This is a genomic window from Nocardia sp. NPDC052316 (assembly GCF_044547795.1).
Taxonomy (GTDB): Bacteria; Actinomycetota; Actinomycetes; order Mycobacteriales; family Mycobacteriaceae; genus Nocardia.
The window spans coordinates 688934-744914 of sequence record NZ_JBIUBB010000004.1 but is presented as its reverse complement, the minus strand read 5'-3'; the positions used below and the strand labels follow the sequence as shown (position 1 = coordinate 744914).

Here is a 55981-nt window from a genome sequence, read left to right as displayed (position 1 = left end):
TCTTCCTTCTTGCCGGACAGGTATAGCTCCTGGATGCGGTCGGCCTCGGCGCCGTAGCCGTACTTGGTGGCCAACATGTGGTAGAAGTTCTTGCCCTTGGCGCCCATGCCGCCGATGTAGAGGGCCAGGTGCGGCTTCACGAACTCCAGCAGCGGCTCGACATCGTCGCCGATGGCCAGCGCGGGGCTCGCGTAGACGTCGAGCGCGCCGAGCTGCGGGTCACGCTTGGCGAAGCCCGCGTCGAGCGACTCGCCCCAGATCTCCTTCGCCTTCTCCGGCAGGAAGAAGATCGGCTGCCACCCTTCGGCGATCTCGGCGGTCAGCTCGACGTTCTTCGGGCCGATCGAGGCGAGCAGCACCGGAATGCGTTCGCGCACCGGGTGATTGATCAGCTTCAGCGACTTGCCCAGGCCGGTGCCCTGCCCCTCGGGCAGCGGAATCTGGTAGTACTTCCCGTGGTATTCGAGGCGCTCGCGGCGCCACACCTTGCGGCAGATCTCCACCAGTTCCCTGGTGCGCCCGATCGGCGCGTCGTAGGGCACGCCGTGGAAGCCCTCGATCACCTGGGGACCCGACGCGCCGAGGCCGAGAATGAACCGGCCGTCGGAGACGAAGTCGAGCCCGGCCGCGGTCATCGCGGTGAGGCTGGGGGTGCGGGTGTAGATCTGCAGGATGCCGGAGGCCAGCTGCAACCGTGTCGTCTTGGCCGCCAGATAGCCGAGCGCGCTGACCGCGTCGAACGAGTACGCCTCGGGGATGAACACGATGTCCAATCCCGCGCGCTCCAGGTCGGCGACTTCCGCCGCCGCCTCTTTGAAACCGCCCGAGTAGTTGATGCCCAATCCGATCCGCATAGGACTCAACATAACGGCGACTACGGGGCCACGCCGCACCGGACCGCCGTACCGGGGACGGTGCTCGCAGGAAGCGCCGCAGGCAACCGGTAGCGTTGACCCCGCACTCCCCGCCCACACCGCTCTCTGAAAGGCGTCTGACCCGTGTCGCAGCCGAGCACATCGTCCCAGGAAACTGCGCCCTCGTTCGGCGAGGCAACGCTCGCGCAGTACCTGTCCGAGCTGGCCGCCAAGGTGCCCGCGCCCGGCGGTGGCGCCGTGGCCGCGCTGCACGCCGCGCAGGCCGCCGCGCTGGTCGCGATGGTCGGGCGCTACACCACCCGCGCCAAGGATGCCGAGAACCGCCCGGTGGTCGACCGGATCATCGAGGCCGCCGACGCCGCCCGCGCGCGTTCGCTCGCCCTCGCCGATGCCGACGCCGCCGCGTTCACCGCGGTCGGCGCCGCCTACAAGCTGCCGAAGACCACGCAGGCGGAGGAGGCCGACCGCACCGCGGCCATCAACGCGGCACTGATCGAGGCCGCACGGGTGCCCGCCGCCGTGGTCGACGAGGCCGACGAGGTGCTCTCGCTGGCCGCCGAGCTGTTCCCCATCGGCAACCCCACCGTGGTCACCGACATCGGCGCCGCGGCCGACGCGTGCCGCGCGGCCGCCGCGAGTTCACAGCTCAATATCGAGATCAACGTCGCCTCGCTGCCCGCCGCGGACGGCGACCGGTTCGCCGCCGTATTGCTGCGCATCGAGGAGATCGTCGCGCGCGCCGACGGACTACACGCCGACGTGGTGCACGCGGTTCGCGGCTAGGTCGCGTTTCCGTACCGCGCGGCCGGGTATGTCGGCGAAGACAGCCGACAGAGCCGAGGAGGTAGCCGTGCAGATCGGATACAAGCTGGCCGCGGAGGCATTCGGGCCGAAAGAGCTGATGCGCCAAGCGGTTCGGGCGGAGTCCGCGGGATTCGACTTCGTCGAGATGAGTGACCACTACCACCCCTGGCTCGACGTGCAGGGGCATTCACCGTTCGCGTGGACGGTGTTGGGCGCGATCGCCGCGCAGACCGACCGGATCGGGTTGGCGACCGGGGTGACCTGCCCGACCGTCCGCTACCACCCGGCGATCATCGCGCAGGCCGCAGCGACGCTGGCGCTGGTGTCCGACGGCCGGTTCACCCTCGGCGTCGGGTCCGGTGAGCGGTTGAACGAGCATGTCGTCGCGCGGGAGTTCCCTGATGTGCGCAAGCGCCAGGAGATGCTGCGGGAAGCGCTGGAGATCATCCGCTTGCTGTGGCGCGGCGGCTATCGCTCCTACGACGGTCGCTACCTGTCGTTGTCGGACGCGCGCGTCTTCGACCTGCCCGACGAACTGCCGGTGATCGCCGTCGCCGCCAGTGGTCCGCCGTCCGCGCGGATCGCCGCCGAGCTCGGCGACGGACTGTTCGCCACCGAGCCCGAATCCGAGATCGTGGACCGTTACCGGGAAGCGGGCGGGGACGGCCCGCGCTACGCGGAGGTGCCGATGGCCTGGGCGCCCGACGAGCAGACCGCGGCCAAGGCCGTGCTCGAGACGACGCGCTGGGCTTTGACCGGCTGGAAGGTGATGAGCGAACTGCCCAATCCGGTCAACTTCGATGCCGCCTCCAAGACCGTGCGCATCGATGATGTGCTCGGGCAGTTCGCCTGCGGCCCTGATCCGGCCCGTTATGTCGAGGTGGCCCAGCAGTTCGTCGACGCGGGCTTCGACCACTTGGTCATGCAGAACGCCGGGCCGGACCCGGACGGTTTCATCGACTTCTTCCAGCAGGAACTCGAACCCCGCTTGCGCCAGCTCACCCCTCGCTCAGCCTGAGCTGTTGCCTGGCGCGTAGCCATTTCTGACAGCCGCACCCCAGGGCTCCGGGGTGCGGCTGTTCTGCACGAACGGTCGTGCGATGGGTGTTTCGTCTGGTTTGTTCGAGGATGGGCCGGGTAGGCAGCATAGAGAAGGCAATGGTGGTCTATTGAAAACCTGCCTACCCACACCATCTCGAAGGGGTGGAGCCATGAGGCACGCAATACAACATCTTTTCTTAGCGATCGTGGTCGTTGCGTTCGGCGCGTTCGCGTCCGGACCCGCGACGGCAACGCTGGCCGGGACACCGCACACCAATTCGGTCGAGTCCATCGGACCGTCGAACGGGACAATGGTCGGTGTCGCACATCCGGTGACCATTCGATTCGGCGAGGCAGTCGCTGATCGCGCCGCCGCGGAGCGTGCGGTCGACATCCGGGCGACGCAACCACTGAGCGGCACCTTCGCGTGGACCAGCGATCGGGAGGCGGTATGGACACCCACCGGGTTCCTGCCCGCCAACTCACGCATCACCGTCGGTGTAGGTAACACCCGCACCGAATTCAACACCAACGCAGGCGTTTTCGGTGATGGCAACATGTCGGATCACACATTCACGCTGACCGTCGGCGGCATCCCGCGGACGATGCCCGCCTCCTACGGTAAGCCGGGCTTCCGGACCCCATCGGGTACCTTCCCGGTACTGGAGAAGGCTCGCTCGGTCGTGTTCGATTCCCGCACCATCGGCATCCCGCTGAGCTCGCCCGAGGGCTATGTCATCAACGGTGAATGGGCCGAACGTCTCACTTGGGGTGGCGTTTTCATCCACTCCGCCCCGTGGTCGGTCGGTGACCAGGGCAACGCGAACGTCAGCCACGGCTGCATCAACCTTGCCCCGGAGAACGCCGAATGGGTGTACCACACCATCAGCGTCGGCGACCCGGTAACCCTGCACTGGTAAACACGCCTCGCACCCGCGACCCGGCGCACCGCCCGGCACGATATCGTCGGCGATGCGCCGGTCACGAGCGGGAGGGACACTGCCGATGCTCGATTACCCCACCCAGACCCCTTGCGATGCAGCGGAAGCCGAGTTTCATCGGCTCTGGGGACCATGGGCCCTGGTCACCCCGGCGGACGTCGCTTCGATACTGAGCGAGTTCACCGCGCCGTGGTGGGTAGCGGGCGGCTGGGCCCTCGACGCGTTCACCGATTCCCCACGCGCACATAGCGATATCGACGTCGCGATGTTCCGGGCCGATCTACCTGCCCTGCGTAAAGCCCTCGACGGTCACCTGCATATCTGGTCCGCGGGATCGGACGGTATTCGCCCGCTCGACGAGCGTTTCCCCGAAATGCCGGACAGCGCGGAGCAAGTGTGGCTCCGTCGGGACGCCATGTCGCCCTGGTTGCTCGACGTACTCCTGAACTCCGATCGAGACGGCGCATGGGTCAACAAACGCGACAACTCCTGGGTCGCCCCGCTCGACCAGGTCACCTGGGTCGACGCGGCGGGCATCCGCTACCTGAACCCCGAACTGGTCCTGCTCTTCAAGGCGAAGCTCGCGCGCGACAAGGATCGCAACGATCTCGTACGCACCTGGCCGAAGCTCGACGACGCACAGCGCGCCACGCTCAGGACCTACGTGGACCGCCATCACCCAGCACACGAATGGCTGCCGCTCATGACATGATCTGGTGACTGGGACATATAGTCTCACTCAACCGACCTCGCAGGAGTTGACAGATGACGACCGCACCACGCTCGGATATCGAATTCCAGTCGGACGGCGGCACGGTTCGGGGGTGGCTGTATCGGCCGGCGACCACCAGTGGCGCGGTTCCCGTGGTGGTCATGGCGCACGGGCTCGGTGCCGTCAAGGAGATGCGGCTCGATGCTTTCGCCGAGCAGTTCGTGGCCGCCGGATTCGCGGCGGTGGTGTTCGACTACCGGCATTTCGGCGCGAGTGACGGCGAACCCAGGCAGCTGTTGAGCATCCGCCGTCAGCTGGCCGATTGGTCGGCGGCGATCGATTACGCGGCCACCCTCGACGGTATCGATCCGGCTCGAATCGCTTTGTTCGGAACATCTTTCAGCGGCGGTCATGTGCTGCGTGTCGCGGCCGGAGACAAACGCGTCGCCGCCGTGGTCTCGCAGTGCCCGTTCACCGACGGGTTCGCCTCGGCGCCCACCGTCGGGTTGCGACCGCTGCTCGCCATCGCCGCGCGCGCAGGCCTGGACCTCGCCGCCGCGGTGCTGCGCAGGCCGCCGGTCACCGTGCCGCTCACCGGCGAGCCGGGCCGGACGGCGTTCATGAACGCACCGGACGCGGCCCCCGGCTACACCGGCCTGGTGCCGCCGAACTTCACCCACCCCAACGCCGCCGCAGCCCGGCTGGGATTGACCCTGCCCCTGTATCGCCCCGGGCGCAGCCTGCACAAGATCGAGGTCCCGGTGTTCCTGGGTGTCTGCCTGAGCGACACCGTCGCCCCCGCCCGCCGAACCCTGCGCTACGCGGCGGCCGCCGGACCCAACGTCGAAGTGCACGAGTACCCGGCAGGCCACTTCGACATCTACGTCTCCCCCGACTTCGACAAGGTGGTAGCCGACGAGACCGCCTTCTTGGTCGAACACCTACGCCCGCGCTGAGGGCGAACCCGCTGAGCCGTCGCGCGCTCCCCCGCCATCGCCGGACGCGGCCCGCTGAGCCGCCGCGCGCACCCCACCGTCGCCGGACGCCGCCCGCCAAGCCGCCGCGCACCCCACGATCGCTGCGTGCGGCCCGCTGAACCGTCACGCGCGAGACCTTGTCGCCAGCGTCGAGGCGCAACGGTCGACCGTCGTTGTCAGCACGAGCTGGCTGAGCCGCCGCGCTCGGCCAGCGCGCTAAGCCGCTGCGCTCAACGCGTCGTCACGGGAGAGCAGCGCGGCATAGCGACCTTCGAGCTCCATCAACTCCGCGTGCGAGCCACGTTCGACGACGCGCCCGTGGTCGAGCACGACGATCTGATCCGCGTCCCGGATGGTGGACAACCGGTGCGCGATGGTGATGGTGGTGCGGTTTACCGAGAGGGCGTCGATGGCCTGCTGCACCTCCTGCTCGGTGCGGGTATCGAGAGCACTGGTCGCCTCGTCCAGCACCAGGATCGGCGGGTTGCGCAGCACGGCGCGGGCGACGGCGAGTCGCTGCTTCTCACCGCCGGAGAACCGGTAGCCGCGCTCCCCGACCATGGTGTCGTAGCCGTCGGGCAGGCCCATGATGTGTTCGTGGATCTGCGCGGCGCGCGCCGCGTCGTGCAGTTCCTGTTCTGTCGCATCGGGTTTGGCGAAGCGCAGATTGTCGGCCACCGTCGCATGGAACAGGTAGGTCTCTTGGGACACCACACCGACGGCTGCGGCGAGATCGGCGAAGGACAAGTCCCGCACGTCTTTCCCGTCGATCGTGATCCGCCCCGAACTCACGTCGTAGAGCCGGGCCACGAGGTAGCCGAGAGTGGTCTTCCCGGAACCGGTTTCACCGACGATGGCCAGACTCGACCCCGCCGGAACCGTGATGTCGATGTCGCTCAGCACGGCTCGATCCTCGGCTGCATACGAGAAGCCGACGTGCTCGAACCGCACCGCCCCGCTGACCTTTCCGAGCGCGACAGGCCGGACAGGCTCGTCGATATCAGGCTGCAGATCCAGATACTCGAAGATCCTGCCGAACAACGCCAGCGAGCTCTGCACCTCGACCCCGGTGGACAACAACTGCACCATCGGCCGCAGCAAAGTCGTCTGCAAGGTGGTGAACGCGACCAGCGTGCCGATCGACACCAGCGGCTTCCCGGTGGTGACGGCAAGCCCCGCCGCCCAGTAGATCACCGCGGGCATCGCCGACATGACGATGGTGATGGTCGACTGCCGCCACCGTCCCGCCATGCTCGCGCGGATCTCCAGATCGACGAGCCCGCGCGATTCCCGCGCGAAACTGTCGACCAGTGCGGGCGAGCGCCCCATCGTGCGCCCGAGCAGAATGCCGCTCACCGACAGCGACTCCTCCACGATCGCCGACATGCCCGCCAGCTTTTCCTGCCGCTGACCGGTGATCTTGCGCCGTTCACTGCCGACCCGCCTGCTGATCCAGACGAAGAACGGCAGCATGGCCAGCGAAACCATGGTGAGCCGCCAGTCGAGCACGATCATCGCGATCACGGCCGCGACCACCGTGGTGAAGTTCGAGACCAGCGACGTCGCGGTGGACGTGACGGTCGACTGCATGCCGCCGATGTCGTTGGCGATGCGCGACTGCACCTCACCGGTGCGGGTTCTGGTGAAGAAGGACAACGGCATTCGCTGCAGCCGCGCGTACACCGCGGACCGCAGGTCGTGCATGACGTCCTGGCCGACGGTGGTCGAGAGGTAGGTCTGCAACACACCGAACACACTGGTCAGCGCGGCGACCGCGACCATGCCCGCGGCGAGCAGGGTGAGCAGTCCGGTGCGCCCGTGCGGCAGCGCGTCGTCGAGTACCGCGCGCAGCATGAACGGCGAGGCCAGCGCGACGACCGAGGACAGAAACACGAGGGCGGCCACGAGGGCCAGCCGGGCCCGGTAGGGCCGGAACAGCCGGACGATCCGGCGAAGCTGTGCTGGTGGCGGCAAAAGGCGCCTCCTTCCGTAGAAACTACGTGATGAAACTGAGCATGGCTCATAATTGTTCCCGAAACAATGAGTTATGCTCAGAATCATGGAGTCCGCCGACACCGACCTGCCCGAACTGTTCCTGCGCGCGGCCAAACGGATCCGCCGCAACCAGGTGGGCAAGCTCGCCCCGCTCGGCCTCACCCCCGCTCAGGCCCGCGCCCTGCGCATCATCGGCCACCAGCACGAACCGCTACGCATGACCGACCTGGCCGACCGTCTCGGCATCGTGCCACGCTCGGCCACCACCCTCGTCGACGCCCTGGCCGCCGCCGACCTGGTCACCCGCGCCCCTGACCCGGCCAACCGCCGCGCCACCCTGCTCACCCTGACCCCCACCGGCCAAGCCACCCTCACCCGCATGGCCGCCGCCCGCCGCGAAGCCGCCGAAGAACTCTTCGCCACCCTCACCCCCACCCAGCGCGAAACCCTACGAACCCTCCTGGCCACCCTCGATACCCCCACCCCCTAGCTCAATCCAGACCGCACCCCAACCCACCGGCGTTTTGTCACCACCATGTCCGCTCGACGGTTGCCGGACCCTGTGTGGGGCTTGGCGACCGGATACCACCGGGGCGTACACCTGGGGCAGCAAACGGGCAGTATTCTGCCCGGAGCGACGGCGAAGTCGGCTGGACATACGCGTCTACACGTTGCTGCATTTCGGGAACGGTGCGGATAACCTGGCGTTATGACCTGACGAAGGTGGGGCGATGGATCGACCGGAGATGGGCTCGCAGCCCGGATACGACTATGGGCGGGGGCCGCAAATGATGAAACCTGGTGTGCCGGAACAACGGTACGCGCCGGACGACAGATACCAGGGCGCCTATTCCGACTGGGTGGACCGGCAGCCCGCGCCGGAACCGGAGCCGGATTACGAACCCGACTATTTCGAAGACGAGTTCAGTGGGCTGATCGATCGGTCCAAGCGAAACCGTTCGCCGCGTCGCTGGGCGGTGCCGCTGCTCGCCGTGCTCGGTGTCGCCGCCGTGGCCGCCGCTGCGTTCGTGTTCTTCGCCGGCGGCGACGCGGAGCCGCCGACGGCCGCGACCAACCCGCCCCGGATCGGCGAACCCGCCGCCTCCTCCGCCACCCAGTGCACGGCCGAGCGGGTCGGCAACCGGATCAAGGGCAACGACCCTGGCAATTTCGACTCCGGTCCCGGCGCGATCTTCGCTTTCCAGCACGCGTACTACGTCGCGCGTTCCGGCGAGGAGGCCCGCGCGGCGACCACCCCGGACGCGGCGGTCGAGCCCGCGGCGGCGATCCAGCGGGGCATCGACAGCGTGCCCGCGGGCACCACATACTGTGTCGCGATCACCCCTGGCGCGTTCGCGGGCCAGTACATGGTGGTGGTGACCGAGAACCGGCCGGGACGCCCGCCGGTCACCTACAACCCGCAGTTGGTCACCACCACCACCGAGGGCGGGCGCACCCTCATCAGCGCCATCAGCCCCGGCCAATAGGCCTGGCGCTCAGCGGATTTCGTACTTGGCGACGACTTCCTCGTCCAGTTCGATACCGAGCCCTGGGCGCGCGGGCACCTGCACCTGGTTCGACCCGTACCGCAGCCGCGTCTCGGGTGTGAGCAGCAGTTCGAAGTTGTAGATGCCCTTCTCCAGCGCGAAGTACTCGACGACCAGCGTGTTGGCGACCGCGCCGCACAGGTGGACGTGCAGGTTGTGATGCCAGTGCGGCGCCATCGGCAAGCCGAAGGCATCGGCGGCGTGCGCGACCCGCAGCCACTCGGTGACACCACCGACTACTCCGGCGTCGGTCTGCAGGATCGACGCGGCGCCCGCCTCGATGAGCTGCCGGAATTCCCAACGGGTCTGGTGTATCTCGCCGGTGGCGACCGGTGTGCGGATCTGCCGGGCGAGTTCGCCGTGCCCGGCGACGGCGTCCGGCCCGAGCGGCTCCTCGAACCACCACAGCTCCCGCTCCCCCGCCGCCCGCTCGAAAGCCTGGATGGCCGTGTGTGCTTCGTGCACCGAGCGGTAGGCATTGTTGGCGTCGAGTGCGAGCCGGCCGGTGTCGCCGATCGCCTCGATCGCGGCCGCGACCCGGCGGGCGTCCTCGGCCACGCTCAGTCCGCCGACCTTGATCTTGTGATCGGTAAACCCTTGGCCCGCATTGAACTCGATCTCCTTGCGGACGGCGTCGGTCCATTCGCCGTCGTCGGGACGGTAGTAACCGCCGGAGGCGTAGGCGGGCAGCGGGGTCGTCGCGCCGCCGAGCAGGCTGGCCAGGGGTAGCCCGGCGCGTTTCGCGCGCAGGTCCCACAGCGCGATATCGATGGCCGACAGTGCCCGGATCACCGCGCCGCGACGGCCGGCGAGCAGCGCCTCCTGGTACGCGCGGCCCCACAGTCCGTGCACGTCATTGTGGTCGGCACCGAGGTAGACCGGCGCGAGCAGGTCGTCGACCGCGCATTTGGTCAGCGTGCCGCCGCTCGTTCCGGCGTAGGTGTAGCCGAGTCCGGTCGCGCCGGTGTCATCGGCGATCTCCACCAGAACATAGTGCCGATCAGTCAAGTCGCGATTGGACATTCGGGTCGGCTTGTCGACCGGAACACCGACGACGCGGGCCGAGATTCGAGTGATGGTCATCGACTGCTCCTCGCGGATGGGGCGGTGCGTACCGCCTGGATATTGGCGAATTCCGTAGCGCCGTAGGTGCTCAGCTCCCGGCCGTGCCCGCTGGCCTTGACCCCGCCGACGGGCAGGCGCGGGTCGGATTCGGAGATCCGGTTCACGAATACCGAGCCCGCCGCGACCCTGGCCGCCAGTTGTTCGACCCGGCCGAGGTCACGACCCCAGATCGAGCAGCTGAGGCCGTAGGCCGAGGCCTCGGCGGCGGCCAGCGCCGAGGCCGCCGAGTCGACCGAGAGCACCGCACCGAGCGGGCCGAACGTTTCCTCCTGAAAGGCAACGGAATACGTGCCGGGCACCCTGACGATGGTCGGCGTGAACCAGGCGCCCGGACCGGCGTCGCCCGCACCGCCGACCAATACCTCGGCTCCGGCGGCCACCGTCGCGGTCAGCTGCCTGCGCAACTCGTCACGCAGGTCGATACGGGCCATCGGACCGATATCGGTGCCCGGCAGCGTCGGATCGCCGACCACCAGCTTGCCGAGCTCGGCCACCATCGCCTCGGTGAACTCCGGGAAGACGCTCTGCTCCACGATGATTCGCTTCGCGGCGATGCAGCTCTGGCCGGCATTGAGGAACCGGGAGCGCACCGCTGCCGCCGCCGCGTCGGCCACCTCGGCGTCGGACAGCACGATGAACGGATCGGATCCGCCGAGCTCCAGCACGACCTTCTTGACCGCTTGCCCGGCCCTGGCGCCGACGATCGCGCCGACCCGATTACTGCCGGTGAACGCCACCGCCGCGATGCGCGGGTCATCGATGAGCGCACCGATCCGCTCCGGCGGTAACACCACACTGGTCAGCACGCCCGTGTCGAACACCTCGTCGAACAGGCGCTGCACGGCCAGCGCGCAACCGGTGACGTTGTCGGCGTGCTTGAGCAGCACCGTGTTGCCGATCGCGATGGCGGGCAGCATGGACCGAAACACCTGCCAGAACGGATAGTTCCACGGCATGATCGCCAAAAGCACGCCGAGCGGCCGAATTCGGATCTGCCCGCTGTCGGGGAACACGTCGACCGCCGCTGGCGCAACGAGTTCGGCGACGCGATCGGCGTAGTAGTCACAGGTGAACGCGCACTTCTCGATCTCGGCGATGGCCTGGCCGATCGGTTTACCCATCTCGGTGGTGATCAGCAGCGCGAAAGTGTGCGAGTCGGCCCGCAGTCGGGCGGCCAGCAGGCGCAACCGATCGGCCCGGTCCGCGATCGGTTCGCCGGCCGCCCGGCGTGCGGTAGCGACGGCCCGATCGAGCAGCGCGGACAACTGCTGGTCGGACGTGAAAGCGTAGGCCTCGAGCGGGCTTCCGTCGGCGGGATTGACCGTGGTGATCATCGCAGCGTCTCCTCGGCCGAGCGCGACGCCAGCCAGTCCTGGAAGCGCCGCCCGAGAATCACCGGGTTCCGCAGCAGCTTCGGCACCTCGGCGGCATTGCCGACCGCGATGCGCACATGCAGAAACACCGGTCCGTCCAGACTCAACACCTCGGCCAGTCGCGCCGCCAGCTCGTCCGGATCGGCGGCGCGCCGCACTGTCCAACCCGCGGCAGCGGCCAACTCGCCCACATCGATGCGTGAGCCGTAGGTCGGCAAATTCGCCGTCGCGCCGTACACCCCGTTGTCCAGCAACACCATCGCCAGCTTCGACGGCCGCAGAAAGCCCCCGGTGGCAAGCACATTCGGGTTCATCAGCAGCGACCCGTCACCCTCGATCGTCACCACCTTCGGCACCTCCGTGTCCGCGATCCCCAGCGCGATGCCGGTCGCGACGGACCCCGCCAGCCCCATCGCGTCGAGCAGATACAGGTGATTCGGTCGATCCGCGACCGCCGCCAGCTCTCTGCTCGAGGCGGCACAGGTCACCACCACCGGCAGGTCGCCGGTCTGTGCCGCGATAATCCGCAGTGCGTCGATACGTTGCACGATCAGGCCGCCTTGCCGTCGGTCGCCCAGAAGTGCGCGAGCACCACCACCGGCCGAAAAGTCATGCGCGCGTGCACCCCTGCCTCGGTGACCACCGCTGCCCAGTCCGCGGGCCCGCTGCGCCGGTCGAGGTCGAAGAACGGAATCCCGAACTGTTCGAGCACGCGGGGCACGTGCTGGCTGAAGGTGTGGATCATCGAGTTGTACTCACCGAGCCCGCCGCGGGTGTTCGCCACGATCAGCAGCGGCAGATGGTAGGCCACGTTGAACGTGGTCAGCGCCGTCAGCGCGTTGCCGAAACCGTTGTCCTGCATGACGATCGCACCGAGCTTGCCGGTGAGCGGCAGCGCGCCGATCAGCCCGGCGGCTTCCTCTTCCCTGGAGAGCGGGAACACCCGCTCGGAGATGCCCTCAGCGCCCCCGCTGGTGTCGACCAGCGCCGTGATGACGGGTGCCACGCTCACCGATGGCACATAACCGACCAGATCGACCTCCGCCGCCCAGATGCCTCTGGCGACGGCTGCCGCATACAAGTTGGAGTTCACCGAATGTCCCTTCGCCGGACCGGCTGCTCGAACGCAGCCCCTTTGGTGCCTGCAACATACTACTCATGATGAGTAGCATGCAACACTCGAAGATAAGTTGGCCCGGTCAGGTTCGGGACAGGACTGTCAGTAGATGACCTGGTCACCCTCGGGGACGGACACCGAGACCCACCGCCGCCATTCCGCGACGAGGCCGCGGTTGTCGTCGCTGCTGTGCGCGACGAGCAGATCACCGGATCGCACCAGGTGTTTGCGCATCGCCCGCTCGGCACCGACACCGTCGCGCTTGCGCAGCGCATCGATGATGTCCCAGTGGTCTTTCAGCGCGGTGTCGACCGTCTGATACCGCGGCACGCTGTGCCTGCCGTCCAGGGCCAGCGTCTGCCGCAGCTCGTTGACCACCTTGGCCAGCCTGCGATTACCGCTGGCCTCCAGGATCAGCTCGTGCAGCCGCTCATCGGCGGCGAAGTATTCGGTGCCGCCGTCGGCCGTGCGTTCCATGATCCGGTACTCGGCCAGCATGGCTTCGTCGTCGCGGCTGGTCATCACGGCGGCGGCACTGCGGCAGGCGGGCGGCTCCAGCAGCACCCGCAGGCTGCACAGGTCGACGATGCCGCGCCCGTCCTGCCCGAGCACCCTGGCACCGCGATTGCGTTCGATCTTGACCAGGCCCAGATCGGCCAGCTTCAACAGCGCTTCGCGCACCGGCGTCCGCGAGGCGCCGAACCGCTCGCCCAGCTCACGGGACGAATACAGGATGCCGCGCTCGAGCCGCCCCTGCCGGATCGCGTCCCTGATCTCGGCAGCGATCTGCTCGGACTTGCTGTCTACCGCATCCTGCGACAAGGCACCTCTTCACGACCGAGAGCAACGGGAAATCGCCCGTGGCACACCGTCCGCGGGCGATTCCCCAGCATAGTCGCTCAGACAGGCTCCACCGACGAGGCGCGACGCGCCCTGGACCGCGCGGCGATCGCACCGATCACGAGCAACGCGCCGACGTTGGCCATGATCATCACGGCGATGGCGAAACCGGTGCGCCCGCCGGAGAAATCCTTGATCCAGCCGAACGCGTACGGGCTGACGAACCCGGCCGCGTTGCCGAGCGAGTTGATCAGCGCGATACCGCTGGCCGCGCCCGCGCCCGCGAGATAGGCCGTCGGCACCGACCAGAACAGGGGTTTGGCGGTCTGCGCCGCCATCGTGGCCACCGTGATCGCGGCGAACGCCAGCAGCGGCGACCCGAGCGCGAGCGCCGTGACGGTGAACGCGACCACCGAGATACCCAGCGCGACCAGCACCGGCCGCGACGACCCCTCGGCCCGGACCAGCCGGCCGGTGACGTACATCCCGATGGCGGCCAACAGGAACGGCACCGCCGACAACCAGCCGATCTGGGTGCTGCTCAACCCGTCACCGACCTCCTTGACCACCGTCGGCATCCAATAGGCCAGCGGATACGCACCGCACAGCACCAGGAAGTAGGCCAGGCACAGCGCGAGCACCCGCTTGTTCCGCAGCGCCGCCAGATGACCGGCCGGCGCCGTGCGCGCGCGTTCGGCGTTCTCGACCGCCAGCGTCTCGACCAACCAGGCCCGCTCGGCTTCGCTGAGCCACTTTGCCTCCCTTGGCGTTTCGGTGAGGGCGAGGAAGAAGACACCGCCGAGCAGCACCGCGGGCAGGCCGCCGACGATGAATACCCATCGCCAGCCGTCCAAGCCGAGTGCGCCGTCGAAGGTGTCGAGTATCCAGCCGTTGAGCGGGCTGCCCAGCACGCTGGCCACCGGGATGGCCACCATCACCGTCGAGATCACCTTGGCGCGTTGGGCATTGGGGTACCACCGCGTGAGATACACGAGGATGCCGGGGAAGAAGCCCGCCTCCGCGACACCGAGCAGGAAGCGCAGCACGTAGACCATCTCGACGTTCGTCGCGAACGCGGTCAGCGTGGCGATGATGCCCCAGGTCACCAGGATTCGGCTGAGCCAGATCCGGGCGCCGACCTTGTTCATCACGATGTTGCTCGGCACCTCCGCGAGCACGTAGCCGACGAAGAAGATGCCCGCCGCGAACCCGTACTGGGTCGCGGTCATGCCGAACGTCTCCTCCATGCCGAACTTGGCGAAGCTGACGTTGATCCGGTCGATGTAGCTGACGATGTAGCCGATCATCAGCAACGGAACGATCCGGCGGGTGATCTTCCGGATTGTGTTCGCCTGCAACGCGTCCCCCTCGACCCGGGGAATCGAACGATCCATCTCTTTCCTCCACAGCACAGAGCCAGCTGTGATGGCATGCCACCTTCATGAGTAACATGTCTCACTTAATGAGTGGCATGCTACTCATGCTGTGACGCGGCGCACAAGACCTTCTCCAACAGGTCGAGAAAATGACAACGGCCGATCCAGGATGTTCCCGGACCGGCCGTAAGTCTGCGGTGCGGCGGTAAGTCTGCGACGCCGCGACCTCTCAGCTGCTCGCGTTCTCCGCGGCGACGACGACGTGCCGCATGAGCAGCGCGGTGGTGACGGGCCCGATGCCGCCGGGCACGGGGCTGAGGGCGGCGGCCTTGCCGCGCACCGACTCCGCGTCGACGTCGCCGACGATGCCGCCGTCGGCGGCCTCATTGGTGCCGACATCGATGACGACCGCACCCTCGCGCACATGCTTGCCGGTGACCAGGCCGATGCGACCCGCCGCGGCGACCACGATGTCGGCGGCCGAGGTGACCGTGGGCAGGTCGGTGGTCCGCGAGTGGCAGACGGTGACGGTGGCGTTTTCGGCGAGCAGCAGCTGGGCGAGCGGCTTGCCGACGATGTTCGAGCGGCCGACGACGGCGACATGCCGACCTTCGAGCGGGATTTCGTGCCGCTTCAGCAACTCGACCACCGCCTCGGCGGTGGCGGGCACGAAGCCGTCCAGCCCGGCGGCGAGCAGGCCGAGCGAGAGCGGACTCACGCCGTCGACGTCCTTGGTCGCGACGATCGCGGAGCTCACGTCGTCGAGGGAGATGCCTGCGGGCAGCGGCGTCTGGAGCATGATCGCATCGGTCGCGCTGTCCGCGCTGCGCGCCGCGAGCTCGGCACGGATCGTGTCCGCGCTCGCATCGGCGCCGAGATCCACTGTGTCGCACGCGATTCCGAGACGCTCCGCGGCCTTGCGCAGCGAGTTGACGTACCAGACGCTCGCCGGGTCGTCGGTCGCCACGATCAGGGCCAGGCGCGGCGCGGCACCCGCCTCGGTGCGTGCGGCGGCGCGCTGCTTGGTGTCGGCGTTGATGGCGGCGGCGAGTTCCTTGCCGGTCAGCGAAACGGTATCCACGCTGTCATACCTTATCCGGGGCCACGCGGCCCGCCGCGACTGCGCCCGGCAAGCCCGCCCGGTTTGTCCCGATGCCAGAAATAAGCCGCAGAATCCGCCCGGCTAATACGCGACTTCCAGATCACCCCGCCGTATCGTGATCCTGCTTGCCCATGGCTAACTGCCAGCACGTGCCCTACCCGTTTCTTGCCGATCGTCCAGCTCGCCGATCAACAGCATTTTCGCGGAAAGGTGTCGACTGTAGTGAAGATCTCGAGGCACTCGAAACAGCTAGCCGCGACGGTGTTCGCGGCCATCACCATCGCCGGTCTGGCCGGCGTCCCGGCCCAGGCGGACGTGACCGACGACCTCTACAACTCCGCCCAGCGCAACTTCACCGACGGCAACGACGTCGCCGGACGCGCCGACCTACGCGCCCTGATCGGCGCCGACCCCGGCGACGCCGACGCGCTGTCCCTGCAGGCCATCTGGTCACATTACGCGGGTGACCTGCCCGCACTCGCCGACGCGATGGCGCGGCTCAACGTCGTCGACCCAGGCAAGGCGGCGGGCACCAACCACGTGCTCAACGCCATCGGCGCGGCCGTCGGCACGTTGCCGAATCCGTTGCCCGCGTTGGTCGGACCGCAGACCGGCATCGTCGTGCTCGGCTACGGCCTGCTGCCCGACGGCGCGCTGCGCCCCGAACTGGTGAACCGGCTGACCGCGGCCTGGCTGCAATCGATCGCCTCGCCCCTGTCCCCCATCGTGGTGACCGGCGGCAACCCGCAGAACGGCATCACCGAGGCGGACGCGATGGCAGGCTGGCTGATCGGCCACGGCGTGCCGCCGAACCGGATCCACGTTGAGGGTCGCGCGGGTTCGACCGTGCAGAACGCCCTGTTCAGCACGAAGCTGCTGCGCGACGTGGGCGCGACGAGCGCGGTGGTGGTCACCTCGCCCAACCACATCCGGCGCGCCGTCGCCGACTTCATCGTGGCGGGCACCACCGTGGTCGGCGCGACCACCTCGCTGGAGCAGCTGGTCTCTCAGTTGCCGCCACCGGCCAGGCAGGCGCAGCGGGGCATCTATCTCGACGCCACCCGCACCTTCGAATTGGCCACTTCGCGCTGAGCACGCCCGCGCCCGGGGTCCGCACGACGGTGCGGACCCCGGCGGGCGAGCGAGATCACGGAGAAATTCGCTGGCTACGCCGGGTCCGGGCACGGCAGGATGGCCGAGTGATGGCAGCAGAGAGTACGGAAGTGGTCGAGTCCTTACGCGCGGCGGGCTGCGTTTTCGCCGAGGACGAGGCCCGCCTGCTCACCGCCGCCGCCATGGAGACCGGCGCGGACCTCGACGACCTGGTCGCGCAACGGGTCTCCGGCACACCGCTGGAGTATCTGCTCGGCTGGGCCGAGTTCCACGGGCTGCGGGTCGCGGTCGCCCCGGGTGTTTTCGTGCCGCGGCAGCGCACCGCGTTCCTGGTGGAGGAGGCCGCGCGCTTGACCCGAGCCAGGCACCGGCATTCGGTCGTGGTCGATCTGTGTTGTGGCTCAGGCGCTTTGGGGCTGGCGCTGGCCACCATGCTGGCCGCCGAACACACCGCCGTGACGCTGGCCGCCGCCGACATCGACCCGGTCGCCGTCGACTGCGCCCGCCGCAACCTCACCCCGCTCGGCGCGCCGGTCTATCAGGGCGACCTCTTCGAACCACTCCCCGAGGAACTGCTCGGCTGCATCGATATCCTGCTCGCCAACACCCCGTACGTCCCGTCGGAGATGATCGCGCACATGCCGCCGGAAGCCCGCGATCACGAACCGCGCACCGCCCTCGACGGCGGGCCCGACGGCCTGGATATTTTCCGCCGCGTCGCCGAAGGCGCCCGGTCCTGGCTCGCCCCGGGCGGTCATCTGCTGGTCGAGTCCAGCGAGGAGCAGGCTCCCGCGGCGATCGCGGTGCTGGACGAGCACGGGCTGGCCGGCCGGATCGCCGAATCCGACGAGCACTACGCCACCGTCGTCATCGGAACCCGGCCGACCAACGGGGCGTAGCTTCCGGGTTCCGGTGCGGATACGGACGCTGCGACAGCTGCCGCGGCATCGACGATGCCGTACCCGTACACAGGGGTGTAGACCCCACGCGGCGGACCGGGAACGAACGGCGTACGCGCGGTGCGGAGGATAGCGTTATAGATATCCGGCACGCTCCGCCCTTGCGCGGCCAGCAGCGCTGCGACACCCGCGACGTGCGGGCTTGCCATCGACGTACCGGCGACCGCGTCATAGTCGCCCTGACCGCAGGTACCTGTTCCGGTCCCGCGCGGGACCGAAGACCACACGTTGTCATCGCAATTGATCAGTCCCGCACCGCCGGGAGCCGAGACGATCTTCAGATCCGGTTTGAGACCGAAGTGTGAGTACCAGCCTTTGAGCTCCTGGCGATCGGTGCCGACCACACAGATCACGTCACGGGTGAACGCGGGATCCAGGCACAGCGGAAGAGCGGTGTTGCCCGAGGCGGCTACGACCGCGACACCCTTGCTCACCGCGTAGGCGATCGCCTCGGACAGCCGCTTCTCGATCCCGACCACGGCGAGCAGCTGGTCGTTGGGCAGCCGCTCGAGCTCAGGTTGACGACGTCTGCGACATGATCGACCGCCCATCGCACGCCCTCGCCGATGTCCTCGTATGTGCCGATGTTCTCGACCACCTTCACCGGCATGATCTGCGCGTCGGGTGAGACCCCGGCGATACCGAGGCCGTTGCCGGTCGCCGCGGCGGCGATCCCCGCGACGGGGGTGCCGTGCACGTCGATGGTCGAGCCGACGCCGTCCGGCCCTTCCAGTCGCCGTTGCCACACGGCCGCTGCCCTTCGGGGCAGCCGGTGAAGGTGGCACCGGGGACGAGCTAGCTGTGCAGATCCGGGTGGTTCAGGTCGACGCCGGAGTCGACGATCGCGATCATGACCCCCGCGCTCGTCGACCACGCCTGCGTGGCCTTGATCTGGGTGAGACCCCACTGCTTGCCGAACAGGGGGTCATTGGTCGCGGCATTCGCGGGGGTTGCCAACGCGACCCCCGTCGCGGCAACCGTGCTTACTGTCAGGCAGAGCGTCATCGAGGTCCAGCTGCGCTTGGTCCGCATAGTCTGCTGCAAGAATCGATGCCCGATCTTCGGGGCCGGGCGTTGTGCTGATTTCATCCCGGCCCGAGGACATCGCGTTACTGGACAGTTGCTGACGGCGGCCGATTACTTCTTTCGACCGGTGAACTCGTCCATCGAGTGGTAGACGCCGACGGAGTTCAGGAACAGGTCGCGCAACTTGATCGGCAGGATGCCCGACAGGGCCTTGTTGAGCCTGGAGGTCCACGGCAGGATCACCAGCGGGTTGCCGTTCTTCATCTCGCGCCAGGAGGTGTCGACCACGGCGTCTTGCTCGAGGATCGGGGTGAACAGGAAACCCTTTGCGCCGTCGAACATTCCGGTGTTGATGTAGGTCGGGCAGACCGTGGTGACCTTCACGTGGTGGTGGCCCGCCTGCTCCAGTTCGATTCGCACCGAGTCGGACCAGCCGAGCGCCGCCCACTTGGAGGCCGCGTAGACACTCATCCTCGGGTTCGAGACCAGTCCGGCGGAGGAGGCGATGGTCAGCACCCTGGCCTCGGTCGCACCGGCCACCATGGCGGGCAGGAATTCGAGGGTGACGTACATCGGGGCGTGCGCGTTGATCGCCATCGTCTTCTCGATGTCGGCGCGGTTCTCGGTTTCCCAGAAGTAGTTGTTGCCCCGGACGATTCCCGCGTTGTTCACCAGGATGTCGATGGTGCCGACCTCGGCGCGCACCGACTCCGCAGCCTCGGTGACGGCCGCGGGCTCGGACACGTCGACCACGAAGTGGTGGATGGTGCCGCCGAGACCGGTGAGCTCGGCGGCGGTCTCCTTCAGCGCGACCTCGTTGATGTCCCACAGCACCACCGCGGCCGCGCCTTCGCGCACCGCGCGTTCGGCGAACAGCTTGCCGAGGCCCATCGCGGCGCCCGTGACGAGAACCTTCTTGCCCGCAACCGTGTCGAGTTTCATCCGTCCCTGTCCCTGTCGATGTCGCTGAAAGTTACTTCTGGCGCAGTGTTTTCATCAGACCGAAGTAAAAGGTCATGGTCTTGGCCCACAGTTGTTCGGACATGCCGGGCAGCGGCGCGATCGGCAGCATCCGCTGCACCGCGATGGTCTGGGTGTCGATGTATTTGAGCAGGCCCTCGGCGCCGTGCCTACGCCCGGTGCCGGAGATGCCGAGGCCGCCGGACGGCGCGTCGGCGCTGCCCCAGGCCGCGATGAAGCCCTCGTTGACGTTCACCGATCCGGCGTTGATCCGGGCCGCGACCTCGCGACCACGGGCGATGTCCCTGGTCCAGACGCTGGCGTTGAGGCCGTAGGCGGTGTCGTTGGCCTGCTCGACCGCTTCGTCGTCGCTGCCGACCCGGTAGATCGAGACGACCGGGCCGAAGGTCTCCTCGCGGTAGACCGTCATACCGGGCCGCACGCCGCTCAGCACCGTCGGCTCGTAGAAGTACGGACCGAGGTCGGGTCGGGCCCGGCCGCCGGCCAGCACCGTGGCGCCCTTGGCCACCGCGTCCTCGACATGCGAACGGACCGTGGCCAATTGGCGCGGGAAGGTGAGCGAACCCATGTCGCTGTCGTAGTTCAGGCCGCCGCCGAGCTCGATTCCCTCGACGTGCTCGACGAATTCGGCCACGAACTGGTCGTACACCTTGTCGTGCACATAGATTCGCTCCATCGACTCGCACAGCTGCCCGGCCGAGGCGAAGCAGGCGCGGATCGCGATCTTGGCGGCCCTGGACACGTCGGCGTCGGCCAGCACCACCAACGGGTTCTTGCCGCCGAGTTCGAGGGAGTAGCCGATGAGCCGCTCCCCCGCCTGCTGCGCGATGGTGCGGCCGGTCGCGCTGGAGCCGGTGTAGTCGACGTAGTCCGCGCGCCCGATCACCTCGTGCCCGATCACCGAGCCGCGCCCGAGCACCGCCTGCCACAGCCCGCGCGGCAGGCCGGCCCGCTCGGCGGCGTCGATCGCCCACAGCGCGGTAAGCGCGGTCTGGTTGTCCGGTCGCGCGACCACCGCGTTGCCCGCGACCAGGGCGGGCAGCGCGTCGGAGGCGGCCAGCGCGAGGGGGTAGTTCCACGGCGAGATCACCGCGACCACGCCCTTGGGCCGGTGCCGCACGTCGACCTGGGTGAGCACCGGAAGCACGCCGCGCGGCTTGCGGGTGGCCAGCAGTTTCGCGGCGACCTGCGCGTAGTACCTGGCGTTGACGGCGACATCGCCGACCTCGTCGAAGGCGTGCGCGCGCGACTTACCGGTCTCGGTCTGCACGATGTCGAGGATGACGTCCTGCTCGGCGAGCACGATGTCGTGGAAGCGGCGCAGCACCGCGGCCCGCTCCCGGATCGGGCGGCGCGCCCACTCCTGCTGCACCGCGCGGGCCGTCGCGAACGCCCGGTCGATATCGGCGACCGAGGACTGCGGCAGGTCGGCGATCTTGCGCCCGGTGGCGGGGGCGAACACCTCCACCGAGGGCGCACCGCCCGCCGTCGCACCGTCGAGCAGGGGCTGGACCAGCGACAATGGCAACGCGTCTGCCGCGGCGAGCTGGGGGGCGGTCGTCATTGTCGGCCCTCTCGATAGGACGGTCGGACGAGCCGTGCGCGCATCCGCCTTTAACTGAACACTAGTGTTAGATTAATAGGCGTGCCACACCTCGTGTCAAGCTCTTCGTCATGGAACACAGACACGGCAGGCTGCTCGCTGTGAAGCAGCACCATGTCTGTGCGGTGCCGCGATGACCGAGGCGACCACGCGGCGCGGCAGGCCGCCGCAGACGCGCGAGCAGGCCGAGGAGGTCCGCGCCAGGATCGTGCTGGCCACCGCCGAGGTGTTCACCCGCAACGGCTCGCGCGGACTGAGCGTCGCGCAGATCATCGAGCAGGCCGGGCTGGCCAGGCCGACGTTCTACCGCTACTTCGGCAACGCCACCGAGCCGCTGCACGCACTGCTCGACACCTCGAACGACGGTCTGGTCGAGGGCATCCGGACGGCGCTGACCGGCACCGACGAACCCGTCGAGCTCGGCATCCGGTTGATCGACGCCTACCTCGATTGGGCGGGTGGCCACGGTGCGATGCTGCGGCCGCTGTTCGCCGAGCTGCACGATCCGGCCTCGCCGGTGTCGGCGTATCGGGAACGGGCACTCGACGATATCCGCAGACTGGTCCGCGAGACGTTCACCGAACTCGGCCGCCCCGTACCCAGTCCGCTCGATCTCGATGCGGCACTGCATGTCTGCGAATACGTGGTCTACCGCATCTCCGCGGGCGCCGAGCCGGGTGCCGAGCCCGACGCGGAAACCGTTGCCGCGGCACGGCTCACGATGATCCGCGTGCTGCTGACCACGCTCGGCACCCGTGTCGATCTCGAATACGCGTTGCAGCTGCCGGGCATCTTCCCGGCAGCGCCCTGACGATCGCCGACGGCGTACGGCGCCGGTCGGCTCTGGCGGGTCAGCGGGTAGCTGACCCGCGAACTCGGCGAGCGACGTTGATCGCCGAGTTCACAGGTCCAGGTCGAGTTCGCTACCGCGCGCACGTGATACGCAGGTCAGCATGGTGCGGTCGCGTTCACCCTCGGACAGGAACCGGTCACGGTGGTCGACCTCCCCCGCCAGCACTCCGACGCGACAGGTGCCACAGAACCCTTGCTGGCACGAGTAGGCGACGCCGGGCAGCCGACGTCGGATCGCGGCGAGCGCGGACTCGTCAGCCGCGACGTCCACCTCGGTGCCGCTGCGGCGCAGCCGGATACGGAAGGGCGCGCCGTCGCGCACCGGCACCGGCGAGAACCGCTCGGTGTGCAGCGAGGCCGTCGGATCGTGCAGTGACAACACCTGGCGCGCCGCCTCGGCCAACGGCGGTGGGCCGCAGACGTATACCGCGGCGCCGGTGGGTGTCTGCTCGAAGATCATCCGCGGGTCCGGCATGCCGAACTCGTCGTCCGGGCGGACCACCACGTCGCCACCGGTCAGCAGCGCCAGCTCGCACAGGAACGGCATCCGCGCGCGTGAGCGGCCCAAATACATGAGCCGCCAGCGTGTTCCGGCCCGCTCGGCCGCCGCGACCATCGGCAGGATCGGCGTGATGCCGATGCCGCCGGCGACGAACAGATACCGCGGCGCCTCGATGAACGGGAAGGCGTTGCGCGGCCCACGCACCGTCAGCCGGTCGCCGACCCGCAGTTGCTCGTGGATCTCGCGCGATCCGCCGCCGCCATCGGCGATGTAGCGCACGGCGATCCGATACTGCCTGCGATCCGCCGGATCGCTGGTCAGCGAGTACTGGCGCTGGCGCCCCGACGGCAGGAACACGTCCAGGTGTGCGCCGGGCGTCCACGCGGGCAGCAAGCCGCCATCCGGATCGGTCAGGAGCACGGTGACGACCTCGTCGGCCGCCTGCTCGATCCGTTCGATGACGACGGTGAAGTCGTAGCCGGTGTGGCGCACCGGCTGTGACCGCGAAAGCAGCTGCGCCGCATCCCCTTCCGCGAAAACCCGCTTGTAGGCGTCGGCCACCGTCGCGATCATCCGCAGCCCCGGCCCCGGCCGATACCCCTCCTCCACGGCCGTCATGCGACGGCCGCCCGAGCCGCGGGCGACTGGGCGAGGTAGCGCAGCGCGTTGTCCATCGGCCCGAGCTGCGACGGATGGAAACCCGGCCGTAGATAGCGGGGGATCTCGGTGAAGAACGTGGTGAAACTGGGCACGACGCCGCGCACCGAGGCACTGGCCAGCTGTAGCGGCCAGAATCGCCCCTTGTTCGGCGAGGGGTCCTTGTGGAACAGGTAGCCGCCCGAAATGACGAACAGCGCAAGCAATCCCGTGCTCGCGATCACGGCTTGCCTGGCCTTACGGCCGTAGCCACCGTCGACGTACATGTACGCGTCGTAGACCACGCTGCGGTGCTCGACCTCTTCCGCGCCGTGCCAGCGGATGAGGTCCAGCATCGCCGGATGCATCCCCTTCGCCACGAAGGTGTCGTTGGTCAGCAGCCATTCGCCGATGACGGCGGTGTAGTGCTCCATCCCGGCGAACAAGGCCAGCCGCTCGCACAGCCACGCATGCTTGGCGCGACCGGACAGCCCGTGGTCGCCGAGCACCCGATCCACCAGCCACGCAACACGTTCCACCATCGGACGCACGTCGAGGCCGAGCCGCTCGAGCTGCTTGCGGGCCAGCTCGTGCGAGCTCGCGTGCATGGCCTCCTGCCCGATGAACCCGCGCACTTCCTCGCGCAGCCGCTCGTCATCGATCAGCGGCAGCGCCTCGGCCAGCGCCTGTGCCATGGCCCGCTCACCCTCGGGTAACACCAGGTGCATCACGTTGATGATGTGGGTCGCCATCACCTCGCCGGGGATGTAGTGCATCGGCACCGTGTCGAAGTCGAAGGTCACCTCGCGTGCGTTGATCGCGTGCGCCTGATCGGCATAGACGGTGGAGCCCATCTCGCATCCTCATCTCTGATCGGCGAAGCCCGGCAGCCCGGGACCCGCGGCCCGGCATGCTGGCAATCTATTGCTGACATCAGCCGCTGTCAACATCGTCCGATGTCTACAAGGCGGTGTGAGAGGATGGCGCCATGGTCGCCGAAGACGACGGGTCGATCCCGGGCATGCGCCGCTGGCGCGGACGCTCACCCGCCGATCGGGTCGCCGGCCGCCGTGAGCAGCTCATCGAGGCGTGCACCGAACTGATGGGCACCGTCGGCGCCGCCGAGACCTCGATGCGCGGGGTATGCAGGCAGGCCGGGCTGACCGAGCGCTATTTCTACGAGAGCTTCCCGAACCTGGACGCGCTGCTCACCACCGTGCTCGACACCGTCGTGCTCGGTGCCCGCGACCGACTACTCGACGCGCTACCCACCGCGCCGATCGAGCGCGACGCCATGTTCCGCCATCTGGTCGGCGTCTTCACCGACTATCTCGTGGAAGATCGCAGGCGCGGCCGGATCATGTTCGTCGAATCGCAGGCCACGCCGGTGCTGATGCCGCGGGCGAACGAACTCATCGGCTTATTCACGGCGCCGATCGCCCTGACGATCGGCGCCGGTGACTACTCCCGGTCCGCACCGGACGAGTACGACAACGCACTCAACGCGAGCGCCATCTTCGGCGCGCTCGCCTACCTCTACCGGCCCTGGCTGGACGGCGAGATCCCGGTCTCCCGTGCCCGATTCGACGAGCACGCCGCGACCGTGCTCGAACAGATCGCGCGAGCGCGGTCTTCGGTGATCACCGAGGCCTAGCGCAGATCCGCGCCTGGCTCAGTCCCGCACCGCCACCGGTTCGGTCCGCTCCGCCCGCTCGAAGAGCAGCGCGTCGTCGGCGATCGACCCGTGCCGCAAGGTGATCAGGTCGCGCAGGTAGTTCATCCGTAATCGCCACGGCGCGCGGTCGCCCTGGATCGGGAAGTGGCTCGCGGCCCGCTGCACATATCCGGGATTGAAGTTGAGGAACAACGATTCCGCACCGACCGAGGGGTCGCGCACCGGCGTGCAGCGCGCGTAACCGCGCGCGTCCATGTGCCGGAGCAAGCGAACCAGGTACTCCGACACCAGATCGGCCTTGAGCGTCCACGAGGCGTTGGTGTAGCCGATGATGTAGGCGAAATTCGGCACGTCCGAGAGCATCATCGCCTTGTAGGCCATGCTGTCGGACAGGGTCACCGGCCGCCCGTCCACCGCGAGGTCGATGCCGCCGAAGGCGAGCAGGTTCAATCCCGTTGCGGTAACCACGATGTCGGCGTCCAGCGTCGCACCGGAGGCCAGTCGCAGGCCGGTCTCGGTGAACGTCTCGATCCGATCGGTGACGATCTCCAGCTTGCCCTTGCGGATGGCGCGGAAGAAATCGTTGTTGGGGGCCAGGCACAGTCGCTGATCCCACGGGTTGTAGCTGGGCGTGAAGTGTGTGTCGATGTCGTAGCCCGGCGGCAGCCAGCGTTGCTGATAACCGCGGATTCGTTCGCGCACCCACGCCGGATAGCGTTGGCTCAGTTGGTAAACCGTCGTGGCCAGCGCCACGTTCTTGGCTCGGATCAGGGCGTAGGCCGCGCGCGGCGGCAGGCGGCGGCGCAGCTTCATGGCGAGGGCGTCGCGGGCAGGCCGGGAAACGATGTAGCTCGGGCTGCGCTGCAGCATGGTCACGTGCGCGCCCTGCTCGGTGAGCGTGGGGCCCAGCGTGACCGCGGTGGCGCCGCTGCCGATCAGCACCACCTTCTTGTTCGCGTAGTCCAGGTCCTCGGGCCAGAACTGCGGGTGCACAACAGGTCCGGCGAAGCGGTCGACGCCGGGAAAGTCCGGGGTGTAGGCCGCGTCATAGTCGTAATAGCCGGAGCAGGACAGCAGGAAGCCCGCGGTGAGCACGACCGTCTCGCCGCTGTCGGTCCGTTCGGCCCGCACGGTCCAGCGGTTGTCCGCCGACGACCATTCGGCGCGCAGCACCCGATGCCCGAACCGGATGTGCCGGTCGATGCCGTTCTCCGCGGCGGTGTCGCGCACGTAGTCGAGAATGGAGTCACCGTCGGCGATCGACTTGTCACCCAGCCACGGCTTGAAACGGTAGCCCAGGGTGTACATGTCGGAATCGGAGCGAATTCCGGGATAGCGGAACAGATCCCAGGTTCCGCCGATCGCGTCGCGGCTCTCCAGGATGGTGTAGGTCCGCTGCGGGAAGGCCCGCTGCAGGTGATAGGCCGCGCCGATACCGGACAGTCCGGCTCCGACAATGAGCACATCGACGTGCCCAGTAGCGGTGGTCATCGCTATCTCCTCGACTAATCGGCGGAATGCCCCAGCCTAACGACCCAGACAGTATTCCGGCGTGCCCGCGCGGACGACTCGCGCACCCCTTTATCACCGTGAATGCGTGCCCGGTGCGGGTTCTGTTCGGCCGCAACATAGTTGAGGCTTGTACGACCTAGCGTGTGCCGAGCGGGGCATTCAACTGTACGACGCGCAGTGAAGTCACTCACATCGCCCTGGCACACCACCCATAGTTCCCCCACAACGCGTAGGTAGCCAATCATTAGCCGACTCGTGGCGGCGACGCGATGCACAGCCCAGGTTCGCGTCGCCGCACCAACCCCGGAAACCATTGGCAACCCGCACTATCGGTCTCGTATCCACCGCACCACCGCGCCATAGCCAGTCGGTCACCAGTTAGTGATACTTAACGAAACATGTACTTCTGCACAGTGATCGAGCCCAGCTTCTGTGCCATAGGCATTCGTAGTTACCGTCGGGTAGTGTCCGTCGCACCGAAGATCAGAGACGATCCGGAACCGTTTCTTTCCACGATTTCCAGGAGCGCGCGTGTCGCATTCACGATTCGAATCCATCGGCGCCTATCTGCCTTCGAATATCGTTACCACCCAAGAGCTGCTCTCCCGGTTGAAGGAACCGCCGTCTTTCGATCTCGAGAAAATCACCGGCGTCAAAGAGCGCAGGGTGCACGACACGAACCCGGACAGCTACGAGGACTCCTTCGCGATCGCCATGAAGGCGGCCGAAGACTGTTTGTCCAGGTCGCGATACGAAGCAGCCGAGCTCGACGTGATCATCTCCACCTCGATCACCCGCAGCAACCACGGCAGCCGCATCTACATGGAGCCGTCCTTCGCCGGTTCGATAAGCCGCCTTATCGGGGCGAAGAAGGCCATTACCTTCGACGTGTCGAACGCCTGCGCCGGGATGCTCACCGGCACTTACATTCTCGACCGGATGATCCGCTCCGGCGCGGTGCGCAACGGCATGGTGGTGAGCGGTGAGGCCATTACTCCCATCGCCGACACCGCGGTGGCCGAGATTTCCGAGAAATACGATCTGCAGTTCGCGTCGCTGTCGGTGGGCGACTCGGGCGCCGCGGTCGTGCTCGACGAGGCGGTCGACGACAACGACAAGATCCACTACATCGAGATGATGACCGCAGCGGAGTACTCCGAACTGTGCCTCGGCATGCCGAGCGACAAGAGCCAGGGTGTTGCGCTGTACACCGACAACCGCAAAATGCACAACGAAGACCGCTTCCTTTTGGGCACCGACAGCCAGATCAACTACCTCCAGGCGCGCGGGCGCACCTTCGCCGACGAGAACTTCGACTACGTCATCCATCACCAGTTCGGCGCGGCCGCCATCCCGTGGATGAACGCCATCTGCGAGCGCGAGTTCGGCGCGCCGATGCCGCCGGATCTGCGGGTCATCGAGAAGTACGGAAACACCTCAACCACTTCGCACTTCATCGTGCTGCACGATCAGCTCAGCGAGCAGAACATCCCGGCGGGCTCGAAGCTGCTGATGATTCCCGCCGCGTCCGGCATCGTGACCGGCTTCCTGTCCACCACCATCTCGTCTCTGAAGGTCTGAGGTCAGCCATGGGCGTTCGCATCAAATCCATCGGCATCAGCCGGGACACGCAGAGCAGTGTGCAGAACAGCGGCCTGGCCGCGAAGCAGAGCCTCGAGCGCGCCGGTGTCCGTCCGGACCAGGTCGGCGTGCTGATCAACGCCGGTGTCTTCCGTGACTCCAACACCGTCGAACCGGCCGTCTCCGCGCTGATCCAGAAGGCGGCGGGCATCGGCCTGGAGTACGCGAAGAACGACCCGAGGACCTTCTCGTTCGACCTGATGAACGGGGCGACCGGCGTGCTCAACGCGGTTCAGGTCGCCACCGCCATCCTGGCGACCGGCAGCGCCGAGCACGTGCTCATCGTCGCCGGCGACGGTCATCCGTCGATGACCCGATCGGCCGCCACCGACGACTTCCCCTATGCCGCTTCGGGAGCCGCGCTGCTGCTCGAGCACACCGACGAGCCGGACGGCTTCGGCCGGGTGCACACGGTGAACGGTGACGGCACCCCGGCGGTCGAGGCGTATGTCGACACGGCCACCATGGGCACCGTCGGCCGCGGCGTGATGACCGTGGACCGGGAACCCGGCTTCGCGGACCGGCTGCTGAGCGTGGCCACCGAGGCGGCGCGGGCCGCGCTCGCCGACGCCGGGCACACCGACCTGGCCGGCACGGCGCTCATCGCGTCGACGCCGAGCTCGGACTTCCCGGCCCGGCTCGCCCAAGCCCTCGGCATCGACGAGGATTCGGTGCGCACGCCGGACCTGACCGACGGTGACCCGCACACGGCGTCGCTCCCGCAGGCCTACGACCGCGCGATCGTCTCGGACACCCTGACGGACTTCACGCACGTGCTGTTCGTCGCGGCGGGCGCGGGCCCGTCGGCGGCGGCGGTGCTGTACCGGCTGCCCGTGCTCGCCGGGGCGGCTGCGTGACCTCGGCGACCTACTGGCAGGCCATCGACCGGTTCCGGGCGTTCGCGCGCGCGGAACCGGATCGAGAAGCGGTGATCTACCCCGACGGGGCGAAATCCGCTGACCTGCCGTCCTATCGGCACGTCACCTACCGCGAGCTCGATGACTGGTCCGAGGCGATCGCCGAGCGGCTCACCGCGGCGGGCGTCGGCACGGGCACCCGCACCATCGTGCTGGTGCTGCCGAGTCCCGAGCTCTACGCGATCCTGTTCGGGTTGTTGAAGATCGGTGCCGTGCCCGTGGTGATCGACCCGGGGATGGGCCTGCGCAAGATGGTGCACTGCCTGCGCGCGGTCGAGGCCGAGGCGTTCATCGGCATCCCGCCCGCGCACGCGGTGCGGGTGCTGTTCCGGCGCAGCTTCCGCAAGGTACGGACCACGGTGACCGTGGGCAAGCGCTGGTTCTGGCGCGGCGAACGGCTGGCGGCGTGGGGCACCACGCCGTCCGGCGTCGCGCCCGAGCGGGTACCCGGCGCCGCGGCCGACGTGCTGGTGATCGGATTCACCACCGGCAGTACCGGACCCGCCAAGGCGGTCGAGCTGACCCACGGCAATCTGGCGTCGATGGTCGAGCAGGTGCACACGGCCCGCGGCCGGATCGCGCCGGAGACCTCGCTGATCACCCTGCCGCTGGTCGGGATACTCGATCTGCTGCTCGGATCGCGGTGCGTGCTACCGCCGTTGATCCCGAGCAAGGTCGGCGCCACCGATCCCGCGCACGTGGCGCACGCGATCGAGAAGTTCGGCGTGCGGACGATGTTCGCCTCCCCCGCGCTGCTGATTCCGCTGCTGCGCCACCTGCGGCAGCGGCCGACCGAGCTGAAGACGTTGGGCAGCATCTACTCCGGTGGCGCGCCGGTACCCGACTGGTGCATCGCCGGGTTGCGCGAGGTGCTGGCCGAGGACGTGCGGATCTTCGCCGGATACGGGTCGACCGAGGCCTTGCCGATGTCGCTCATCGAGTCCAGGGAGCTGTTCGACGGCCTGGTGGATCGGGCGCACCGCGGCGAGGGCACCTGTATCGGGCAACCGGCGGACCAGATCGAGGCCAGGGTGGTCGCCATCACCGACGAACCGCTGCCGACCTGGGCACGGGTCGAGGAACTGGCCGATGACCTCGAAAGTTCGCGGGGCATCGGCGAACTGGTTGTCGCGGGCCCGAATGTCAGCACGCACTACTACTGGCCGGCGGAGGCGAACCGGCAGGGCAAGATCGTCGACGGCGACCGGATCTGGCATCGCACCGGCGATCTCGCCTGGATCGATGACGAGGGCCGCATCTGGTTCTGCGGACGCAAGAGTCAGCGGGTGGTCACCGCCGACGGGCCGATGTTCACGGTCCAGGTGGAGCAGATCTTCAATACCGTTGCGGGCGTAGCCCGGACGGCGCTGGTCGGGGTCGGCGCGCGCGGTGCGCAGCAACCCGTGCTCTGTATCGAACTGAAGCCCGAGGCCGACGGCGCGGCGGTCGGGGCCGCGCTGCGGGCCCGCGGGTCGGAGTTCGAGCTCACCCGCCCGATCGCGGATTTCCTGATCCATCCCGGGTTCCCGGTCGACATCCGGCACAACGCCAAAATCGGCCGGGAGCAGCTCGCGCAGTGGGCGACCAAGCAGATCGGAGCCGGTGCTTGAACGCGAAAACTATGGCACTGCGGTCGATTCCGATTCTCGGCTGGCTGTACCTGGCCGGCGGTGTGCTGGCGATCGCGGCGGATCGGGTGCCCGAGAACCGGGTGCTGCGCGCCGCGTGGTGGATCGACGCGTTCCTCAGCGTCGTGGTGCACGCGGCCCAGATCCGGCCAGCGCTGCGGGCGGCCGAGGGCTCGGACCGCTCCCCCGTCGAGACCGCGGTGTTGACGCAGATCTTCGGAATGACTTGGTGGCGAACGCAGGAGGCGCAATGAGCAAGGTGTTGGTGACCGGCGCTTCCGGGTTCCTCGGCGGGGCGCTGGTGCGCAGGCTGGTCCGCGACGGCGCGCACGAGGTGTCGATTCTGGTGCGGCGCACCAGCAACCTGGCCGACCTCGGCACCGACGTCGACCGGGTACGGCTGGTCTACGGCGATCTCACCGATCCGGCGTCGCTGGCGGCCGCCACCAACGGCGTCGACATCGTGTTCCACAGTGCCGCACGGGTCGACGAGCGCGGCACCAGGGAACAGTTCTGGCACGAAAACGTCCGCGCGACCGAACATCTGCTCGAGGCGGCGCGCCGCGGCGGCGCCTCCCGGTTCGTCTTCATCTCCAGCCCGAGCGCGTTGATGGACTACGACGGCGGTGACCAGCTCGACATCGACGAGTCGGTCCCGTACCCGCGGCGCTACCTGAACCTGTACTCCGAGACCAAGGCCGCCGCCGAGCGCGCCGTATTGGCCGCCGACACCGCGGGATTCACCACCTGCGCGCTGCGGCCGCGCGCGATCTGGGGCGCGGGCGACCGGTCCGGCCCGATCGTGCGGCTGCTCGGTAAGACCGGCACCGGGACGCTGCCGGACATCTCGTTCGGCCGCACCGTGTACGCGTCGCTGTGCCACGTCGACAACATCGTCGAGGCGTGCGTCAAGGTGGCGGCCTCGGATGCGGTGGGCGGCAAGGCCTATTTCATCGCCGACGCCGAGAAGACGAATGTCTGGGAGTTCCTCGGCGCCGTGGCCGCCGAGCTCGGCTATCAGCCACCGAGCCGCAAGCCCAATCCCAAGGTGATCAACGCAGTGGTCACCGTGGTCGAAACCATCTGGCGCATACCGGCGGTCGCGACCCGCTGGTCCCCACCGCTGTCGCGCTACGCCGTCGCACTGATGACGCGCAGCGCGACCTACGACACGGCCGCCGCCGCTCGCGATTTCGGCTACGCCCCGGTGGTCGACCGGGACGGCGGACTGGCCACCTTCCTCGCGTGGCTCGAAACCCAGGGCGGCGCCGTCGAACTCACTCGAAATCTGCGCTGAACCGCAGCACCCAGCCGGCACCGGAGGTCACCAATGAACCAAGCTTCGCGCAGCGATTCCGTGCGTCCGGCGACGAGTGGGCCCACCGGCACCGTCTTCCGCCGGAAGATCTCGCCCACCGAGCGCCTGTACTTCTTCACCAGGGAGGTGTCGCCGCCGTTCCTGATGCACCTGGCCGTGCACGGCGTCGGCACCCTGGACCCGAACGCCGTGCAGCGCGCGGTAGACGTGGCATCCGCGGCGAATCCCGGTGCCCGGCTGGTCCGCGACGGCAGGTACTGGGTGGACAGCGGTGTGCCCGCCCAGGTTCGGGTGGTCCCTGGGTGGACGCTCGACTACGCCGCGCTGGAAGACGATGCGGTGCTGAACAGCCCGATCGGACCGACCCCGGAGCGGACCACCGAGGTACTGCTACTGACCGGTGAACAAACCACCCTGGTATTCCGTGTCTTTCACGGAGTGATGGACGGGATGGGTATGCGGATGTGGGCCGACGACGTGCTGCGCGCGCTGCGCGGAGTGGCGCCGGTCGGTGCGCCGGATCCGATCGCCGACGCCGAGTTGGTGGCGCGGGTGGGTGCGCCGGGCAAGCAGACGCTGGTACTGCCGACTTATCCGGCGCCGACCGGGCGCGGACGGCAGGATCCGAACGCGCCGCGATGGTTGCTGCGGCACCGCACCATTCACGCGAACGGCAAGGGCATCGTCGCGCGGGTATCGGCGATCCTGGCCGCCGAGAACGGTGCCGGGTCTCGCTTCATGGTGCCGGTCGACCTGCGCAGGCATGATCCCGCGCTGCGCTCGACCGGGAATCTCGCGCTGCCCCTGTTCGTCGACGTCGCGCCCGGCGACAGCTGGGAAACGGTCAGCGCCCGCATGCGGGCCGGGCTGCAAGGCAAGACCGAGCTGAACCAGCTCGACAACGGTGGCCTGTCGAAGTTCCCGCCCGCCGCCGTCCGCACGGTGCTGCGGGTGAGCAACTGGCTCGGGGCCAGGTGCAACCGGAACATGGTGTCCGCCACGGTGTCGCACATGGGCAGCGTCGACCTGGACGAGATGGCCGTGCCGGGGTGGACGCCGAGCACGATGCGGGTGCTGCCGCAGCACAGCGGGGCGATGCCGTTGCTGTTCGGCATGGTCGAGTCGCGCGGGCAGCTCGAGCTCACGGTGTCCTGTCGCAACGGGGCAGGCGTCGAGCCCCGGCTGGAAGCATTGCTCGACAAGATCGCCGCAACCCTGGAAGCCGATCTCGCACCCCACGATTTACCGGCGCGATGACCGGCTGGGCACGGTTCGTCATCGCCCGGCCGCGCACGGTCCTCGCCGTGGTCGTCGGGGTGATGCTGCTGTTCGGCCTGCTCGGGCTGAATACCGCCGACAAAGTCAGCGCGGCAGGCTTCACTGACCCGCACAGCGAGTCGGCCGCGGTCGACCGGCTGGTCCGCGAACACTTCGGCCCGCAGACGCCTGACGCCGTCGCGCTGTACACCGCGCCCGACGGACAGACGCTCGACGCCATCGGTCCTCGGGTGCAACAGTCGCTCGCCCGGATCGATCCCGCGCTGCTGGAGCGCCCGGTCGAAACCTATTGGAACAGTGTGCCGCCGCGGAAACAGTTCCTGCGCTCCGCCGACAACCGACAGGCGCTGGCGGTGGTGTTCCTCGCGGGTGACGACAATCGACGCGTCACCGCCTATCCCGATATCGAAGCGGCGCTGCGGGTTCCGGGTATCGACACCAAGCTGTCCGGTTACAGCGCGTTGGCGACGCACATCAACAGTCAGTCGCAACACGATCTGGTGCGCGCCGAATCCCTCTCGCTACCACTTACTTTGCTGATCCTGGTGCTGGTGTTCGGCGGCGTGGTCGCGGCGTCGCTGCCGGTGGCGGTCGGGGTGCTCGCCGTGCTCGGCGCGATGGGCACGATACGTCTGCTCACCGAGTTCACCGAGGTGAGCACGTTCGCGGTGAATATCGCGTCGCTGCTCGGGCTCGGCATGGCGATCGACTACGGGCTGTTCCTGGTGACCCGATTCCGGGAGGAGCTCGCCGGTGGCCGTGATATCGAGTCCGCCATCGAACGCACCTGTGCGAGCGCCGGGCGGACCGTCGCCTTCTCGGCGCTCCTGCTGATCTGTGCCTTCGCAGGCACTTTCGTGTTCCCGCAGGCCGTGCTGCGGTCGCTCGGGTTCGGCGCGATCGCCGCGGTCGGGCTCGCCGCCGGTCTTTCGCTCACCGTGCTGCCCGCCATGCTCACGCTGTTCGGCGCTCGAATCGGTAAGGCGGGCAGCAAAGATCGCACCGAGCGGTTCTGGGGCCGGGTGGTGGACGCGGTGCTGCGCAGGCCCGGCCTCGTCACCATCGTGGTCGGCGCGACACTTGTGCTGCTCGCCGTGCCGCTCACCGGCGCGAAGCTGGGCGACATCGATCATCGCGCGTTGCCCGCGGGCAACGAAATGCGCTCCACCGTCGAGGAACTCACCGCCGGGTTCCCCGCGGCGAGCAGCGGGGTCACGGCGGTGCTGCACGGCCTCGATGGTCCGCCACAGTCGGCCGCGGTGGATGCCACGAGCACCGCGCTCGGCCGGGTGGCCGGTGTCCGGCAGGTGTTCCAGGTGGGCCGGGCCGAGGATTTCGTCGTGTTCCACGCGTTTCTCGACGCCACCGACCGCAGCGAAAACGCCTCGGCCACTGTCGGAGAAATCCGTGCGTTGACTCCCCCGGACGGCACGGTGCTGCGGATCGGCGGCGACACCGCCGCCACCGTCGACAGTGTCCGCTCCATCGTGCGCGCCATGCCCTGGATGATTCTGGCCATGGTGAGCGCGACCGTGCTGCTGCTCGCGGCGGCGTTCCGATCGATCGTGTTGCCGCTCAAAGCCGTAGCGATGGCCTTCCTCAGCCTCGCCGCCACCTTCGGCGTGCTCACCTGGATATTCCACGACGGCCATCTCGCGAGCGTCCTCGGTATCAGTCCGGGTCCGCTCGCCGCGGGCATGCTCGTGTTGATCATCGCGGTCGTCTTCGGTTTGTCCACCGACTACGAGGTTTTCCTGCTGTCCCGCATGGTGGAGGCGCACGCGGCGGGGGCCGACACCGCGGGATCGGTCCGCATCGGCACGCTCAAAACCGCCCGTGTCATCACCGCCGCCGCCACCTTGCTCGTTATCGTCACCGGGGCCTTCACGCTTTCGCCGTTGACGCCCATGCGTTTTCTCGGACTCGGCATGATCATCGCGTTGCTGATCGACGCCACCCTGGTCCGCATGCTGCTGGTACCTGCGCTGGTCGAACTCATGGGCTCGGCCAATTGGTGGACTCCCTTCCCGCACCGCCGCCGCATTCCCGCCACTGTCGAACCCGCGAAAGAAACGGCCTCGATTCGGTAAGACAGGCAGCGCGGATGTTCCAAGCACACAGCGCAGGTGCCCGATACGCCTGGAACATCCGCGAATGTCCTATTTGCGGGCTAGATTTCATACCGATCGGTCGCCACGCCGCACTGAAGATTGCAATACCTCCAGTGACTACCCAGGCTTAGCTCCCATGTCCGCCGCCTGCCCCTCCTGCTCCTGGCCCTCGCCCATGCTCGTCTCCGCACACGGGGCGGTGCGCTATTTGCGCTGCGTATGTGGCAGGTTCCTGGTGTCGCACGGTGGCGGGGTGGACCTGGTGTCCGGCCGGAGTGCCTGCGGCACACCGAAGGCGGCCGAGCACCTCGAGCTGATTCCGCTGCCCGAGGGGTAACCCAGCGGGCCAGCTGATCGCGTCGCTCACACTCCGTGCCGCCGCTCGGCCGACACCAACTCGCCGACGCCCGCTTCGCTGTCCAGCGAGAACGGGTTTCGGTATGCGTCCACCGCCCGGCGGGTGTCCTCGATAACCAGGTCGGCGTTGATCTGGGCTGCCGCGAAGGCGCCCGCGGCCGCGGCTGCGCCGACCTGTGCGGCCAAGTCGGTGACGTTGCCCGCGACCCACACACCGGGCACGTCGGTACGGCCGGTCGCATCCGCCGGGATGTGCTCGCCCATACCCGAAGGGTGCTGTGCTGGCCGAAGCCCCAGTGCCGCAAGGAAATCCGAGCGCGCCACCATCCGGGACTGGACCGTCACCGCCGCGCGCGGGACCACCGTGCCGTCGCTCATGCGCACGCCCGCCAATCGGTCATCGACGATCTCCAACGCGGCCACTTCGCCTGCCACCACCCTGATGCCACGGGCAGCGAGTTGCTCCGCCTCCTCGGCAGTCGGCGACGGCATGGTGTGCGTGAAGAGAGTGATGTCGGCACTCCACTGGCGGAACAGCAGCGCCTGGTGCACCGCCATCGGTCCGCTGCCGAGCACGCCGATCGCTTGGTCGCGCACCTCCCAGCCGTGGCAGTACGGGCAGTGCAGCACGTCTCGTCCCCACCGCTCGCGCAGTCCGGGGACCTCCGGCAGCTCGTCGACCAGGCCGGTAGTCACCATCAGCCGCCGAGCGCGAACCGTCCGGCCGTCGGCCAGTGTCACTGTGAATCCGTCGTCCACCCGGTCCACCGCGGTGACCGCACCGGTGACCACCTGGCCGCCGTACGCACGCACCTCCGCGCGGCCGCGCTCCAGCAGTTCGCCCGGTGCCATTCCCTCCCTGGCCAGCAGTCCGTGCACGCCGGTCGCCGGGGTGTTGCGCGGCGCGCCCGCGTCGATCACCACCACCGAACGCCGGGCCCGGCCCAGCATCAGCGCCCCGCTCAATCCGGCCGCGCCACCGCCGACAACCACCACGTCATAGCCGTCTTTCAGCTGTTCAGTCATCTCGACCACCTCCGCGACCACCATGCGGCCAGACCCGGCATATGCGCAAACTTTGTTGCCGATCTGGCAAGATGGCGGCATGGACGACGATCTCGATCAGGCCCTCGACGCGGTCGGACCACGGCTGCGCGCGCTGCGCAGGCAACGCGAAACCACCCTGGCCGACCTCTCGGCGGCCACCGGCATCTCGGTCAGCACCCTGTCGCGCCTGGAGTCCGGCGGCCGCCGCCCGACCCTCGAGCAACTACTCCCCCTGGCCCGCGCCCACGGCGTCACCCTCGACGAACTCGTCGATGCCCCCGCCACCGGCGACCCGCGCATCCACCTGCGACCGGTCACCCGACACGGCATGACCATCCTCCCGCTCACCCGCCGCGCGGGCGGCATCCAAGCCTTCAAGATGGTGATCGCGGCCGACTCCCGCCGCAGCGAACCCGCGCCGAAGACGCACGAGGGCTACGAATGGCTCTACGTCCTCAACGGCAAGTTGCGGCTCGTCCTCGGCGAACGCGACCTGATTCTCACTCCCGGTGAGGCCGCCGAGTTCGACACCCGCGTACCGCACTGGTTCGGCGCCGCCGACGCCGAACCCGTCGAGTTCCTCAGTCTTTTCGGCAAACAAGGTGAACGCGCACACCTGCGCGCCCGGCCCAAACCACCCGAGCGGTAGGCGCCGAGAAATTCGGTCGAGTTCCCCGCGTCGGCCCGGTACGATCCGACTCGTGGAGTGATGACCGATGCCGAGTGCGCCCGCCGAATAACGCTGCCCCCGTAGTGGTTCAGCGCCCGGTGGTGCTGCCCGTATCCGTCATCACTCCGCTTACCCCTGGGACGACCATGACCGACAAGACCTTCCTTTCGCACGTCACCGAACGATTGGCCACCCTCCCCGGCGTCCACGCCGTCACCCTCGGCGGTTCCCGCGCGCAAGGCACCCACACCGCGGACAGCGACTGGGACCTCGCCATCTACTACCGAGGAAGATTCGACCCCGCCCCGCTCCGTGAAATTGGCTGGGCTGGTGAGGTTTCCGAGATCGGCGGTTGGGGCGGTGGCGTCTTCAACGGTGGGGCGTGGTTCACCATCGACGGCCGCGAAGTCGACGTCCACTATCGCGACCTCGATGTGGTCGAACACGAACTCGCCGAGGCCGAGCAAGGCCGATTCCATTGGGAGCCACTGATGTTCCACCTCGCCGGTATCCCCAGCTATTTGGTGGTCGCCGAGCTGGCCATCAACCAGGTGCTGCACGGAACGCTCCCCCGCCCGAACTACCCGGCGGCCCTGCGCGCGGCGGCACCGCCGATCTGGCGGAGTCGTGCCACCATGACGCTGCAGTATGCCAAGTCCAACTACGTCTCTCGCGCCCAATCCACGGAAGTAGCAGCGACGCTCGGCATCGCGGCAATGCAGACCGCACACGCGATTCTCGCCGCTCGCGGTGAATGGGTTACCAACGAAAAGCGACTGCTGGACCGAGCTGGGCTACGGGGTATCGACGCGATCGTCGCTGGGCTCGCGCCCGAACCGAAGTCCCTCGCCCGAGCAATCGGTGAGGCAGAAGCGTTGCTGGACAAGTGATCACGGGGAACTGGTGGTCCGACCTCTCGGGCGATGCCACCACCAGTTCCACCTGATCGGTCGACCAGCCGCCGAGGGCTCAGTTCGTGAGCGGTGGACGTAGGCGGCTTTGTAGTCGGTGGCTGTGGTGTCCGTAGTTCGGATCGTTCAGTGGCGCGGCGACGAAATCGTTAGGGCGCAGACGACGTCCGAGCCGAGACTCCAGGCAGCCGATACACAGAATGCTGTCGGCCGAAGCGGCAGCGGATGCCCACACGGGGTCATGCACCGTGTACCACTCATCCGGCCCGTCGACCGGGGCGGTCGGCAATCCGCAGTCATCACAACGGAATTCGTCTCGCTGATACTGCGGATGCCGACCACCGCTCAGCCATGCCAAGAAGCGCAATGCCAGTCTCGAAATGCCCTGAGCCAACACCTCATTCGCTGCGACTAGGCACGCCGCTGCACGCTGCCTTTCTTGATGCACGAGGTACACACCTTCATCCGCACGGGCGCACCGTTCTGCACGGTCCGCACCGGCTGAATATTCGGATCGAACCGGCGACTCGTCCGCCCCTTGACGTACCGCCGCTGCGCACGGCGTCCGGCGCGGGCTACCCGCTTGCCGAAACTCGGCTTCTTACCGCATACGTCACATTGAGCAGACATCGTCTCTCCTGTTCTCCGACGGCGATGGCCATCGGCTCGGCATCTGGGTTGTTCGCAGCGATATTGTCGGTGGCGAGGGACGAGTCCTGCGCTGCGTTTACTTCCCGGATGTATTGACGTGCACGCTGCTGACCAGCTGAAATGGCGGACCGTGCGAGCATTGCTCGGCTGCCGACCGATGCAGATCGCACGCCACTGCATGCAAAATGCACATCAAATCCATCCCCGACCAACCGCTATCCGGATCGCCTCGATGCGATTACGAGCCCCGACCTTGCGGTTGATAGCGGCCAGATTATTGCGAATCGTCCCCGGCGAAAGATGCAGCGCCGCAGCGATCTCGACGGGTGTGCGCCCCTGCGCGGCAAGCCGGAGAATGTCGAGATCCCGGGCACTGAGCGGATTGCCGGGCCCGCCCAGGGCTTCGGCCACCGCTTGCGGTTCCAGCACCCGATCCCCATGGGCAACCCTGCGCACAGTGTCGGTCAACGCCTCGATCGATGCCCCCTTACTCAGTACCCCCTCCACCCGCACCGCCAACGCCGCCCTCAGCGCATCGGGCCTGCTCGGGCCCGTCACGATGATCACGCGACAATCCGGCACCGCCGACTTCAACCGCGCCGCAGCCGAAATCCCATCCAGCCCTGGCAGCTCCGCGTCCAACAGCGCCAGATTCGGCCGAGTACGGAGCGCACCCGCCACCACTTCGCTACCCAACGCCACTTGCGAAACCACCTGCACGCCGGGCTCACCCGACAGCGCGGCAGCCACCGCTTCACGGGGCAGCCGCATACCACCGGCGATCAGTACGCGAATCATGAGACGGCCCCGAGGGTCTCCGAAGACACAAATACTCCTGTTGCGACAGTCGGCAAGAGATACGGGCAGGCCAGGGCCGCGCACGCCAACTGCGCACAGAAATGGAGACAGGTACGACAAAACCCAGGCCGCGGGAGAAGCCGTCCACGACAGACCCGGAGCACGCGTCAGCGGCTCACGGGTTCAGTGCCGGAAAACGGCTACGCGGCCTGAGCAGGAATACGTCATCACCTCGGAACTCGATCGAAGCACCCTACGCGCTCCGCAAACGCCACCACCCTACGACCAACAGCCACCCACGCCAACCCATTTTCGACCCACCGCCGGCATGTCCGGCCGTCGCATGTCCACCGATCGGTGGACACCGAGTTCGACCGGTCGAGGCTGTCGGCGACAACACGTGACCGAGAAGTATTCGGGGCATGCGAAATTACTTGGTAGCCATAGCTGGATGGAGTGCGCGCCGGCCGTGGCTCGCCATTGTCGGATGGTTCGTCTTCGTGGCGCTGTGCCTCGGGATCGGGATGGCGGTCGGCGGGAAACCCGCGGCGACCGAGGACTTCCGGATCGGCGAGGCGGGGCGCGGGGAGGCGATAGCGGCCTCGGGGGGATTGCAGCAGCGGGCAGTGGAGCGGGTGCTGATCACCGACGGCGGGGTGCGGTTGGATGCGGCCGCCGAGAGCGTCGCGCGGGAGATCGCCGACCGGATGCGGACGCTGCCGGAGGTCGAGTCCGTTGCCGCGCCGGTGTATTCGGCCGACGGCACGGCGTTGCGGGTCGATGTGACCATGGTGGGTGCGGAGCTCGACGGCGATAAGCATGTGGGGGCGTTGCGGGCCCAGACCGAGGAGGTGGCGCGAGCAAATCCGGGGCTGCTGATCGAGGAGACCGGTGGACCCTCGATCAGCAGTGGGGTCGACGCGTTGCGTGGCCGGGATCTGGCGCGTACCGAGATGATCGCGGTGCCGGTCACATTGCTCACGCTGCTGGTGGTCTTCCGATCGCTGTCGCTGGCGCTGGTGCCGTTGCTGCTGGCCGTATCTTCCATTGTTGCCGCCATCGGGCTGGCGATGCCCGCGTCACATCTGTTCCCGGACAGTGGAGTCGGCACCAATATCATTCTGCTCATCGGGCTGGCGGTCGGCGTCGACTACACGCTGTTCTATCTGAAGCGGGCACGGGAGGAGCGCGATCGCCCCGGCGCAGCGCTGGACTCGCGGGCCGTGGTGCAGGTGGCGGCGGCGACTTCGGGCCGGGCCGTTGTGGTGTCGGGGCTCGCCGTCGCCGCCTCCACCGCGACCCTGTACCTCGTCGACGACGTGATCTTCTCCTCTATTGCGACCGCCGCGATCCTGGTGACCCTGGTCTCGGTGGCCAGCTCGCTCACCGCATTGCCCGCACTGTTGACGGTGCTCACCGATCGGGCCGAACGCCGTGCCGCGCGCCGCGCGGCCGGGCATGCCGCACCGGTCCGCCGCGCAGCGTCGCGCGGGCGGTTCACCGGGTTCATGCTGCGCAAGATCGCGGCGAAGCCCGCTGCGGCACTGACTGTTTCGGTTCTGGCGATGCTCGCGCTGACCGTTCCGGTCCTCGGCCTCGAACTCACCGATATGGGGCGCGAGACCCATCCGCGCACCATCCCGGCCATGCAGACCTTCGACCGGCTGAATGCCGCCTTCCCGGAACTGAAGTCGATGCACCACGTCGTCGTGGCGGCCGATCCGGCACGGGCGAACGAGGTCACCGACGCGCTGCGCGCCTTGGCCGAGCGGGCCGCGGACGATCCGGCCATGCTGCGGCCCGCTGCGCCGCGCACCTCGGCCGACGGCCGGGTCACGCTGCTGGAGCTGCCTGTCCCGCATCACGTCAGCGACGATGCGGCGCAGCGGTCACTCGAACGAGTTCGCGCCGACTACGTTCCCGACACGATCGGCGTACTCCCGAACATCGACTACGCGGTAACCGGTGACGTGGCCCGCTACGCGGACTACCCGAAGCATCAGCGGCAAAAACTGCCGCTGGTCATCGCCGGGTTGCTGCTGGTGACCTTCGCGCTGACCGCGGTGGCATTCCGTTCTCTCGTCCTCGGCCTGGTCGGTGTGGTGCTGAACCTGCTCTCGGCTGGTGCCTCGCTCGGCCTGCTGACCCTGGTTTTTCAGCACACCTGGGCCGAGCGGCTGCTCGATTTCGACTCGACCGGCACGATCGGATCCCGGGTCCCGTTGCTGCTCTTCGTCATCCTGTTCGGCCTGTCGATGGACTATCAGGTCTTCGTGCTGAGCCGGATCAAGGAGGCCGTGGCCAACGGTGCGCCGACCCGGCAGGCCGTGCTCGACGGTGTCGGCGGTTCGGCGGGCGTGGTCACCAGCGCCGCGTTCGTCATGGTGACGGTGTTCGCCAGTTTCGTTCCGCTGCACATCATGGAGATGAAGCAGATGGGCTTCGCGCTCGCGGCAGCCGTGCTGCTCGACGCCTTCGTGATCAGGATCGTGGTCCTGCCCGCGCTGCTGCTGCTCCTGGGTGATCGAACCTGGTGGCCGGTACGCTCTGCCGTCACCACCGCGGGCCGCGTGCCGGTGAAAGTAGTCTCATAGAAATGACGCAGCTGCCGCGCACCGACGATCGGTTCCGGATACTGCGGCGGAGCTACCTCGGGTGCTGGATACTCTTCGGCCTGTGCCCACCGCTGGTCGCGGTGCACGACCGCGTCGGCGTCGTCAAGTACGGGACGTGGGCACTGGTGGCCGTGCTCGCCGCGGGTTACCTGATCCTGCTGGCGTTTCCCAACGATCCCCGGGTGCGGTCGAGCGACTTCCTCGGCCTGCTCGTCCTGGTGCTCGGTGCGACGGCAATCCTGCTCGGCGGCGGCGCGGCGTTCTTCATCGTGTCGCTGCCGATGTTCTGGCTCTACACCGCGACCGCGCGCCAGGCGATCGGCTACATCGGCGCGGGCGCGGTGGCCACGCTGATCGGGACGGTCGCGGGGACGCGATTCTCGCCGGGCAATGCCGTTTTCACGCTGATCGGGCTGGCCGGCGGCGTGCTCTTCGGACTGTGGATCGACCGCGTGATCAAACGCGGTGACGAACGCGCCCACCTGCTCGGTGCCGAGCTGGAACGTACGCAATCGGAACTGGCCGCGGCGCACCAGCGCCAGGGAGCGGCCGAGGAGCGCGAACGGCTCGCACGGGAAATCCATGACACGCTCGCCCAAGGCTTCGCGTCCATCATCGTGCTGGCGGAGGCGGCGCGGCGCGGTATCGAGGCCGACCCGGTGACGAGCGCCAAACAGTTGCTGTCGATCGAGCGCACGGCCCGCGAGAACCTGACGGAGGCCAGAGTTCTCGTCGGCGCGGCTCCGTCGGCCGACGGCGCGACCGGGAAGATCGCGCAGCTGCTACGGCGGATCTTGGATCGGTGTGCCGAGGACACGGGGTTGACCGTGCATGCCGAGTTGGCTGACATCGAGTGCGACCAGCCCACCCGGATCGCGCTGCTGCGCTGCACTCAGGAATCGCTGGCGAATGTGCGCAAGCACGCGGGGGCCAGCACGGTGACCGTCGTCCTGACTCGCGGTCCACTCGACGTGGAGCTCGAAATCACCGATGACGGAGTCGGATTCACCCCACACGAAGCCCGTGGATTCGGCCTCGACGGTATGCGCAACCGCCTCACCGAACTCGGCGGCGAGCTCACCGTGACGAGCGCACCCGGTGCGGGCACCCGCATCTTCGCATCCCTACCGCCGAACGATCGGAACTGACATGGCCGAACGCCTCCGCCTGATCCTCGCCGACGACCACGTCGTCATGCGCGCCGGCATCGCGGCCCTGCTGGCCGCCGAGCCGTCCATCGATATCGTCGGCGAGGCGGCGGACGGCAGCGAGGCGATCGCGCTCGTCGAACGCCTGAAACCCGATGTGGCACTGCTCGATCTCCGAATGCCGATCCTGGACGGTGTGGCGGCCACCCGGGAAATCACCACCCGCAGCACAACTCGCGTGCTGATCCTCACCACCTACGACACCGACTCCGAGATCGAACGCGCCGTCGAAGCCGGTGCCATCGGCTACCTCCTCAAGGACACCACCCGCGACCAACTCGTCGCGGCCATCCACGCCGCATCCCGCGGCCGCACAGTGCTGGCCCCCCTGGTCGCCGAACGCCTGGTGGCCCGCATCCGCCGCCCCGCCCCGGTCACCCTGTCCCCCCGCGAGATCGACGTCCTGCGCGCGGTTGCGGATGGCCTCTCCAACCCGGAGATCGGCCAACGCCTCACCATCGCCGAAGCCACCGTAAAAACCCACCTACTACGCATTTTCGCCAAGCTCGACGTCAATGACCGCACCCACGCCGTCGTCGTCGCCCTGGACCGCGGCCTATTGTCTCGAACCAGCGGGACCACGTAGCTCATAGCTCGAGCCCTATGGCACCCGCCGGGCCGAGGTCGCGATCTTCGCCGACCGTTGCGCGATGGCGCACGGCCTGCCAGGGATTTCAGCCGAAGCTGCCGGTGCTCGGCTTGTCGACGACCTTGACGACGATGATATCGGTGACGGTCGCGTTGTCGTGGCTGCCGGTGGGACGCTCATAGGCGCAGGCGCCGCGCACGTGGATCTCTTCGCCCGCCGGGCGGTTGCCCAGCGAGGTCTGGACCATTTTGCCGTCCGGGATGGCGAAGGAGGTGGGGTTGTTGCCGCCGAAGATCTCGCCGGTCTTGTTGTTGAAGATCCAGCACACCCCTTCGGTGTTCGGGTTGCGGAACTTGGCCGAGACAGTGCCCGGAACCGAGAAGGTCTCCTCGATCACCGGTGCGTCGAGACCGGGGACCGCGGCGGCGGTGTTCGATGGGAGCACCACCGCTGCGGCGGACAACGCGAAAAGCGCGAGCACGGGAAGACTGCGATTGATCATGCCCGTGATGATGTCATCCAGGCGCCGGGCCCCCTATTTTTCGGGGCAGATCGCCGAACCGATTCGACCGCAACATTATTCGATCGGCTTCGATCTCCGACTCGGTCGGCCGCTGGCTCCGCAAGAGCTTGTCCGGCGGCACCGTCGGACCCCCTTACTGTTCCGGGGCGAGGATGGTTCCGGTTCCTTCCTCGCGGATGCGGATTGCTTCGATGGGGCAGGATTCGGCGGCATCGATGAGGAGGTCGTCGGGTGAGGCGAGATCGGTGATCGGGCTCGAGCGGCCGTCGACGAGGGTGAAGTGGTCGGGTGCCAGGCCGGTGCACATGCCGGAGCCGAGGCAGGTGGTTCGGTCGACTTCAATGCGCCACTGTTGGTCAGCCATCTGCGTTTCCCCTCACCAGGTCACCGGCAGTGCGGTCGGTCCGCGGACCAGCAGGCCGGTCTTCCACGGTACTTCCTCGAACGGGACGGCCAGGCGTAGCGTCGGGAAGCGTTGCAGCAGCGAGCCTATCGCGACTTGCAGTTCCAGGCGGGCCAGTTGCGCGCCGAGGCAGTGGTGGACGCCGTGGCCGAAGGCCATGTGCGGGTTGTGGATTCGGGTGAGGTCGAGCTGTTCGGCGTTGTCGAAGATGGCTTCGTCCCGGTTGGCGGCCTGCGTGTTCACGATGACCGCCTCGCCCGCGCGGACGGTGACCTCGCCCAGCGCGACGTCCTCGGTGGCGACCCTGGCGAACGAACCGCCGGAACCGAGTTGGACGTAACGCAGTAGTTCCTCGACGGCGGCGGGCACGAGTTCCGGACGGGCACAGAGCAGTGCCCAGTGCTGCGGTTCGCTGAGCAGGACGTAGGTGAAGTTGGCGATCTGGTTGGCGGTCGTTTCGTGGCCTGCGATGAGCAGGCCGATGCCGAGGTTGACCAGTTCGTCCTCGGTGAGTCGGTCCTCGTTGTCGCGGGCGGCGACCAGCGCGCCGAGCAGGTCGTCGGTCGGCCGCGCCCTGCGCTGGGCCACCAACTCGGCGAGGTAGGCCTCCAGAGCGACACGCGCGTCGTCGATCTGAGCCGGGGTGTGCGCGGTGGTGGACAGCACGGTGTCGGAGAAATCCCGGAACCGATGCTGGTCCGCGGTGGGGACGCCGAGCATTTCGCAGATCACCGTGACGGGCAGCGGCAGCGCGAGACTCTGCACCAGATCCGCTACCGGCCCGGCCGATTCGATCGCGGCCAGCCGCTCGTGCACGATCTCCTGCGCGCGCGGGCGCAGCTGCTCGACCCGGCGGCTGGTGAAGGCCTTGGCGACCAGCTTGCGCAGCCTGCTGTGCTCGGGTGGATCCATGCTGAGCAGCGAGTTCTGCCGCGACGGCAGCGGTGTGGTGCGCGGGATGTCCGCGCGGTCCACCGTGGCGGCGCGGCTGAAGCGCGGGTCGGCGAGCACCAGCTTGGCGTCCGCGTATCGAGTGACCAGCCAGCCCTCGACACCGTAGGGCAGCTGCACGCGGGAGACCGGTTCCTCCCTGCGCAGTTTGGCGAACAGCGGGTCCATGTCGAGGCGGACGGGTTCACCGAAAGGGTAGTGACGCACCTCGGTTTTCACGGTCATGCGGGTCTCCCTTCGCCGACGCCTGCCGGCGCGGTAAGCGATGTAAGCAAGTGCTTACAAGACTTCATGTTAGGGAGGTCACACTGCCCCGTCAACGGTCGGATTCCGTTACGGCGGTGGGAAATTCACGTCCACCCGAGCCAACAGCACCTGCGCGGCGCGCAGCACATGACGAGCAACCGTGGCCGGGTCGGCGCTGGCCAGCGGCTCTCTGCGGTGCACCGACCGCATCAATCCGATGCCGAGCAGCCAGGCGAGCAGCAGGTCGGCATACAGCTCGCTATCGGGGTCGTCGCTGAGCGTGGACAGGGCTCGGACGTACTCGTCGCCCAACTCGCGCCGGATCGCCGACACACCTTCGTCGTGCCCGCTGGACCGCAGCGCCGCCTGCAACCACTGCCCCTGCGCGACCGAGCCCGCGGGTTCGAGCGCCCGCGCGAGCAGCCTGCTCAGCAGCCCGTCGACCGACCCCTCCTCGAGCATGCGCCGCCCCTGGTCCGCGATCGCGGCCCGGAACAGTTCGTCCTTGGTGCCGAAGTAGCGGAACAGCAGCGCCTGATTCACGCCGGCGCGCGTGGCGATGTCGCGCACCGTGGCGCGCTCGTACCCCCGTTCGGCAAACAGTTCCTGCGCCGCGGTCAGGATCGCGGCGCTGGTGGCGGCCGAATCCCTTTTGCGGCTGACCGTTTCGTTCTCACTCGACATGCATCCTCCGGTTGCCGAATCTCCGGAAGAGCAGCGTAGAGCAGGCAACCGGTCCTGCGCTGACGTCGGCGGACGCCGCGCGAGCGAGCCGAAGGCAGGGCGCTAGACGCTAATGGCGGAAACCCACTGGCAAATCCGACATTTCACGCACCGAGCGCTCCGGCCAGCAGCGGCCAGGAATCGTGCAGATCCGTTTCGAACTGCCCCCAGGTGTGCGCGCCCTCGGGCCGGTTGATGTGCACCGCGGGCACACCGAGCTGCGCGAGCCTGCCTGCGAAGGCCGCCGTGCACGAGCTCGCGATGGCCTCGAGCGGCGGGAAGGTCAGCCCGCCCTGGTCGATCGCGCCGGGCGTGCCGGTGGCCGCGGACAGGTAGATCGCCTTCCCTGCCAGCGCGGACGCGTTGGCGAACGCGTCGTGCGCCCGCCAGAGTTCGCTGCCTGGCGCACCCCACATGTTCGCCGTATTGCCGCCGCCCCGCAGCACCTGCGCGTTCACCATCGCCGCGCCGACCGCGTCCGCACTCCAGGGGCACCCGCTGTACGCCGCGACGGCGCTGTACACCTCGGGCGCCTGGATCGCGAGGTCCACCGCGGATCCGCCACTCATCGACACCCCGGCGATCGCGTTGCGCCCGGTGCTGCCCAGCTCGGCGTCGAGAACGCTGGGGAGTTCGCGCGTCAGGTAGGTCTGCCACCGATTGCGCCCGACGGCCGGATCGTCGGCGATCCAGTCGGTGTACAGGCTGAACGCGCCACCCACCGGCATCACCACGTTGACGTGCTTGTCGGCGAAGAACTCCCGGACATCGGTGTCGTCCCACCACGAGATGCCGTCGACGCCACCCCCGATCCCGGTGAGCAGGTACAGCGTCGGCGCCGGGCCACCGGTCGCCCGAATCACCCGATTGGTCACCACCCGATCCATCGAGGGCGAGTAAACGTCCATCCGCGAGACCGACCCACCCAGCGACGCCTCGTCGACCAGCCGCGCCCCGGTCGGCACCGCCGCTACCGAGCCGACGGACAGCAGCGAAACCAGCAACACACCGACCACGGAAACCAGATATTTTGAAGCCGCCACTATCCCGTTATACCGCCGCGCGATCGGCCCAAAACCCGAAGTGGAAGACCAAGATTCGGGTCTTGACAGGGTGGTCGGCGTGCCGTGTGACGCCCCCGCCGGACCCGAGACCTGCTGCGATGACGCTGATCATGCACGGGGACATGCCTTGTCGATGCGTGCGGGAGAACGATCCCGGAAACGGCTGCACGACTGGCCGATTCACCACGAGGCGCGAACTCGGCGAATGCCCAGCATGCTTCGACGGCGATGGCCACGTGATCGTCGACGCGAATGTTCGCGGTCGGCGATCGGTCTCCTGCGTCGGCAAGCTCGCCGTGCGCGACCAGCCCGCGTGGAGTCGATGTCCGCGCAGCACGACAAATTTCAGTCCGTCGTCTCCCTGCCAAGAATTTACGAAAAACTCGACACGACGGTGCGTTACGCGTATAAGCAGTCAGCCACCGGCAAGCGAGCGCGCGTGGTGCACCAATTTGCAGACCACAAAATTCGCTCGCACCCGCGGTCAGCGTGCACACCCCGAACGGAACTACCCGCTGGCCGTCAGCGAACAAATCACACTAAAACCGGCGGATTTTCCCGCGAAATGTCCGAATCGGACCCAGCACGCACCCGCCACACCGCCGATGTCCCGACGGACGCACGCCCAGGCCAGCGCGATCCAGCACCGACCCGATCGAGCACGCCACGAGCGCCGAAGCCCCGCGGCGCGCCGAGCGAACAAAATTGGTTGTCGACCACACCGCCCAGCCGGCGCCACGCACCATCGGCGAGAAAAAGGTAGGCTTGCGCGGCGCTAGTGCTGTCGGCGGCAAGTCGGTAGCACAGTGAGCGGAGAATGCTTTTGCACACAATCCGCCCGCCCGCGTTGACCATGCGGCAAGCGCGCATGGAATGCTGTCCACCGAGTCCTTGTTTTTCGCAAGATTTCCGTGGACTGAACAATCACCGAGTAAGAGGAGAAAATATGACACAGGGCGTCGTCAAGTGGTTCAACGCGGAGAAGGGGTTCGGCTTCATCGCGCAGGACGGCGGCGGTCCCGACGTCTTCGTCCACTACTCGGCTCTCGGCGGGTCCGGGTTCAAGTCCCTCGATGAGGGACAGCGCGTGGAGTTCGAGGTCGGCCAGGGCCAGAAGGGTCCGCAGGCCACGGACGTCCGCACCATCTGATCAGGCCGGATTGAGCTCCTCCCACTTCGCGGTGGGAGGGGCACACCTGCCGCCGATCAACCCAGCGCGCCGATCAACCCAGCGCGACGGGCAGCAGGAGATCGACCGACTCGAGGTCGAGTAGCGCGCGTTTGACAGGCAGTCCACCCGCATAGCCGGTGAGAGCGCCGTCCGCGCCGAGGACCCGATGACACGGGATCAGTATCAACAGTGGGTTGCGCGCCAACGCGCCGCCGACCTTGCGGGCGTCCGCAGGTTCACGGCCGAGCGCCCGAGCGAGCGCGCCGTAGGTGGTCGTGTCGCCATACCGAGTGGTGCTGTCCAACGTTTCCAGGACTTGACGGTCGAAGGCGCTCAGCGCGGACCGGTCCGTGGGAACGGTGAACTCGCGGCGGGTGCCCGCCAGATAGCCGTCGAGCTGAGCGACCGCGGTCACCACATATTCCAGCGCACAGGAGTTCTCGGCAGTCGGGGCCGCCGGAGCGTCGTCGGTGAAGAACACCCGGCGCACACCCAGCGGACTGGCTTCGATACCGATATTGCCGAGGCGCGACGCGTGCACTGTCCGTGCGGCTGAGATCTGCATGATGTGCTCCTGTTCGACGATCTTGTCACCCGGTAGACGGTCGCCGACCCCAGAACGTGAGATCACTGAGAGTTGTTGTCCCGCGCGGCTTTCCACGCGGCGTATGGCTCCGGTAGACACACCGCACACGGCCGATAGCCCGCGCTGATCGCGGTGGACTCGTCGGCGAAGAAGACCCGATGCGCGCGGTAGGCACCGCGTGCCAAGGCCCGTAAGGCGGACGGGCAATCCAAGCGACCGTAGATTCTGCCGCGCCGGTGGCCGCCGTACCGGCCCGGTGTCGAGCTGCGGTACGGGCGGCCGTCGGCATCGAGCAGCGTGTACTCGCTACTCGGCGTCATGCAGCACGAGACCGAGGGTGTGCCGGATACCGCCGCGGATTCGGCTGACGCCGTGGCGCACCGGGGCACGAGACCAGCCGCGGCTCGACGGGGTCGGACGGTCGCGGGTGGTGAAGATCAGACCGTGCCCCTGCTCCAGCACGGTGACCGTGGCCTTGGACTGCGCCCTCGCCCGCTGCTCGACCAACAGGAACTCACCGCCGGTGTGGTCGACTCCCGGACGGTCCAGCCCGATCACCACTTGCAGCGGGAAGACCAGGTCACCGTAGAGATCACGGTGCAACGCATTCCAGTCACCTTCGGTGTAGCGCAACAGAATCGGTGTCGGCTTGCGCTGCCCAGCAGCGTGGCAGGCGTCGAGCCAGTCGGCGAACTCGTCCGGCCACGGCGCCGGATCGCCGAGCCGTTCGGCCCGGGAACGGGCCACCGGCAACAACTTGCGGTAGAACGCCGCGCGCAGCGCCATGATCGGCGCCGGCACCGGATCGGCGAAGTAGCGGTAGGTGCCCTGCCCGAACCGGTAGCGCGCCATGTCGATGGTCGAGCGGAATCGCGCCGCGTCGTCCCACATTTCGGTGAGTTCGGCGCATTCGTCGGGCGTCAGGATCGGGCCGGTCTGGGCGCAACCGTAGGCGTCGAGTTCGTCCACGAGCGCGGGCCAGGACTGTGCGGCCACCCGATCGGCCAGTGCGGCAACGGTTTGCCTCATGCCGCCTCCAGCGTCAGCAAGATCGTCTTGGCCTCGATTCCGCCCACGTACTGACCGATCGATCCGTCGCTGCGCACCACCCGGTGGCACGGAATCACCACGGGCAGTGGGTTGTGCGCACAGGCCGAGCCGACGGCACGGACCGCCCGCGGATTGCCGACCGCGGCCGCGACGGCGGCATAGCTCTCGCGACGGCCATAGCCGATGTCGGTGAGATGCTCGATCACCTGACGGCGGAATCCGCCGGTCAGTCGCAGATCGAGCGGCAGGTCGAAATGTGTTCTGGCACCGGCGAAGTACTCATCGATCTCGCGCGCCGCGGTGGCCAAGCGCGCCGGTGCGGCGAGTACGCGCGGGCTGACCCGCTCGGCCAGCGTGGTGAGGACGGCGTCGTGGTCCTCGTTGGGGTAGGCGACGCGCACCAGGCCCGCGGGGGTCGCCGCGAGCAGCAGCGTGCCGACGGGCGTGTCGACGGTGCGGTAGGCGACGTCGAGCAGGCCCGCGGACTGCGCGTCCACGGCCAACCGGCGGCGCAGCTCGGCCAGCAGGGCACGGTCGGGGGTAAGGCCGTCGAACAGGCCGTTCGGGTCGCCACGGTCGATGGTGGCCATCATGAGTCATCCTTCGGGTAGAGCTTGCGCAGCGTTTTGAGGCCGTCGGCGGCGGCGCGGCGGGCGGCGTCGGTGGAGTTGCCGAGCAGCACGGCGATCTCGGCGTGTGGCAGGCCTGCCAGATAGTGGTAGGCGACCGCCTGGCGCTGCTTGGGCGGCAACGCTTTCAGGGCGGCCCAGAGGTGCGGGTCGTAGTCGGCCGGGTCGGGGTCGGCGGCCGGGCGCTCGGGCAGCGTCTCGGCCGGGACCGGGGCGCGGGTGAGCGCGCGTCCGACGTCGATGGCGCGACGGTGCGCGATGGTGACCAACCAGGCCTCGATGTTCGCCCCAGGGTCGAGGTCGGGATACGCGCGCAGGGCGGACAGGAACGTCTCCGACCACGCGTCGGCCGCGTCGGTCGGGCCGAGCACCGCCCGGCAGACGCGCAGCACCATCGGGCCGTACTCGGCCACCACTTCCTCGAACGGAGGCAATCTCACACTGGGTAGACGGCCACGACGCGGGAAACGTGAGATGCGCCGGTCATCGGCCGTCCTCGCGGCGGGACAACCCGCTGGCGCGCAGCACCCGGCGCGCGATACCGGCCCTGATCGACTCGTCGGTGCCGATCACCCGGACGTGGCGGCGGGCGCGGGTGATCGCCGTGTACAGCAGTTCCCGCGTCAGCAGCGTCGACTCCGGTTCGGGCAGCACCACCGACACGGTGTCGTACTGGCTGCCCTGGCTGCGGTGGATGGTCATGGCGAACACGGTGACCACGGCCGGGAACTGGGTCGGGTGCACCAGATACGGCTCGCTGCCGCGTTGCAGCGCGGCCCGCAGTGAACCGTCGGGCATGCGCACCACGACGCCGGTGTCGCCGTTGTAGATGCGCGCCTCGTGGTCGTTGGCGGTGACCAGCAGCGGCTGGCCGGGATACCAGGGCGCCAGGTGCGAATCGGGGCCGGCACCCCCGGCGGCCGCCCACTCGGCGGCCATCCGGTCCCAGCGCTCGACGCCGAACGGACCCTGCCGGTGCGCGCACAGCAGACGGTGCGATTCGAGGGCGGTGAGCGCGCCCGCGGCGTCACCGTCGAGCGCGGCGGTGGTCACCTCGCGGGCGGCCCGCACGACATCGGCCCGCACACCGGCCATCTCGTCGGGTGCGCTCAGCGACAGTTCGTCACCGCCCGCGCGGAGCAGTTCGAGCGCGGTATCGGCGTCGCCGGCGCGCACCGCGACCGCGAGGTCGGCGATCCGGCCGCCGAAGCGACGGCCGCGGGTCAGCCGAACGATGCCGCCGCGCAGGCGAGTTCGCTCCAGCGTGCTCAATGCCGCCGAATTGCTGTCCGGTGCGGCCGATTCCGGCGAGTCCGCGCCGAGGATCTCGTCCAGCATCGGATTCGGCGTGCCCGCAACGGGTCCCGCGACGAGATCGGCGAGCACCGCGCCCGCGTCGACCGAGGCGAGCTGGTCCGGGTCGCCGACGAGCACCAGCCGGGTGTCGGGGCGCAGGGCGGCGAACAGCCTGCTCATCATGGTGAGCGACACCATGGAGGTTTCGTCGACGACGATCACGTCGTACGGGAGCCGGTTGAATTCGTGGTATTTGAACCGGGTGGTGCGGCCACGCTGCCAGCCGAGCAGGCGGTGCAGGGTGGCGGCGGTGAGGTCGGGCAGGCCGAGCTCGTCGGCTTGCTCGCGCACGGCCTCCTGCAGGCGTGCGGCCGCCTTGCCCGTCGGCGCGGCCAGCGCGATGCGCAGTGCGGGCAGTTTGGGATTGGCTTTGCGGTGCGAGTCGAGCAGGCCGATGATGCGCGCGATGGTGTGCGTCTTGCCGGTGCCGGGGCCGCCGGCCACCACGGTGGTCCAGTGGGTCGCGGCGAGGGCGGCGGCGAGCCGCTGGCGGTCGGGTACGCCGCCGACCGGTGCGTCGAAGAGCCGATCCAGTTCGCGGCGAACGATATTCGGGTCGACCACCGGGTGGTGCCCGGACCGCTCGGTCAGCACCCGGCGGACGGTCTGCTCTTGCTGGTAGTACCGGTCCAGATAGAGCAGCGGACCGGTGTCGTCGCGGCGCTGCGACTCCACCAGCCGCAGGGGGCACAGCGGGCCTGCGGGCCCACCGGTCACCAGCGGGCTGACCCGCAGCGCGGCCACCACCGCGTCGATATCGGGCCACGGCAGCGTCGCCGGGTCGATGCGTTCGCCGGTGTCCCAGGTCTCGTCGGCATCGATGCCGATCTCGCGCATCCGGTGCAACTCCAGGCACACCGAACCGGAGCGCACCGCACGCACCGCCAGCGCCGCCGCGAACAGCACCGCCTCGGTGTCCTCGCGGCCCAACCGCCCCAACCGAACCGCGACATGCACGTCCGCCGCGGACAGCACCCCGGCCTCGTTGAATGTCCGCAGCAGCCCGGTCCCCCGCTGCGCCAACTGAATCGAGGTCATCGGGTGACCTCGCCTGCCAGCAGGCGCGACAGCGCGATGATCAGGGCGGCGGGCGGGTTCCAGTCGAAAACGCCGTAGCCGGTAGGGGTTTCGGGGCCGACCATGCCGCGGACGAAGAGGTACCGCGCGCCGCCGAGATGGCGAGCGGGATCGTAGCCCGGCAGCCGCCAGCGCAGATAGCGGTGCAACGCGACCGCGTACAGCAGCGCCTGGAGCGGGTAGTGCGAGCGCATCATCTCGGCGGCCATCCGGTCGCGGGTGTAGTGCTCGACGGTGAGGTCGCCGGTGCCGAGGCGGTTGGTCTTGTAGTCGACGATCACGAATCTGGTGTCCGCGCCGTCGGGTACCCGCAGCACGGCGTCGATGCTGCCGGTCAGGTAGCCGCGCAACGGAATGTCGTCCAGGGTCGCCAGGTGGTCGGCGTAGCCGAAAAGGTCGTCGTCGGACGGCAGGTGGGCGCGCAGCAGGTCCGCGATCTGCCGCAGGGTCGCCGATTCGGCGCACGGCGCGTCGCCACCCGCCAGCGGCAGCTCGAACTCCAACTCGTTCAAGCGATCTCGGCTGGAGATGTCGGCGAGCGCGCCGATACCGAGCGGGGTGCGCAGCACCGCGAGCAGCGCGGTACTGAGCACGTCCGGATCGGCTTCGGCCATGAGTTCGTCGACCGCCGCACGGCAGCGCTCGGCCACCTCGGCGGCCAAATCCGGTGCGTCCGTGTCGATCAGCTCGAGCACGCCGTGCACCAGGGTGCCGAACTCGGCGCCGTAGGGCAGCGTGTTCATCAGCGACAGCGCGCCGGCGAACACCTCGTCGACCTCGGCGACCACCGGGGCGCTCGGCTCGTCGGCGGGGCCACGGGTGTCCTCAGGCTCGATCTCCACCTCGGGCGTGACCGGGCCGTGCGCGGAGGCGGTCAATGCCGAGTAGGAAGTGCGGCGCCACAGTTGGTCCAGCTTGCGGTCGAAGCGGGCGGCGGCGAGGTCGCCGGTGCCGGGTTCGGTGCGCACGCGCTGGATCGCGACGTCGTCGGTGCCGGCGACGGCGGTCACCGAGATGGCCTGCGCCGCTCCCCCGGCCCACGCCGAAAGCATGCTCGGCGCAACGGCATCCGCGGGTACGGCGGCCCGCGGCGGTACCGTGTCGCCGCCGTCCGGACGGCCGAGGATCATCCGGTGCAGCGGCGAGGCCGCCGTAGTGATCGCGGGCGCCCACCAGGCGACGACCTGGCACATGGCGCGGGTCAGCGCGACGTAGAGCAGGCGCAGCTCCTCACCGGCCTCCTCGGTTTCGCTGCGCAGCTTGCGTTCGGCGTATCCGGACGCGTCCGGTCCGCCGACGTCGAGCACGCGCATGTCGTTGTCGTCGTGGAACAGCAGCGTCGCCGGATACGGATTCTTCGCGTTGTCCCAGGCGAACGGCAAGTACACGATCGGGAATTCGAGGCCCTTGCTGGCGTGCACGGTGGCGATCTGCACGGCCGCCGCATCGCGATCGAGCCTGCGGCTGCGGTCGGCCACGGTGCCCGAGGCGGGGTCACGCACCCGGTCGGCCAGCCAGCGGGTCAACGCGGTCAACCCGAGCGACTCGGTGAGCGCCACCTGATCGAGCAGTTGCGCGATGTGCCGCAGATCGGTGAGCTGGCGCTCCCCGTTCTCGACGGCGAGCAGCCGCCGCGCCAAATCGGCTTCTGCGGAGATCTTCTCGAAGACGGCGGCGAACCCGGCGCGGGCGAACAGCCGGGCGGCATCGCGAAGCTGAGAGCTGACCCGGCCGACCAGATCCGCACCGCCGCTATCGATCTCGGCCGCGGTGACGCCG

At 68.2% G+C, this 55981-nt stretch carries 56 protein-coding genes (2 of these 56 cut by a window edge); 24 read left to right on the top strand and 32 right to left on the bottom strand.

Annotated elements, in window-relative coordinates; all coding sequences use genetic code 11:
• Positions 1-854, bottom strand: partial view of an LLM class F420-dependent oxidoreductase gene (locus ACIHA7_RS21865; protein ID WP_397292496.1) — the 5' portion only. The gene continues 184 nt to the left of window position 1, outside the view; the window shows 854 of its 1038 coding nt (coding positions 1-854); the start codon lies at positions 852-854; the stop codon falls past the left edge of the window.
• A gap of 144 nt (positions 855-998) precedes the next feature.
• Here ACIHA7_RS21865 and ACIHA7_RS21860 point away from each other — a divergent pair, with 144 nt between their 5' ends.
• The 5 genes from ACIHA7_RS21860 (at position 999) to ACIHA7_RS21840 (ending at position 5329) form a co-directional block, all read left to right on the top strand.
• Positions 999-1658, top strand: a complete 660-nt coding sequence (locus ACIHA7_RS21860) for a cyclodeaminase/cyclohydrolase family protein (protein WP_397292493.1) — start codon at positions 999-1001, stop codon at positions 1656-1658.
• Between the two features lie 67 nt (positions 1659-1725).
• Positions 1726-2697, top strand: coding sequence for a TIGR03557 family F420-dependent LLM class oxidoreductase (locus tag ACIHA7_RS21855; RefSeq protein ID WP_397292491.1), 972 nt, complete (start codon positions 1726-1728; stop codon positions 2695-2697).
• 193 nt (positions 2698-2890) lie between these two features.
• Positions 2891-3640, top strand: coding sequence for a L,D-transpeptidase family protein (locus ACIHA7_RS21850; RefSeq protein WP_397292489.1), 750 nt, complete (start codon positions 2891-2893; stop codon positions 3638-3640).
• Between the two features lie 85 nt (positions 3641-3725).
• The gene (locus tag ACIHA7_RS21845; RefSeq protein ID WP_397292486.1) at positions 3726-4373 is read left to right on the top strand and encodes a nucleotidyltransferase domain-containing protein; all 648 of its coding nucleotides are present in this window, start codon (positions 3726-3728) and stop codon (positions 4371-4373) included.
• Between the two features lie 53 nt (positions 4374-4426).
• Positions 4427-5329: an alpha/beta hydrolase gene (locus tag ACIHA7_RS21840; RefSeq protein ID WP_397292484.1), complete on the top strand. Its 903-nt coding sequence runs from the start codon at positions 4427-4429 to the stop codon at positions 5327-5329.
• A gap of 237 nt (positions 5330-5566) precedes the next feature.
• Here ACIHA7_RS21840 and ACIHA7_RS21835 read toward each other — a convergent pair whose 3' ends face one another.
• Complete coding sequence (locus ACIHA7_RS21835; RefSeq protein WP_397292480.1) at positions 5567-7324, bottom strand: ABC transporter ATP-binding protein; 1758 nt, start codon at positions 7322-7324, stop codon at positions 5567-5569.
• Positions 7325-7409: 85 nt separating this feature from the next.
• On the opposite strand from ACIHA7_RS21835, the gene ACIHA7_RS21830 reads away from it, so the two are divergent.
• Together ACIHA7_RS21830 and ACIHA7_RS21825 are read left to right on the top strand one after the other, a co-directional pair.
• A complete protein-coding gene (locus tag ACIHA7_RS21830; protein ID WP_397292477.1) occupies positions 7410-7835 on the top strand; it encodes a MarR family winged helix-turn-helix transcriptional regulator in 426 nt (141 codons plus the stop codon).
• A 241-nt stretch (positions 7836-8076) separates the two neighbouring features.
• A complete protein-coding gene (locus ACIHA7_RS21825; RefSeq protein WP_397292475.1) occupies positions 8077-8832 on the top strand; it encodes a hypothetical protein in 756 nt (251 codons plus the stop codon).
• A 9-nt stretch (positions 8833-8841) separates the two neighbouring features.
• Here the strand turns inward: ACIHA7_RS21825 and ACIHA7_RS21820 are convergent, their stop codons facing one another.
• The 7 genes from ACIHA7_RS21820 to ACIHA7_RS21790 form a co-directional block, all read right to left on the bottom strand.
• Positions 8842-9975 carry a mandelate racemase/muconate lactonizing enzyme family protein gene (locus tag ACIHA7_RS21820; protein WP_397292472.1) on the bottom strand — a complete coding sequence of 378 codons (1134 nt, stop codon included), beginning with the start codon at positions 9973-9975 and terminating at the stop codon, positions 8842-8844.
• The gene (locus ACIHA7_RS21815; RefSeq protein WP_397292468.1) at positions 9972-11351 is read right to left on the bottom strand and encodes an aldehyde dehydrogenase family protein; all 1380 of its coding nucleotides are present in this window, start codon (positions 11349-11351) and stop codon (positions 9972-9974) included. The genes ACIHA7_RS21820 and ACIHA7_RS21815 overlap by 4 nt, the downstream gene beginning before the upstream one ends.
• A complete protein-coding gene (locus ACIHA7_RS21810; protein ID WP_397292465.1) occupies positions 11348-11938 on the bottom strand; it encodes a thiamine pyrophosphate-dependent enzyme in 591 nt (196 codons plus the stop codon). The genes ACIHA7_RS21815 and ACIHA7_RS21810 overlap by 4 nt, the downstream gene beginning before the upstream one ends.
• A 2-nt stretch (positions 11939-11940) precedes the next feature.
• A complete protein-coding gene (locus ACIHA7_RS21805; protein WP_397292461.1) occupies positions 11941-12483 on the bottom strand; it encodes a thiamine pyrophosphate-binding protein in 543 nt (180 codons plus the stop codon).
• A 126-nt stretch (positions 12484-12609) separates the two neighbouring features.
• Positions 12610-13329 carry a GntR family transcriptional regulator gene (locus ACIHA7_RS21800; RefSeq protein WP_397292457.1) on the bottom strand — a complete coding sequence of 240 codons (720 nt, stop codon included), beginning with the start codon at positions 13327-13329 and terminating at the stop codon, positions 12610-12612.
• 77 nt (positions 13330-13406) lie between these two features.
• Positions 13407-14741 (bottom strand): MFS transporter, encoded by a 1335-nt coding sequence (locus ACIHA7_RS21795; RefSeq protein WP_397292453.1) that lies wholly within the window; start codon positions 14739-14741, stop codon positions 13407-13409.
• Positions 14742-14952: 211 nt separating this feature from the next.
• A complete protein-coding gene (locus tag ACIHA7_RS21790) occupies positions 14953-15804 on the bottom strand; it encodes a bifunctional 5,10-methylenetetrahydrofolate dehydrogenase/5,10-methenyltetrahydrofolate cyclohydrolase (protein WP_397292450.1) in 852 nt (283 codons plus the stop codon).
• A 243-nt stretch (positions 15805-16047) separates the two neighbouring features.
• Between ACIHA7_RS21790 and ACIHA7_RS21785 the strand changes: the two genes are divergently transcribed.
• Together ACIHA7_RS21785 and ACIHA7_RS21780 are read left to right on the top strand one after the other, a co-directional pair.
• Positions 16048-16917, top strand: a complete 870-nt coding sequence (locus ACIHA7_RS21785) for a YdcF family protein (protein ID WP_397292446.1) — start codon at positions 16048-16050, stop codon at positions 16915-16917.
• A gap of 110 nt (positions 16918-17027) precedes the next feature.
• A complete protein-coding gene (locus tag ACIHA7_RS21780; RefSeq protein WP_397292443.1) occupies positions 17028-17837 on the top strand; it encodes a putative protein N(5)-glutamine methyltransferase in 810 nt (269 codons plus the stop codon).
• Here the strand turns inward: ACIHA7_RS21780 and ACIHA7_RS21775 are convergent.
• The 5 genes from ACIHA7_RS21775 to ACIHA7_RS21755 all read right to left on the bottom strand — a co-directional run bounded on the left by ACIHA7_RS21775 (position 17792) and on the right by ACIHA7_RS21755 (position 21468).
• Positions 17792-18376 (bottom strand): S8 family serine peptidase, encoded by a 585-nt coding sequence (locus ACIHA7_RS21775; RefSeq protein WP_397292439.1) that lies wholly within the window; start codon positions 18374-18376, stop codon positions 17792-17794. The genes ACIHA7_RS21780 and ACIHA7_RS21775 overlap by 46 nt on opposite strands.
• On the bottom strand, positions 18328-18645 hold the full coding sequence (locus tag ACIHA7_RS21770) for a S8 family serine peptidase (RefSeq protein WP_397292436.1): 318 nt from the start codon (positions 18643-18645) through the stop codon (positions 18328-18330). The genes ACIHA7_RS21775 and ACIHA7_RS21770 overlap by 49 nt, the downstream gene beginning before the upstream one ends.
• Before the next feature lie 47 nt (positions 18646-18692).
• A complete protein-coding gene (locus ACIHA7_RS21765; RefSeq protein WP_397292434.1) occupies positions 18693-18929 on the bottom strand; it encodes a hypothetical protein in 237 nt (78 codons plus the stop codon).
• 105 nt (positions 18930-19034) lie between these two features.
• The gene (locus tag ACIHA7_RS21760; protein WP_397292430.1) at positions 19035-19865 is read right to left on the bottom strand and encodes an SDR family NAD(P)-dependent oxidoreductase; all 831 of its coding nucleotides are present in this window, start codon (positions 19863-19865) and stop codon (positions 19035-19037) included.
• A gap of 31 nt (positions 19866-19896) precedes the next feature.
• Positions 19897-21468: a succinic semialdehyde dehydrogenase gene (locus ACIHA7_RS21755; RefSeq protein ID WP_397292428.1), complete on the bottom strand. Its 1572-nt coding sequence runs from the start codon at positions 21466-21468 to the stop codon at positions 19897-19899.
• A 172-nt stretch (positions 21469-21640) separates the two neighbouring features.
• On the opposite strand from ACIHA7_RS21755, the gene ACIHA7_RS21750 reads away from it, so the two are divergent.
• Positions 21641-22318: a TetR/AcrR family transcriptional regulator gene (locus ACIHA7_RS21750; protein ID WP_397292424.1), complete on the top strand. Its 678-nt coding sequence runs from the start codon at positions 21641-21643 to the stop codon at positions 22316-22318.
• 90 nt (positions 22319-22408) lie between these two features.
• Here ACIHA7_RS21750 and ACIHA7_RS21745 read toward each other — a convergent pair whose 3' ends face one another.
• Positions 22409-23479: a PDR/VanB family oxidoreductase gene (locus tag ACIHA7_RS21745; RefSeq protein ID WP_397292421.1), complete on the bottom strand. Its 1071-nt coding sequence runs from the start codon at positions 23477-23479 to the stop codon at positions 22409-22411.
• Positions 23476-24351, bottom strand: coding sequence for a metal-dependent hydrolase (locus tag ACIHA7_RS21740; protein WP_397292416.1), 876 nt, complete (start codon positions 24349-24351; stop codon positions 23476-23478). Before ACIHA7_RS21740 ends, ACIHA7_RS21745 begins: the two co-directional genes overlap by 4 nt.
• A gap of 134 nt (positions 24352-24485) precedes the next feature.
• On the opposite strand from ACIHA7_RS21740, the gene ACIHA7_RS21735 reads away from it, so the two are divergent.
• Positions 24486-25151 (top strand): TetR/AcrR family transcriptional regulator, encoded by a 666-nt coding sequence (locus tag ACIHA7_RS21735; RefSeq protein WP_397292411.1) that lies wholly within the window; start codon positions 24486-24488, stop codon positions 25149-25151.
• 18 nt (positions 25152-25169) lie between these two features.
• On the opposite strand, the gene ACIHA7_RS21730 is transcribed toward ACIHA7_RS21735, so the two are convergent.
• Positions 25170-26663 (bottom strand): flavin-containing monooxygenase, encoded by a 1494-nt coding sequence (locus ACIHA7_RS21730; RefSeq protein WP_397292409.1) that lies wholly within the window; start codon positions 26661-26663, stop codon positions 25170-25172.
• Between the two features lie 552 nt (positions 26664-27215).
• Here ACIHA7_RS21730 and ACIHA7_RS21725 point away from each other — a divergent pair.
• Genes ACIHA7_RS21725 through ACIHA7_RS21695 form a run of 7 tightly spaced genes read left to right on the top strand, consistent with a single transcriptional unit; the run spans position 27216 to position 35556 of the window.
• Positions 27216-28265 (top strand): 3-oxoacyl-ACP synthase III family protein, encoded by a 1050-nt coding sequence (locus tag ACIHA7_RS21725; RefSeq protein WP_397292407.1) that lies wholly within the window; start codon positions 27216-27218, stop codon positions 28263-28265.
• Between the two features lie 8 nt (positions 28266-28273).
• Positions 28274-29182: a hypothetical protein gene (locus tag ACIHA7_RS21720; RefSeq protein ID WP_397292404.1), complete on the top strand. Its 909-nt coding sequence runs from the start codon at positions 28274-28276 to the stop codon at positions 29180-29182.
• Positions 29179-30852 carry a fatty acid CoA ligase family protein gene (locus tag ACIHA7_RS21715; RefSeq protein ID WP_397292401.1) on the top strand — a complete coding sequence of 558 codons (1674 nt, stop codon included), beginning with the start codon at positions 29179-29181 and terminating at the stop codon, positions 30850-30852. Before ACIHA7_RS21720 ends, ACIHA7_RS21715 begins: the two co-directional genes overlap by 4 nt.
• Complete coding sequence (locus ACIHA7_RS21710; RefSeq protein ID WP_397292397.1) at positions 30849-31124, top strand: hypothetical protein; 276 nt, start codon at positions 30849-30851, stop codon at positions 31122-31124. The genes ACIHA7_RS21715 and ACIHA7_RS21710 overlap by 4 nt, the downstream gene beginning before the upstream one ends.
• Positions 31121-32167, top strand: coding sequence for an NAD-dependent epimerase/dehydratase family protein (locus ACIHA7_RS21705; RefSeq protein WP_397292393.1), 1047 nt, complete (start codon positions 31121-31123; stop codon positions 32165-32167). Before ACIHA7_RS21710 ends, ACIHA7_RS21705 begins: the two co-directional genes overlap by 4 nt.
• 33 nt (positions 32168-32200) lie before the next feature.
• Positions 32201-33445 (top strand): peptide synthetase, encoded by a 1245-nt coding sequence (locus ACIHA7_RS21700; RefSeq protein WP_397292389.1) that lies wholly within the window; start codon positions 32201-32203, stop codon positions 33443-33445.
• Positions 33442-35556 (top strand): MMPL family transporter, encoded by a 2115-nt coding sequence (locus ACIHA7_RS21695; RefSeq protein WP_397292387.1) that lies wholly within the window; start codon positions 33442-33444, stop codon positions 35554-35556. Before ACIHA7_RS21700 ends, ACIHA7_RS21695 begins: the two co-directional genes overlap by 4 nt.
• A 384-nt stretch (positions 35557-35940) precedes the next feature.
• Here ACIHA7_RS21695 and ACIHA7_RS21690 read toward each other — a convergent pair whose 3' ends face one another.
• Entirely contained in the window at positions 35941-36960 is a 1020-nt protein-coding gene (locus tag ACIHA7_RS21690) for an NAD(P)/FAD-dependent oxidoreductase (protein ID WP_397292385.1), read from the bottom strand.
• 79 nt (positions 36961-37039) lie between these two features.
• On the opposite strand from ACIHA7_RS21690, the gene ACIHA7_RS21685 reads away from it, so the two are divergent.
• Positions 37040-37630 carry a helix-turn-helix domain-containing protein gene (locus tag ACIHA7_RS21685; RefSeq protein WP_397292381.1) on the top strand — a complete coding sequence of 197 codons (591 nt, stop codon included), beginning with the start codon at positions 37040-37042 and terminating at the stop codon, positions 37628-37630.
• Positions 37631-37797: 167 nt separating this feature from the next.
• Positions 37798-38541 (top strand): nucleotidyltransferase domain-containing protein, encoded by a 744-nt coding sequence (locus ACIHA7_RS21680; RefSeq protein ID WP_397292377.1) that lies wholly within the window; start codon positions 37798-37800, stop codon positions 38539-38541.
• 432 nt (positions 38542-38973) lie between these two features.
• On the opposite strand, the gene rpmB is transcribed toward ACIHA7_RS21680, so the two are convergent.
• Complete coding sequence (gene rpmB, locus ACIHA7_RS21675) at positions 38974-39192, bottom strand: 50S ribosomal protein L28 (RefSeq protein WP_397292374.1); 219 nt, start codon at positions 39190-39192, stop codon at positions 38974-38976.
• Positions 39193-39405: 213 nt separating this feature from the next.
• The gene (locus ACIHA7_RS21670) at positions 39406-40011 is read right to left on the bottom strand and encodes a response regulator (protein WP_397292369.1); all 606 of its coding nucleotides are present in this window, start codon (positions 40009-40011) and stop codon (positions 39406-39408) included.
• A gap of 422 nt (positions 40012-40433) precedes the next feature.
• Here ACIHA7_RS21670 and ACIHA7_RS21665 point away from each other — a divergent pair, with 422 nt between their 5' ends.
• Genes ACIHA7_RS21665 through ACIHA7_RS21655 form a run of 3 tightly spaced genes read left to right on the top strand, consistent with a single transcriptional unit; the run spans position 40434 to position 44420 of the window.
• The gene (locus tag ACIHA7_RS21665) at positions 40434-42605 is read left to right on the top strand and encodes an MMPL family transporter (RefSeq protein ID WP_397292365.1); all 2172 of its coding nucleotides are present in this window, start codon (positions 40434-40436) and stop codon (positions 42603-42605) included.
• Between the two features lie 2 nt (positions 42606-42607).
• The gene (locus ACIHA7_RS21660) at positions 42608-43774 is read left to right on the top strand and encodes a sensor histidine kinase (protein WP_397292362.1); all 1167 of its coding nucleotides are present in this window, start codon (positions 42608-42610) and stop codon (positions 43772-43774) included.
• A gap of 1 nt (position 43775) precedes the next feature.
• The gene (locus ACIHA7_RS21655; RefSeq protein WP_397292359.1) at positions 43776-44420 is read left to right on the top strand and encodes a response regulator; all 645 of its coding nucleotides are present in this window, start codon (positions 43776-43778) and stop codon (positions 44418-44420) included.
• Positions 44421-44508: 88 nt separating this feature from the next.
• Here ACIHA7_RS21655 and ACIHA7_RS21650 read toward each other — a convergent pair whose 3' ends face one another.
• The 5 genes from ACIHA7_RS21650 to ACIHA7_RS21630 all read right to left on the bottom strand — a co-directional run bounded on the left by ACIHA7_RS21650 (position 44509) and on the right by ACIHA7_RS21630 (position 48312).
• Entirely contained in the window at positions 44509-44925 is a 417-nt protein-coding gene (locus tag ACIHA7_RS21650) for a hypothetical protein (RefSeq protein WP_397292355.1), read from the bottom strand.
• 154 nt (positions 44926-45079) lie between these two features.
• Entirely contained in the window at positions 45080-45310 is a 231-nt protein-coding gene (locus ACIHA7_RS21645) for a ferredoxin (protein ID WP_397292352.1), read from the bottom strand.
• A 12-nt stretch (positions 45311-45322) separates the two neighbouring features.
• Positions 45323-46525, bottom strand: coding sequence for a cytochrome P450 (locus ACIHA7_RS21640; RefSeq protein ID WP_397292348.1), 1203 nt, complete (start codon positions 46523-46525; stop codon positions 45323-45325).
• Positions 46526-46633: 108 nt separating this feature from the next.
• Positions 46634-47230: a TetR family transcriptional regulator gene (locus ACIHA7_RS21635; RefSeq protein WP_397292344.1), complete on the bottom strand. Its 597-nt coding sequence runs from the start codon at positions 47228-47230 to the stop codon at positions 46634-46636.
• Positions 47231-47373: 143 nt separating this feature from the next.
• The gene (locus ACIHA7_RS21630; RefSeq protein ID WP_397292341.1) at positions 47374-48312 is read right to left on the bottom strand and encodes an alpha/beta hydrolase; all 939 of its coding nucleotides are present in this window, start codon (positions 48310-48312) and stop codon (positions 47374-47376) included.
• Positions 48313-49279: 967 nt separating this feature from the next.
• Here ACIHA7_RS21630 and ACIHA7_RS21625 point away from each other — a divergent pair.
• Positions 49280-49483 (top strand): cold-shock protein, encoded by a 204-nt coding sequence (locus ACIHA7_RS21625; protein ID WP_397292339.1) that lies wholly within the window; start codon positions 49280-49282, stop codon positions 49481-49483.
• 73 nt (positions 49484-49556) lie between these two features.
• Here the strand turns inward: ACIHA7_RS21625 and ACIHA7_RS21620 are convergent, their stop codons facing one another.
• From ACIHA7_RS21620 to ACIHA7_RS21590, 7 genes are all read right to left on the bottom strand, one after another.
• Positions 49557-50069 carry a methylated-DNA--[protein]-cysteine S-methyltransferase gene (locus ACIHA7_RS21620; RefSeq protein ID WP_397292334.1) on the bottom strand — a complete coding sequence of 171 codons (513 nt, stop codon included), beginning with the start codon at positions 50067-50069 and terminating at the stop codon, positions 49557-49559.
• 62 nt (positions 50070-50131) lie between these two features.
• Positions 50132-50410 carry an Ada metal-binding domain-containing protein gene (locus tag ACIHA7_RS21615; protein WP_397292331.1) on the bottom strand — a complete coding sequence of 93 codons (279 nt, stop codon included), beginning with the start codon at positions 50408-50410 and terminating at the stop codon, positions 50132-50134.
• Positions 50397-51119: a 2OG-Fe(II) oxygenase gene (locus tag ACIHA7_RS21610; protein WP_397292328.1), complete on the bottom strand. Its 723-nt coding sequence runs from the start codon at positions 51117-51119 to the stop codon at positions 50397-50399. Before ACIHA7_RS21610 ends, ACIHA7_RS21615 begins: the two co-directional genes overlap by 14 nt.
• A complete protein-coding gene (locus tag ACIHA7_RS21605; protein ID WP_397293120.1) occupies positions 51116-51730 on the bottom strand; it encodes a methylated-DNA--[protein]-cysteine S-methyltransferase in 615 nt (204 codons plus the stop codon). The genes ACIHA7_RS21610 and ACIHA7_RS21605 overlap by 4 nt, the downstream gene beginning before the upstream one ends.
• Positions 51730-52203, bottom strand: a complete 474-nt coding sequence (locus ACIHA7_RS21600; RefSeq protein WP_397293119.1) for an RNA polymerase sigma factor — start codon at positions 52201-52203, stop codon at positions 51730-51732. The genes ACIHA7_RS21605 and ACIHA7_RS21600 overlap by 1 nt, the downstream gene beginning before the upstream one ends.
• A gap of 49 nt (positions 52204-52252) precedes the next feature.
• Positions 52253-54163, bottom strand: coding sequence for an exodeoxyribonuclease V subunit alpha (recD, locus tag ACIHA7_RS21595; RefSeq protein WP_397292326.1), 1911 nt, complete (start codon positions 54161-54163; stop codon positions 52253-52255).
• A protein-coding gene (locus ACIHA7_RS21590; RefSeq protein WP_397293118.1) for a UvrD-helicase domain-containing protein crosses the window boundary here: on the bottom strand, positions 54160-55981 show its 3' portion. The gene runs 1664 nt beyond the window's last position; 1822 of the gene's 3486 nt are visible here — the last part of the coding sequence; its start codon lies off the right edge, out of view; it ends in the stop codon at positions 54160-54162. Before ACIHA7_RS21590 ends, recD begins: the two co-directional genes overlap by 4 nt.

Excerpts from the sequence above, each read along its gene's own strand:
- ACIHA7_RS21850 (WP_397292489.1), top strand. The coding sequence starts at position 2,891 with ATGAGGCACGCAATACAACATCTTTTCTTAGCGATCGTGGTCGTTGCG.
- ACIHA7_RS21845 (WP_397292486.1), top strand. The coding sequence starts at position 3,726 with ATGCTCGATTACCCCACCCAGACCCCTTGCGATGCAGCGGAAGCCGAG.
- ACIHA7_RS21840 (WP_397292484.1), top strand. The coding sequence starts at position 4,427 with ATGACGACCGCACCACGCTCGGATATCGAATTCCAGTCGGACGGCGGC.
- ACIHA7_RS21830 (WP_397292477.1), top strand. The coding sequence starts at position 7,410 with ATGGAGTCCGCCGACACCGACCTGCCCGAACTGTTCCTGCGCGCGGCC.
- ACIHA7_RS21825 (WP_397292475.1), top strand. The coding sequence starts at position 8,077 with ATGGATCGACCGGAGATGGGCTCGCAGCCCGGATACGACTATGGGCGG.
- ACIHA7_RS21820 (WP_397292472.1), bottom strand. The coding sequence starts at position 9,975 with ATGACCATCACTCGAATCTCGGCCCGCGTCGTCGGTGTTCCGGTCGAC.
- ACIHA7_RS21815 (WP_397292468.1), bottom strand. The coding sequence starts at position 11,351 with ATGATCACCACGGTCAATCCCGCCGACGGAAGCCCGCTCGAGGCCTAC.
- ACIHA7_RS21795 (WP_397292453.1), bottom strand. The coding sequence starts at position 14,741 with ATGGATCGTTCGATTCCCCGGGTCGAGGGGGACGCGTTGCAGGCGAAC.
- ACIHA7_RS21780 (WP_397292443.1), top strand. The coding sequence starts at position 17,028 with ATGGCAGCAGAGAGTACGGAAGTGGTCGAGTCCTTACGCGCGGCGGGC.
- ACIHA7_RS21765 (WP_397292434.1), bottom strand. The coding sequence starts at position 18,929 with ATGCGGACCAAGCGCAGCTGGACCTCGATGACGCTCTGCCTGACAGTA.
- ACIHA7_RS21760 (WP_397292430.1), bottom strand. The coding sequence starts at position 19,865 with ATGAAACTCGACACGGTTGCGGGCAAGAAGGTTCTCGTCACGGGCGCC.
- ACIHA7_RS21755 (WP_397292428.1), bottom strand. The coding sequence starts at position 21,468 with ATGACGACCGCCCCCCAGCTCGCCGCGGCAGACGCGTTGCCATTGTCG.
- ACIHA7_RS21750 (WP_397292424.1), top strand. The coding sequence starts at position 21,641 with ATGACCGAGGCGACCACGCGGCGCGGCAGGCCGCCGCAGACGCGCGAG.
- ACIHA7_RS21745 (WP_397292421.1), bottom strand. The coding sequence starts at position 23,479 with ATGACGGCCGTGGAGGAGGGGTATCGGCCGGGGCCGGGGCTGCGGATG.
- ACIHA7_RS21740 (WP_397292416.1), bottom strand. The coding sequence starts at position 24,351 with ATGGGCTCCACCGTCTATGCCGATCAGGCGCACGCGATCAACGCACGC.
- ACIHA7_RS21735 (WP_397292411.1), top strand. The coding sequence starts at position 24,486 with ATGGTCGCCGAAGACGACGGGTCGATCCCGGGCATGCGCCGCTGGCGC.
- ACIHA7_RS21730 (WP_397292409.1), bottom strand. The coding sequence starts at position 26,663 with ATGACCACCGCTACTGGGCACGTCGATGTGCTCATTGTCGGAGCCGGA.
- ACIHA7_RS21720 (WP_397292404.1), top strand. The coding sequence starts at position 28,274 with ATGGGCGTTCGCATCAAATCCATCGGCATCAGCCGGGACACGCAGAGC.
- ACIHA7_RS21705 (WP_397292393.1), top strand. The coding sequence starts at position 31,121 with ATGAGCAAGGTGTTGGTGACCGGCGCTTCCGGGTTCCTCGGCGGGGCG.
- ACIHA7_RS21700 (WP_397292389.1), top strand. The coding sequence starts at position 32,201 with ATGAACCAAGCTTCGCGCAGCGATTCCGTGCGTCCGGCGACGAGTGGG.
- ACIHA7_RS21695 (WP_397292387.1), top strand. The coding sequence starts at position 33,442 with ATGACCGGCTGGGCACGGTTCGTCATCGCCCGGCCGCGCACGGTCCTC.
- ACIHA7_RS21690 (WP_397292385.1), bottom strand. The coding sequence starts at position 36,960 with ATGACTGAACAGCTGAAAGACGGCTATGACGTGGTGGTTGTCGGCGGT.
- ACIHA7_RS21685 (WP_397292381.1), top strand. The coding sequence starts at position 37,040 with ATGGACGACGATCTCGATCAGGCCCTCGACGCGGTCGGACCACGGCTG.
- ACIHA7_RS21680 (WP_397292377.1), top strand. The coding sequence starts at position 37,798 with ATGACCGACAAGACCTTCCTTTCGCACGTCACCGAACGATTGGCCACC.
- rpmB (WP_397292374.1), bottom strand. The coding sequence starts at position 39,192 with ATGTCTGCTCAATGTGACGTATGCGGTAAGAAGCCGAGTTTCGGCAAG.
- ACIHA7_RS21670 (WP_397292369.1), bottom strand. The coding sequence starts at position 40,011 with ATGATTCGCGTACTGATCGCCGGTGGTATGCGGCTGCCCCGTGAAGCG.
- ACIHA7_RS21665 (WP_397292365.1), top strand. The coding sequence starts at position 40,434 with ATGCGAAATTACTTGGTAGCCATAGCTGGATGGAGTGCGCGCCGGCCG.
- ACIHA7_RS21660 (WP_397292362.1), top strand. The coding sequence starts at position 42,608 with ATGACGCAGCTGCCGCGCACCGACGATCGGTTCCGGATACTGCGGCGG.
- ACIHA7_RS21655 (WP_397292359.1), top strand. The coding sequence starts at position 43,776 with ATGGCCGAACGCCTCCGCCTGATCCTCGCCGACGACCACGTCGTCATG.
- ACIHA7_RS21650 (WP_397292355.1), bottom strand. The coding sequence starts at position 44,925 with ATGATCAATCGCAGTCTTCCCGTGCTCGCGCTTTTCGCGTTGTCCGCC.
- ACIHA7_RS21645 (WP_397292352.1), bottom strand. The coding sequence starts at position 45,310 with ATGGCTGACCAACAGTGGCGCATTGAAGTCGACCGAACCACCTGCCTC.
- ACIHA7_RS21640 (WP_397292348.1), bottom strand. The coding sequence starts at position 46,525 with ATGACCGTGAAAACCGAGGTGCGTCACTACCCTTTCGGTGAACCCGTC.
- ACIHA7_RS21635 (WP_397292344.1), bottom strand. The coding sequence starts at position 47,230 with ATGTCGAGTGAGAACGAAACGGTCAGCCGCAAAAGGGATTCGGCCGCC.
- ACIHA7_RS21625 (WP_397292339.1), top strand. The coding sequence starts at position 49,280 with ATGACACAGGGCGTCGTCAAGTGGTTCAACGCGGAGAAGGGGTTCGGC.
- ACIHA7_RS21620 (WP_397292334.1), bottom strand. The coding sequence starts at position 50,069 with ATGCAGATCTCAGCCGCACGGACAGTGCACGCGTCGCGCCTCGGCAAT.
- ACIHA7_RS21615 (WP_397292331.1), bottom strand. The coding sequence starts at position 50,410 with ATGACGCCGAGTAGCGAGTACACGCTGCTCGATGCCGACGGCCGCCCG.
- ACIHA7_RS21610 (WP_397292328.1), bottom strand. The coding sequence starts at position 51,119 with ATGAGGCAAACCGTTGCCGCACTGGCCGATCGGGTGGCCGCACAGTCC.
- ACIHA7_RS21605 (WP_397293120.1), bottom strand. The coding sequence starts at position 51,730 with ATGGCCACCATCGACCGTGGCGACCCGAACGGCCTGTTCGACGGCCTT.
- recD (WP_397292326.1), bottom strand. The coding sequence starts at position 54,163 with ATGACCTCGATTCAGTTGGCGCAGCGGGGGACCGGGCTGCTGCGGACA.